The organism is Pseudomonas izuensis, assembly GCF_002356535.2.
Classification (GTDB): domain Bacteria; phylum Pseudomonadota; class Gammaproteobacteria; order Pseudomonadales; family Pseudomonadaceae; genus Aquipseudomonas; species Aquipseudomonas izuensis.
On record NZ_AP017423.2, the window covers coordinates 3,034,368 to 3,090,925 of the forward strand.

General features: G+C 60.7%; 53 protein-coding genes (2 of these 53 cut by a window edge). 19 read left to right on the forward strand and 34 right to left on the reverse strand.

Annotated features, from left to right (window positions below; all coding sequences use genetic code 11):
• Nucleotides 1-264, forward strand: the 3' end of a protein-coding gene (locus tag LAB08_RS13620) for a crotonase/enoyl-CoA hydratase family protein (protein ID WP_096511707.1). The gene continues 549 nt to the left of window position 1, outside the view; 264 of the gene's 813 nt are visible here — the last part of the coding sequence; its start codon lies off the left edge, out of view; its stop codon occupies nt 262-264.
• A 7-nt stretch (nt 265-271) separates the two neighbouring features.
• Nucleotides 272-1,102, forward strand: a complete 831-nt coding sequence (nudC, locus tag LAB08_RS13625) for an NAD(+) diphosphatase (protein ID WP_096511706.1) — start codon at nt 272-274, stop codon at nt 1,100-1,102.
• Here the strand turns inward: nudC and LAB08_RS13630 are convergent.
• The 3 genes from LAB08_RS13630 to LAB08_RS13640 form a co-directional block, all read right to left on the reverse strand.
• Entirely contained in the window at nt 1,070-1,849 is a 780-nt protein-coding gene (locus tag LAB08_RS13630; protein ID WP_096511705.1) for a TSUP family transporter, read from the reverse strand. The two genes, nudC and LAB08_RS13630, sit on opposite strands and share 33 nt — an antisense overlap.
• Before the next feature lie 207 nt (nt 1,850-2,056).
• Nucleotides 2,057-2,533, reverse strand: coding sequence for a nuclear transport factor 2 family protein (locus LAB08_RS13635; RefSeq protein WP_096511704.1), 477 nt, complete (start codon nt 2,531-2,533; stop codon nt 2,057-2,059).
• Between the two features lie 55 nt (nt 2,534-2,588).
• A complete protein-coding gene (locus tag LAB08_RS13640) occupies nt 2,589-3,152 on the reverse strand; it encodes a TetR/AcrR family transcriptional regulator (protein WP_096511703.1) in 564 nt (187 codons plus the stop codon).
• Between the two features lie 216 nt (nt 3,153-3,368).
• On the opposite strand from LAB08_RS13640, the gene pssA reads away from it, so the two are divergent.
• On the forward strand, nt 3,369-4,712 hold the full coding sequence (pssA, locus tag LAB08_RS13645; RefSeq protein WP_096511702.1) for a CDP-diacylglycerol--serine O-phosphatidyltransferase: 1,344 nt from the start codon (nt 3,369-3,371) through the stop codon (nt 4,710-4,712).
• Between the two features lie 107 nt (nt 4,713-4,819).
• Here pssA and efeO (LAB08_RS13650) read toward each other — a convergent pair whose 3' ends face one another.
• The 4 genes from efeO (LAB08_RS13650) to efeU form a co-directional block, all read right to left on the reverse strand.
• Nucleotides 4,820-5,644, reverse strand: coding sequence for an iron uptake system protein EfeO (gene efeO / locus LAB08_RS13650; RefSeq protein WP_096511701.1), 825 nt, complete (start codon nt 5,642-5,644; stop codon nt 4,820-4,822).
• Between the two features lie 17 nt (nt 5,645-5,661).
• Nucleotides 5,662-6,960, reverse strand: a complete 1,299-nt coding sequence (efeB, locus tag LAB08_RS13655; RefSeq protein WP_096511700.1) for an iron uptake transporter deferrochelatase/peroxidase subunit — start codon at nt 6,958-6,960, stop codon at nt 5,662-5,664.
• Between the two features lie 18 nt (nt 6,961-6,978).
• Nucleotides 6,979-8,178, reverse strand: a complete 1,200-nt coding sequence (efeO, locus tag LAB08_RS13660) for an iron uptake system protein EfeO (RefSeq protein WP_096511699.1) — start codon at nt 8,176-8,178, stop codon at nt 6,979-6,981.
• 102 nt (nt 8,179-8,280) lie between these two features.
• The gene (gene efeU, locus LAB08_RS13665) at nt 8,281-9,138 is read right to left on the reverse strand and encodes an iron uptake transporter permease EfeU (protein WP_096511698.1); all 858 of its coding nucleotides are present in this window, start codon (nt 9,136-9,138) and stop codon (nt 8,281-8,283) included.
• Between the two features lie 287 nt (nt 9,139-9,425).
• Between efeU and LAB08_RS13670 the strand changes: the two genes are divergently transcribed.
• The 7 genes from LAB08_RS13670 (at nt 9,426) to LAB08_RS13700 (ending at nt 17,451) form a co-directional block, all read left to right on the forward strand.
• The gene (locus tag LAB08_RS13670) at nt 9,426-10,442 is read left to right on the forward strand and encodes an AraC family transcriptional regulator (protein ID WP_096511697.1); all 1,017 of its coding nucleotides are present in this window, start codon (nt 9,426-9,428) and stop codon (nt 10,440-10,442) included.
• A 267-nt stretch (nt 10,443-10,709) separates the two neighbouring features.
• The gene (locus LAB08_RS13675; protein WP_096511696.1) at nt 10,710-12,374 is read left to right on the forward strand and encodes an AMP-binding protein; all 1,665 of its coding nucleotides are present in this window, start codon (nt 10,710-10,712) and stop codon (nt 12,372-12,374) included.
• A gap of 16 nt (nt 12,375-12,390) precedes the next feature.
• Nucleotides 12,391-13,152: an SDR family NAD(P)-dependent oxidoreductase gene (locus LAB08_RS13680; RefSeq protein WP_096511695.1), complete on the forward strand. Its 762-nt coding sequence runs from the start codon at nt 12,391-12,393 to the stop codon at nt 13,150-13,152.
• A gap of 12 nt (nt 13,153-13,164) precedes the next feature.
• The gene (locus LAB08_RS13685) at nt 13,165-14,358 is read left to right on the forward strand and encodes an acetyl-CoA C-acyltransferase (RefSeq protein WP_096511694.1); all 1,194 of its coding nucleotides are present in this window, start codon (nt 13,165-13,167) and stop codon (nt 14,356-14,358) included.
• Nucleotides 14,359-14,497: 139 nt separating this feature from the next.
• A complete protein-coding gene (locus tag LAB08_RS13690) occupies nt 14,498-15,625 on the forward strand; it encodes an acyl-CoA dehydrogenase (RefSeq protein WP_096511693.1) in 1,128 nt (375 codons plus the stop codon).
• 14 nt (nt 15,626-15,639) lie between these two features.
• Nucleotides 15,640-16,413 (forward strand): enoyl-CoA hydratase, encoded by a 774-nt coding sequence (locus tag LAB08_RS13695; RefSeq protein ID WP_096511692.1) that lies wholly within the window; start codon nt 15,640-15,642, stop codon nt 16,411-16,413.
• 162 nt (nt 16,414-16,575) lie between these two features.
• The gene (locus LAB08_RS13700; RefSeq protein ID WP_096511691.1) at nt 16,576-17,451 is read left to right on the forward strand and encodes an NAD(P)-dependent oxidoreductase; all 876 of its coding nucleotides are present in this window, start codon (nt 16,576-16,578) and stop codon (nt 17,449-17,451) included.
• 113 nt (nt 17,452-17,564) lie between these two features.
• Here LAB08_RS13700 and LAB08_RS13705 read toward each other — a convergent pair whose 3' ends face one another.
• Together LAB08_RS13705 and LAB08_RS13710 are read right to left on the reverse strand one after the other, a co-directional pair.
• A complete protein-coding gene (locus LAB08_RS13705; protein WP_096511690.1) occupies nt 17,565-18,716 on the reverse strand; it encodes an acyl-CoA dehydrogenase family protein in 1,152 nt (383 codons plus the stop codon).
• A gap of 3 nt (nt 18,717-18,719) precedes the next feature.
• Complete coding sequence (locus tag LAB08_RS13710) at nt 18,720-19,826, reverse strand: enoyl-CoA hydratase/isomerase family protein (protein WP_096511689.1); 1,107 nt, start codon at nt 19,824-19,826, stop codon at nt 18,720-18,722.
• Between the two features lie 555 nt (nt 19,827-20,381).
• On the opposite strand from LAB08_RS13710, the gene LAB08_RS13715 reads away from it, so the two are divergent.
• The 7 genes from LAB08_RS13715 (at nt 20,382) to astA (ending at nt 26,173) form a co-directional block, all read left to right on the forward strand.
• Complete coding sequence (locus LAB08_RS13715) at nt 20,382-21,161, forward strand: transporter substrate-binding domain-containing protein (protein ID WP_096511688.1); 780 nt, start codon at nt 20,382-20,384, stop codon at nt 21,159-21,161.
• A gap of 60 nt (nt 21,162-21,221) precedes the next feature.
• Nucleotides 21,222-21,947, forward strand: a complete 726-nt coding sequence (locus LAB08_RS13720) for an ABC transporter permease (RefSeq protein WP_096511687.1) — start codon at nt 21,222-21,224, stop codon at nt 21,945-21,947.
• A complete protein-coding gene (locus LAB08_RS13725) occupies nt 21,944-22,654 on the forward strand; it encodes an ABC transporter permease (protein ID WP_096511686.1) in 711 nt (236 codons plus the stop codon). The genes LAB08_RS13720 and LAB08_RS13725 overlap by 4 nt, the downstream gene beginning before the upstream one ends.
• 57 nt (nt 22,655-22,711) lie before the next feature.
• On the forward strand, nt 22,712-23,473 hold the full coding sequence (locus LAB08_RS13730) for an ABC transporter ATP-binding protein (RefSeq protein WP_096511685.1): 762 nt from the start codon (nt 22,712-22,714) through the stop codon (nt 23,471-23,473).
• A gap of 12 nt (nt 23,474-23,485) precedes the next feature.
• The gene (locus tag LAB08_RS13735; protein WP_007974731.1) at nt 23,486-23,965 is read left to right on the forward strand and encodes an Lrp/AsnC family transcriptional regulator; all 480 of its coding nucleotides are present in this window, start codon (nt 23,486-23,488) and stop codon (nt 23,963-23,965) included.
• Between the two features lie 238 nt (nt 23,966-24,203).
• Nucleotides 24,204-25,142 (forward strand): citrulline utilization hydrolase CtlX, encoded by a 939-nt coding sequence (ctlX, locus tag LAB08_RS13740; protein WP_096515405.1) that lies wholly within the window; start codon nt 24,204-24,206, stop codon nt 25,140-25,142.
• A complete protein-coding gene (gene astA / locus LAB08_RS13745) occupies nt 25,139-26,173 on the forward strand; it encodes an arginine N-succinyltransferase (RefSeq protein WP_096511684.1) in 1,035 nt (344 codons plus the stop codon). The genes ctlX and astA overlap by 4 nt, the downstream gene beginning before the upstream one ends.
• Nucleotides 26,174-26,301: 128 nt before the next feature.
• On the opposite strand, the gene LAB08_RS13750 is transcribed toward astA, so the two are convergent.
• The 9 genes from LAB08_RS13750 to argH form a co-directional block, all read right to left on the reverse strand.
• Nucleotides 26,302-27,009, reverse strand: a complete 708-nt coding sequence (locus LAB08_RS13750; RefSeq protein WP_096511683.1) for an HPP family protein — start codon at nt 27,007-27,009, stop codon at nt 26,302-26,304.
• Nucleotides 27,010-27,169: 160 nt separating this feature from the next.
• Nucleotides 27,170-28,348 carry an MFS transporter gene (locus LAB08_RS13755; RefSeq protein ID WP_096511682.1) on the reverse strand — a complete coding sequence of 393 codons (1,179 nt, stop codon included), beginning with the start codon at nt 28,346-28,348 and terminating at the stop codon, nt 27,170-27,172.
• A gap of 152 nt (nt 28,349-28,500) precedes the next feature.
• Complete coding sequence (locus LAB08_RS13760) at nt 28,501-29,850, reverse strand: MmgE/PrpD family protein (protein WP_096511681.1); 1,350 nt, start codon at nt 29,848-29,850, stop codon at nt 28,501-28,503.
• Complete coding sequence (locus tag LAB08_RS13765; protein ID WP_096511680.1) at nt 29,847-30,734, reverse strand: polysaccharide deacetylase family protein; 888 nt, start codon at nt 30,732-30,734, stop codon at nt 29,847-29,849. Before LAB08_RS13765 ends, LAB08_RS13760 begins: the two co-directional genes overlap by 4 nt.
• A complete protein-coding gene (locus tag LAB08_RS13770) occupies nt 30,727-31,575 on the reverse strand; it encodes a polysaccharide deacetylase family protein (RefSeq protein WP_096515402.1) in 849 nt (282 codons plus the stop codon). Before LAB08_RS13770 ends, LAB08_RS13765 begins: the two co-directional genes overlap by 8 nt.
• Before the next feature lie 180 nt (nt 31,576-31,755).
• Nucleotides 31,756-32,580, reverse strand: coding sequence for an ABC transporter substrate-binding protein (locus tag LAB08_RS13775; RefSeq protein ID WP_096511679.1), 825 nt, complete (start codon nt 32,578-32,580; stop codon nt 31,756-31,758).
• Between the two features lie 41 nt (nt 32,581-32,621).
• Entirely contained in the window at nt 32,622-33,386 is a 765-nt protein-coding gene (locus LAB08_RS13780; RefSeq protein WP_096511678.1) for an amino acid ABC transporter ATP-binding protein, read from the reverse strand.
• Nucleotides 33,387-33,396: 10 nt separating this feature from the next.
• Nucleotides 33,397-34,275 carry an amino acid ABC transporter permease gene (locus LAB08_RS13785; RefSeq protein ID WP_096511677.1) on the reverse strand — a complete coding sequence of 293 codons (879 nt, stop codon included), beginning with the start codon at nt 34,273-34,275 and terminating at the stop codon, nt 33,397-33,399.
• A gap of 150 nt (nt 34,276-34,425) precedes the next feature.
• Nucleotides 34,426-35,853 carry an argininosuccinate lyase gene (argH, locus tag LAB08_RS13790; protein ID WP_096511676.1) on the reverse strand — a complete coding sequence of 476 codons (1,428 nt, stop codon included), beginning with the start codon at nt 35,851-35,853 and terminating at the stop codon, nt 34,426-34,428.
• Nucleotides 35,854-36,160: 307 nt separating this feature from the next.
• On the opposite strand from argH, the gene LAB08_RS13795 reads away from it, so the two are divergent.
• Complete coding sequence (locus LAB08_RS13795) at nt 36,161-37,126, forward strand: LysR family transcriptional regulator (RefSeq protein WP_096511675.1); 966 nt, start codon at nt 36,161-36,163, stop codon at nt 37,124-37,126.
• A gap of 162 nt (nt 37,127-37,288) precedes the next feature.
• Here the strand turns inward: LAB08_RS13795 and LAB08_RS13800 are convergent, their stop codons facing one another.
• From LAB08_RS13800 to arnB, 8 genes are read right to left on the reverse strand one after another with little or no spacing between them, the layout of a single operon-like run.
• A complete protein-coding gene (locus tag LAB08_RS13800; protein WP_096511674.1) occupies nt 37,289-38,665 on the reverse strand; it encodes a UDP-glucose dehydrogenase family protein in 1,377 nt (458 codons plus the stop codon).
• Nucleotides 38,662-39,063, reverse strand: a complete 402-nt coding sequence (arnF, locus tag LAB08_RS13805; protein WP_096511673.1) for a 4-amino-4-deoxy-L-arabinose-phosphoundecaprenol flippase subunit ArnF — start codon at nt 39,061-39,063, stop codon at nt 38,662-38,664. Before arnF ends, LAB08_RS13800 begins: the two co-directional genes overlap by 4 nt.
• Nucleotides 39,060-39,404 (reverse strand): 4-amino-4-deoxy-L-arabinose-phosphoundecaprenol flippase subunit ArnE, encoded by a 345-nt coding sequence (gene arnE, locus LAB08_RS13810; protein ID WP_096511672.1) that lies wholly within the window; start codon nt 39,402-39,404, stop codon nt 39,060-39,062. Before arnE ends, arnF begins: the two co-directional genes overlap by 4 nt.
• Complete coding sequence (gene arnT, locus LAB08_RS13815) at nt 39,401-41,050, reverse strand: lipid IV(A) 4-amino-4-deoxy-L-arabinosyltransferase (RefSeq protein ID WP_096511671.1); 1,650 nt, start codon at nt 41,048-41,050, stop codon at nt 39,401-39,403. Before arnT (LAB08_RS13815) ends, arnE begins: the two co-directional genes overlap by 4 nt.
• Complete coding sequence (gene arnD / locus LAB08_RS13820) at nt 41,047-41,931, reverse strand: 4-deoxy-4-formamido-L-arabinose-phosphoundecaprenol deformylase (protein ID WP_096511670.1); 885 nt, start codon at nt 41,929-41,931, stop codon at nt 41,047-41,049. The genes arnT (LAB08_RS13815) and arnD overlap by 4 nt, the downstream gene beginning before the upstream one ends.
• Complete coding sequence (gene arnA / locus LAB08_RS13825) at nt 41,931-43,922, reverse strand: bifunctional UDP-4-amino-4-deoxy-L-arabinose formyltransferase/UDP-glucuronic acid oxidase ArnA (RefSeq protein WP_096511669.1); 1,992 nt, start codon at nt 43,920-43,922, stop codon at nt 41,931-41,933. Before arnA ends, arnD begins: the two co-directional genes overlap by 1 nt.
• On the reverse strand, nt 43,919-44,938 hold the full coding sequence (arnC, locus tag LAB08_RS13830) for an undecaprenyl-phosphate 4-deoxy-4-formamido-L-arabinose transferase (RefSeq protein ID WP_096511668.1): 1,020 nt from the start codon (nt 44,936-44,938) through the stop codon (nt 43,919-43,921). Before arnC ends, arnA begins: the two co-directional genes overlap by 4 nt.
• Complete coding sequence (arnB, locus tag LAB08_RS13835; RefSeq protein WP_096511667.1) at nt 44,935-46,083, reverse strand: UDP-4-amino-4-deoxy-L-arabinose aminotransferase; 1,149 nt, start codon at nt 46,081-46,083, stop codon at nt 44,935-44,937. Before arnB ends, arnC begins: the two co-directional genes overlap by 4 nt.
• 382 nt (nt 46,084-46,465) lie before the next feature.
• Between arnB and LAB08_RS13840 the strand changes: the two genes are divergently transcribed.
• A complete protein-coding gene (locus LAB08_RS13840; protein ID WP_096511666.1) occupies nt 46,466-47,404 on the forward strand; it encodes a site-specific integrase in 939 nt (312 codons plus the stop codon).
• A gap of 123 nt (nt 47,405-47,527) precedes the next feature.
• Here LAB08_RS13840 and LAB08_RS13845 read toward each other — a convergent pair whose 3' ends face one another.
• Nucleotides 47,528-48,598 (reverse strand): ABC transporter ATP-binding protein, encoded by a 1,071-nt coding sequence (locus LAB08_RS13845; RefSeq protein ID WP_096511665.1) that lies wholly within the window; start codon nt 48,596-48,598, stop codon nt 47,528-47,530.
• Nucleotides 48,595-50,193, reverse strand: coding sequence for an ABC transporter permease (locus LAB08_RS13850; RefSeq protein WP_096511664.1), 1,599 nt, complete (start codon nt 50,191-50,193; stop codon nt 48,595-48,597). Before LAB08_RS13850 ends, LAB08_RS13845 begins: the two co-directional genes overlap by 4 nt.
• Before the next feature lie 3 nt (nt 50,194-50,196).
• Nucleotides 50,197-51,210, reverse strand: a complete 1,014-nt coding sequence (locus tag LAB08_RS13855) for an iron ABC transporter substrate-binding protein (protein ID WP_096511663.1) — start codon at nt 51,208-51,210, stop codon at nt 50,197-50,199.
• 269 nt (nt 51,211-51,479) lie between these two features.
• Complete coding sequence (gene arnT / locus LAB08_RS13860; protein ID WP_096511662.1) at nt 51,480-53,198, reverse strand: lipid IV(A) 4-amino-4-deoxy-L-arabinosyltransferase; 1,719 nt, start codon at nt 53,196-53,198, stop codon at nt 51,480-51,482.
• Nucleotides 53,199-53,340: 142 nt separating this feature from the next.
• Nucleotides 53,341-54,015: a lipopolysaccharide core heptose(II)-phosphate phosphatase PmrG gene (gene pmrG, locus LAB08_RS13865; protein WP_436799346.1), complete on the reverse strand. Its 675-nt coding sequence runs from the start codon at nt 54,013-54,015 to the stop codon at nt 53,341-53,343.
• A 291-nt stretch (nt 54,016-54,306) separates the two neighbouring features.
• Complete coding sequence (locus LAB08_RS13870) at nt 54,307-54,864, reverse strand: PqiC family protein (protein ID WP_096511660.1); 558 nt, start codon at nt 54,862-54,864, stop codon at nt 54,307-54,309.
• Nucleotides 54,865-54,881: 17 nt separating this feature from the next.
• Nucleotides 54,882-56,558, reverse strand: coding sequence for a PqiB family protein (locus LAB08_RS13875; RefSeq protein ID WP_096511659.1), 1,677 nt, complete (start codon nt 56,556-56,558; stop codon nt 54,882-54,884).
• Nucleotides 56,539-56,558, reverse strand: partial view of a paraquat-inducible protein A gene (locus tag LAB08_RS13880; RefSeq protein WP_096511658.1) — the 3' end only. 637 nt of this gene lie beyond the right edge of the window; 20 of the gene's 657 nt are visible here — the last part of the coding sequence; the start codon falls outside the window, past its right edge; the stop codon is at nt 56,539-56,541. The genes LAB08_RS13875 and LAB08_RS13880 overlap by 20 nt, the downstream gene beginning before the upstream one ends.

The window sequence follows — 56,558 nt, forward strand, 5'->3', positions numbered from 1 at the left end:
CGTGGCATGGGACTGGTCAATCGCGTCTACAGCGACACCGCCAGCCTGCTCGACGGCGTCATGGGCATTGCCCGAGAGATTGCGGGCAAGTCGCCGATTGCTGTCACCGGCACCAAGGAGATGATCAGCTACATGCGCGATCATCGCATCGATGACGGCCTTGAATACGTCGCTACATGGAACGCCGCCATGCTGCAATCCACCGATTTACGCGTGGCCATGGCCGCCCACATGAGCAAACAGAAACCCGAATTTCTGGATTGATTGAAAAATGACTCCACGCTGGACCACTGCAGTTCTGGACACCGATCAACCTGGCGGCTGGGCCGTGGCGCGTAGCCCGGAAGGCTTTCTGTTCGATGACAATGGCGCGTTGTTTCCCCGTGAATGGCTCAAGCGCCAGGAGCTGCCCATTCTGGCCGAACACGGTATTGGTCATCTCGACGGCGAACCGGTGTACCTGCTGGAGTTGCGCAACCACAGCGAAGTGTCGGGTTGCAACTGGAAAGGCCTGCGGGCGTTCATGCTCGAAGGCGATCATACGCTCTACAAAGTGCTCGGTTACGCCGCGCAGATCGGCACCTGGGCCCGTGAACATCGCTTTTGCGGCAACTGCGGCCAGGCCATGACCCAGGTGCCACGGGAGCGGGCCATGTATTGCCAGCCCTGCGACATACGCAGCTATCCGCGGATTTCGCCGAGCATGATCGTGCTGGTGACCCGTGGCGACGAGATTTTGCTGGGGCGTTCGCCACGCTTTGTGCCGGGGGTCTACAGCACGTTGGCGGGGTTTGCCGAACCGGGCGAATCGGCCGAGGATTGCCTGATTCGCGAGGTGCGTGAAGAAGTGCGGATCGAGGTGAAGAACATCCAGTACATGGGCAGCCAGTGCTGGCCGTTCCCGCACTCGATGATGCTCGGCTTCCATGCCGAATACGCCGGTGGCGAGATCGTCTGTCAGGAGGACGAAATCGAAGACGCCCAGTGGTTCAACGTGCATGCGCTGCCGCCGTTGCCGGCGTCGCGCTCGATTGCCCGTTACCTGATCGACGTCTACGTGGCGCGGCGTTTAGGCCACGCTGAACCAGTGTTGCCAGGCTAGTCGCACGGTCAGCCCCAGCACCACGGTGATGAACACCGGACGAATGAACTTCGCGCCGCCGCTGATGGCGGTGCGAGCACCGAAGAACGCCCCGACCATCACCGACAGGCCCATGCACAGGCCGATGATCCAGTCCACCTGCCCGGAAAACACGAACACCGACAGCGCCGCAATGTTGCTGACGAAGTTCATGCTGCGCGCCACGCCGCTGGCCTTGACCAGATCGATCGGGTACAGCAGCAGGCTGCTGACGGTCCAGAATGCGCCGGTGCCGGGACCGGCCACGCCATCGTAGAAACCCAGGCTGAAGCCCTGGGTCGATTGCCACTTCTTCTTGATCGGTGCGTCGCTGTCCAGCGGCGCTTTTGGCGTGCCGCCAAACAGCAGGTAAAGGCCGCAGGCGAAGACGATGACGGGCAGCATCTTGTTCAGCCATTCCGCTGGCAGGTAATGCGCGACGATGGCACCGGTCAGCGCACCGACCAGGGTGCCGACGATGGCGTGCATCCACTGTTTGGGGTGGAACAGCTTGCGGCGGTAGAAAGTGAAGCTGGCGGTGGCCGAGCCGAAGGTCGAACTGAGCTTGTTGGTACCCAGCACCAGGTGTGGCGGCAAACCGGCGGTGAGCAGGGCCGGGGTGGTCAACAGGCCGCCACCGCCAGCGATGGCATCGATGAAACCGGCAATGAAAGCGACAAGGGCCAGAATGGCCAGGGTGGTAAGGTCAACGCTGAGTTCGAAAGGCATGGAATCGGCTTAATCGGCAGGGTGCAGCGAAGGGGCTGCGGGGAAGGGCCGGTATCTTACCGTTATCCGACATCTGCCGCGACCCGCCAGACCAACACAAAACCTGTGGGAGCGAGCCTGCTCGCGAAGAGGCTATCAGATCCAACATGATGGTTGGCTGAAACACCGCTTTCGCGAGCAGGCTCGCTCCCACAGTTTTAACAGTGGTTACAGGCCGAGATCCGACAGACCCGGATGATCATCCGGCCGGCGACCCAGCGGCCAGTGGAACTTGCGGTCGCTTTCCTTGATCGGCAGGTCGTTGATGCAGGCAAACCGGTTGGCCATCAAGCCATTCTCGTCGAACTCCCAGTTTTCGTTGCCATAGGAGCGGAACCAGTTGCCCGAATCGTCGTGCCATTCATAGGCATAACGCACGGCGATACGGTTACCGGTAAAGGCCCAGAGTTCCTTGATCAGCCGATAGTCCAGCTCCTTGGCCCATTTACGGGTCAGGAAGCCCTTGGCTTCTTCGCGGTTGTAGGCGAACTCGGCGCGGTTACGCCATTTGGTGTCCAGGGTGTAGGCCAGCGACACCCGTTCCGGGTCGCGGGAGTTCCAGCCGTCTTCGGCCAGGCGGACTTTTTCGATGGCCGATTCACGGGTGAAGGGCGGCAATGGCGGACGAACTTCGGCATTAGACATTTCATGTCTCCGTATAAAGTTAAAGTTCCAGCACGTTTCGGGCTTGATTAAGTTATTACAGGTCCAATAACTTTCGCGCCATGCATTGCGCATTATCGGCGGCACTGTGATCACCCATTACAAGCGCCACGGTTATGGCACCGTCAATCAGGATCAGCAGCTGTTTGGCCAGCAACTGCGGATCTTCGGCGCCATGTTCGGTACACAGCTCGCAAACGTAGTCGAGCAGCTTCTGTTTGTGGTCTTTGGCGACCAGGCGGACCGGGTCCTGCGGATCGCCGGTTTCGCCACTGGTGTTGATGAAGGCGCAGCCGCGAAAGCCTTCCGAGACAAACCAGGACTTGAGCACGGTAAACAGGTTGAGCAGGCGGTCGGCCGGGGTTTCGGCCTGGCCGACTTCGCTTCTGTACCAGTGCATCCAGCGTTGGTCCCGGCGTTGCAGGGCTGCGACGGTGAGCTCCTCCTTGTTGGCGAAGTAGCGGTAGATGCTTTTTCTGGAGACGCCGGCGGTTTTCACCAAAAGATCCATGCCGGTGGCGGCAATGCCACTTTTGTAGATCAACTTTTCGGTGACATCCAGAATGATATCGCGTGTGTCGTTGCTGTTTAATTCGTTCATGTGGCTTACAGTAGAACGATCGTTCTCCTTGGTCAAGCAGCTATTTTTATGTTTGTAAAATCACCTTTGCGAGCAGGCTCGCTCCCACAGGGGAATGCATTTCAAATGGGGGAGCGAGCCTGCTCGCGAAGAGGCCCTCACAGACGATGACAAGACCCAGGCCAATCCATGGTGTAAGCTCTCAAACTCTCTGGATTCGACCCGATTGCGAGCCCTATGCCGTTGCTTTTCAAACGTTCCCTGCTGCCCAAACTGCGCAGTTTTCCGTTGACCGCCGATGCCGTCACCATCCTCTCTGGCGCTGCCGAGTTCCGTCGTTGCTTGCTGGAAAAAATTGCCGGCGCCACGCAGCGCATTTATATCGTCGCGCTGTACCTGCAACAGGATGAGGCAGGCCAGGAAATTCTCGATGCCTTGCACGCAGCCAAGCTGGCGCGTCCGCATCTGGACGTGGTGGTCGTCGTCGACTGGCTGCGCGCCCAGCGCGGTCTGATCGGTGCCGGCAAGCAACCGGGCAACTCGGCCTGGTATCAGGAGATGACCCGTACCCACGAAAGCGAAGTACCGGTGTATGGCGTGCCGGTGCAGACCCGCGAGCTGTTCGGCGTATTGCATCTGAAGGGCTTCATCATCGACGACTGCGTGATCTACAGCGGTGCGAGCCTGAACAACGTCTACCTGCACAAGTTCGAAAAATACCGCTACGACCGTTATCACCTGCTGCACAACCGTGCCCTGGCCGACTCGATGCAGCATCTGGTTCAACATGGCCTGGTGGCTTCCAAGGCGGTGCATCGCCTCGACCTGCCGAACCTGCCGACCACCCGCAGCCTGCGCAACGATATCGGCGATCTGCGCAGCCGCCTCAAGCACGCGGCGTACGACACGACCGAGGGCACCACGGAGAAAGGCGGCCTGTCGGTGAGCCCGTTGTTGGGTGTGGGCAAGAACAACCCGCTGAACCGGGTGATCTGTGAACTCATTGCCAGCGCCCAGCAGCAACTGACCATTTGCACGCCGTACTTCAATTTGCCGCTGGCGATCATTCGCGAGATCAACCGGGCGTTGGCCCGCGGCGTGAAGATCGACATCGTGGTGGGCGACAAGACCGCGAACGACTTCTACATTCCGCCGAGCGAGCCGTTCAAGGTGATCGCGGCGCTGCCGTATCTCTACGAAATCAGCCTGCGCCGCTTCGCCAAGCGCCATCAGCGCAACATCGACAGCGGCCAGTTGAACCTGCACCTGTGGAAGGATGGCGATCATACCTACCACCTCAAGGGCATGTGGATCGATCAGCGCTACACCTTGCTGACCGGCAACAACCTCAACCCGCGGGCGTTCCGCCTCGACCTGGAAAACGCCTTGCTGATCGATGATCCGAAAGGCGAATTGCTCGAACCGCGCGCCAAGGAGTTGAAAGAAATTTTCCAGCACACGACGCGCATCGAGCGTTATCAGGATCTGGAGACATTGCCTGAATACCCGGCGGGGGTGGCGAAGTTTCTCAAGCGTGTGAGCCGGGTCAGGATTGAGCGGTTGCTGTACCGGATTCTGTAAAAAAGCATTCGCGAGCAGGCTCGCTCCCACAGTGGATTTGTGTTCGACACATAACCCTTGTGGGAGCGAGCCTGCTCGCGAAGAGGCCCGCTCAGACGCTACGAAACTCAGTTCAAACCAAGCTTACCCCGCAACGTCGACAAATCCTCAGCCAATGTATTGACCGGCCCCACCAGCGCCTTGCGGTCGCTTTCCTTCACTTTGTCATAGGTCTCGAAACCGCCATCCCTGGTTTTGTACTTGGCCAGTGTCTTGTTCACCGTGGCAAAGTTTTTATCGACCTTGGCGATGAACGCCGCGTCCTGTTTCTCGATTTGCGGACGGAACAGGTCGACGATTTTCTTCGCGCCGTCGATGTTGCCCTGGAAGTCATAGAGGTCGGTGTGGCTGTAGCGATCTTCCTCGCCGGCGATCTTGGTGGCCGCCACTTCTTCCAGCAGCGCAGCGGCACCGCCGACAACTTTTTCCGGCGGGAAGGTCAGGCTGGCGACACGGCTTTGCAGGTCTTTGACATTCTTGTCCAGGCCATCCGCCAACTCGCCCAGACCCTGGGTGCTGTTTTCCGAGAACAGCGAATATTCGATGCGGTGGAAACCGGTGAAGTCTTCAGCCTTCACACCCTTTTCATGGTCATCGACCCGGGAGTCGAGAGAGGCATCGAGGTCACTGAACAGCTCGGCGATCGGCTCGATCGATTCGTAGTAAACCCGGGTTGGCGCATAGAGCTTTTTCGCGGTGGCCAGGTCACCTTTTTTCACCGCGTCAGTGAACTGCCGGGTGTGGCTGGCCAGTTCATCCAGTTGCTCTGTAACGTAGATCTTGTAGTCGGAAATGGGTTGCACCAGCTCCAGCGGCGCCGTTGCGGCGAAAGCCGAAAGCGGAGTGTTGAGCAAGCCCAGGGTCAGCAGTATCGCGAGTGGCGACTTTTTCATGAAGTGGCTCCGTGAGGTCAAGCAGGGTTTTTTATGTGTGTTGCATTCAGCAGCGAGCGACCGATGAAGTCCTGATCGCCCGTAACACCGGGCAAGGTAAAGAAATACCCGCCGCCCACCGGCTTCAGGTATTCCTCCAGCGGCTCGCCGTTGAGCCTCGTTTGCACGGTGATAAAGCCTTTTTCCAGATCGGCCTGGTAGCAGATGAACAACAGGCCCATTTCGAGCTGACCGTTCTTGTTCACGCCGTTGGAGTAGTTGAACGGCCGACGCAGGATCAGGTTGGCCTGGGTCGCGGCGGTGCGCGGGTTGGCCAGGCGGATGTGCGCATCGAGTCTGGTCAGCTTGCCGTCGGGGTCTTTGGCGTAGTCGGGCACTTCGGTTTCATGGCTGCCGCCCATGGGCGCGCCACTGCTTTTGACCCGGCCGAGAATGCTTTCCTGTTCCTGCAAGGGCGTGCGGTCCCAACGTTCGACGAAGTTGCGGATGATTCGCACCGCCTGGTAGCTGCCATTGACGGCCCAGGCCGGTTCGTCGCTGCCCGGTTGCACCCAGACAATGCTGTCCATGGCCTTGGCATCGTTGGAGTCGGGGTTGGCCGAACCATCGCGAAAGCCCAGGAAGTTACGTGCGCTTTGCGCCGGTACACCGGGTTTAGCCGGGGCCTGGGGCGGCACGCTGCCTTCCTGTTTCCAGCGCACCAGCAGCAGGTCCGGGAGGTTTTTCACGATGTCGCGCAGGGCGTGGATGTTGGTGTCGGCGGTGTTGGCGCAGAACTGCAGGCTCAGGTCGCCGTGGCAGCAATCGGCTTCCAGCGCATCGTTGGGGAAGCCGACCATGCGCATCAGGCGCTTGGGCTTGACGTCCGCCAGGCCGAAACGCTCATCGAACAATGAGGCGCCCACCGACACGGTGATGGTCAGATTGTCCGGCGTGACGATCGGGCCAAGAATCCCCGAATCCACCGGCGGCAGTTTCGGATCGACTTGTGCCACCGGGCCACCCTTCATCAGGAACGCGATCCGTTCGTTGAGGGTGCGGAACAGCCGCTCCAGGTCGTCGCGGTCACTGGCCAGCACATCGAACGACACCAGCATGCCGGACGCCGGTCGCGGGGTGACGATGCCGCTCTGGTGCTTGCCATGGAATGCATGACGGTCTTCGGTGCGGTCACTGCTGGGGGCTTCGGTGACTTGCGCGGGGCTCGCAGCCATGGCCGGGCAGCTCAGCGCTACACCTGTGAGGGCGACACCGGCGGCGCCCATGCCCATCAATACCCGGCGACGTTGAAGGTTGAATGGCTCTGAATCGTTCATCTGGAAGTCGTCTTCTGCTTAAAGGCCGGAAAGGCCAAGGGCGGGATCGATGTCGTCGAGTGCGGTGGCTAATGCCTTGGCCTTGTCGGCGATCTGCTGGCGCTGTGCGGCGCTGACGCTGTCGTAACTGGCGTAGCTGTCATTGAGCTTGAAACCATTGAGCTGGGCATCGAAGGCAGCCAGCGCGCTGTCGATTTTCGGTAACAGGTCGGCGGCAGACTTGGCCAGCAGCGGACGCAGCAGTTCGACAACCTTTCGCGCAGCGTCGAGGTTGCCGGCAAAGCCGTTCAGGTCGCTGTGGCTGTAACGTTCTTCTTCGCCGCTGCCGGCACGGACTTCGCTCATGTTGTTGAGGTTGCGCACCACGATGCTCACCAGTTGTTCCGGTGGCAGCGACTGGGCCAGCAGCTGTTGTTTGAGGCGGGTGACATCGGTCAGCAGGCGCTGGGCGACCGGTGCCAGACCGTCGAGGTCGCGTTGCTGGAACAGCGCGTATTCGAGGCGATGGAAGCCCGTGAAAGCAGGGTCCTGTTCGCGTTTTTCGAAGTAATCGGCACGGGCGTTGATCCCGTTGTCCAGCTCGGCCATGCGCTGGGCAGCAGGGGCCAGCCGTTGATAAGCGGCGCGAGCGGGAATGTACAAGGCTTGAGCCTGGCTCAAGTCTCCGGCTTCGATGGCTTGATCGAGCGCGGAGACGGTCTGGATCAGCGCAGTACCCTGGCTGTTCAGGTACACGCGAAATTCCGACAACGGTCCCACGAAGGCGACCATCGACGGTCTGGCTTTGGCCGCCGCATTCGAAGCCGCCGTCGGCGTTACGTGCAAGGTGCCGCGCGGGTTGCTCAGCAAGCCGCAGGTGATGGCGTAATCGCCGGGCAACAGGTTGGCGTTGATCACCTGGCTCAAGCCTGGCGCGATGTTTTCCCGCTCTTCGATCACCAATACACCGTCGAGGATTTCCCATTCAACGGCACGGTCGGACCGGTTGACGATCCGGAAACTGGCGTGGCCGGCTGGAACGGTCAGCGCATTGGGTTCGCAGCTGTGCGGATCAATGGTCACCAATACTTCGTCGCGGTTGGCCTGGCGTTTGGCGGCGGCCATTTTCGAGGCGTAGTAGAACAGGCCACCGGCAGCGATCATCACGATCACCGAACCGACCACGGCCCAGCGCAAGGCGCGGGGAGGTGAGGCCTGGGGAGAGGCTGAATTTGGCATGATTGTCCTTACTGGCTGGTAAAAACGGGTTGCTAACCCCTGTGGGAGCGAGCCTGCTCGCGAAAAATCCAAAGGCATCGCTGGGGCATCTGGTTTAGCGCGTTATCGTTGACGACCATCGCGAGCAGGCTCGCTCCCACAAGGGCCTGTGTTGGGTGTCGGAGCCGGGAGGAAGAACATCACCAGGGCCACCAGCAGATAGATCAGATACGCGCCCAGGGTGCTGACGGTCGGTGCATCCTGATAACCGAACATCCCGGCCAACACCGAGCCCAACGGGCCGTCCATCGGCAGCGTTGAGCTGATGTCGAAGAGCACGGTTTGCAGGTGATTCCAGACGCCGGCTTCGTGCAGCGCTTGCACGGAATTGGCGAGGATCCCGGCGGCTACCACGAGGATGAACAGGCCGGTCCAGCGAAAGAACGCGCCAAGGTTCAGGCGCATGCTGCCGGTGTAGATCAGGACACCGATGACGATCGCCAGGATCAGGCCGAGCAGGGCACCGACCGGTGCGGCCGGGCCTTCGCTTTGCTGGAACACCGCGAGCAGGAAAAAAACCGTTTCAAGGCCTTCCCGGGCCACGGCGAAAAACACCATGGCAATCAGCGCCGTCACTTGATGTCTGGAGCCGGTCAGTGCCTGATCGAGGGACGCCTGCAACGAATGCTTGATCGAACGCGCCACCTTGCGCATCCAGAACACCATGGAGCTCAAAATGCCGACGGCCAGCAGGCCGACCACGCCTTCAAACAGTTCCTGTTGCTTTTGCGGAAACTCGGCGCTGACCAGTTCCAGGCCGCCGCCGACCAGCAGGGCCAGGGCGGCGGCGAGGAATACGCCGATCCACACGGCGGGCATCCATTGGCCGCGGCCGGTCTGTTTCAAGTAGCTGGCGATGATGCCAACGATCAACGCGGCCTCGATGCCTTCGCGCAGCATGATCAGGAAAGGAACGAGCATTCAGCACCGTGTCGGAAATAGATAGGGTGCTAATTTGTAACATAATGACACTCATTCCCAAATGGGAGTCATTGACATTTACCTGAACCTAAGCTGAACAACCCTGAATATCACAGCGCCCCCCCTGTGGGAGCGAGCCTGCTCGCGAAAGCGGAGCGTCAGACACATTTGTATTGAATGCGAAGCCGCCTTCGCGAGCAGGCTCGTTCCCACAAGGGATCTGCGCAGCGCGGGCGGCTGCGCTAATATGCCCACCACTCAAACAAGCACAGGGCTCGCCTCGCGCAATGTCGGAAAAAGACACCATTTCCATTCAGCTGGTGCGTGAAGCGCTGTTGCAAAGTTGCACCCCCGGCATTACCACCAACGAGGCGTTGAACAAGGTCGGCATCGATCCGTCTCTATTGCTCAGCAATGCTGCGCGGGTGCCGGCCACCGCCTATGCGCGGCTATGGCGCCTGCTGGCGCGGCGTGGGGACGATGAGTTTTTCGGCATGGACCCGCGCAAGCTCAAATCCGGCAGCCTGGCGTTTCTCTGTCGTTGCGCCATGGTCCAGCCGAGCCTGGCGGCGGGTCTCACCAGTGGCCTGGGTTTTCTGTCCTTGATGCTCGAGCGCATGCCTGCCGAACTGGTGCGTCAGCAGAGCCTGGCGGAAATCGTGCTGCTGGAGGATGACCACGAGCCGCGCCGCGCCTTCACCTACTTCACCTACTGGATGATCGTGCACGGTGTCGCGTGCTGGCTGGCCGGGCGGCGCATTCCGATACTGGCCATCGAACTGCGTTGTCCGCAGCCGGATTTCTGCGATGACTATCAGGTGATGTTTTCCGAGAACCTGCGGTTCGACCGGCCACGCACGCGGATGATTTTCTCCGCCGATTGCCTGGATCTGCCAATCAAGCGCACGGAGCAAGAGCTCCAGCGCTTCCTGGCTCAGGCGCCGGCGAACATTCTGGTGAAATATCGCGATCCGCAAAGCCTGGCCAGTCGGATCAAGCATGATCTGCGACAACTGCCTGCCGAACAGTGGCCGGAAACCGAGGCGCTGGCGCAACGCCTGTGCATGTCGGCCTCGACCCTGCGCCGACGACTGGCCGAGGAGGGCCAGACCTACCAGGGGCTCAAGGACAGTGTGCGCAAGGAACTGGCCATTGTCTGGCTGGCAGAGCCGAGTATCAGCTTCGCGGAGATCGCCACGCGACTGGGGTTTGCCGATGCGAGTTCGTTCTACAAAGCGTTTCGCAAGTGGTCGGGGTCCAATCCGGGGCATTACCGCAGTTTGATCCTCAACGAAGCCACCTGATCAGACATTTTGCGTTGACCGGACAGGCCTCATCGCTGGCAAGCCAGCTCCCACAGGATTTGTGTGTTTTCAAAATTGACACATGACCTGTGGGAGCTGGCTTGCCAGCGAAGGGGCCCTCACAGGCACCACATCTCTCAGAACCTTGGCCAAACCAGTCAAGCAACTTGATAACTTTGACCATTGCCCCGCACCCCGCGCAGAGCGAGTATTTCCCTGTTGGTCACGGTTCCCCCAACCCAATAAAAATACAAAGGGATTCTGGCAATGCGCGATTACTTGTCTGCCACAGAACAGTTCAATTATCAGCACACCGTCGACGCCGCGCTCGCCGGCGATTTGACGGCTCTCAATGCCTGCATCGAGTGTTGTGACCGGCATGCATTGCCGGGGCGTATCGCGCTGTTCTGGGAAGGCCGCGATGGCGCCAGCGCGACCTATACCTTCAGCGACCTGCAGGACAAGGCTGCGCGATTCGCCAATTTCCTGCTGGCGCAAGGGGTTAAAAAGGGCGACAAGGTCGCCGGCCTGCTGCCGCGTAACATCGAATTGCTCATCACCGTGTACGCCACCTGGCGCATCGGCGCGGTCTACCAGCCGCTGTTCACCGCCTTCGGCCCGAAAGCCATCGAACACCGCCTCAATTCCTCGGGCGCCAAAGTGGTGGTCACCGACGCGGTCAACCGGCCGAAACTCGCTGAAGTCGCCGATTGCCCGACCATCGTCACCGTCACCGGCCCCAAGGGGCAGGGCATTGTCCGGGGCGATTACAGTTTCTGGGCCGAACTGGCCAACCATTCTCCCGAATGCGAACCGGTGCTGCTGACCGGCGAAGACCCGTTCCTGCTGATGTTCACCTCGGGCACCACCGGTCCGTCGAAAGCGCTGTCGGTGCCGCTCAAGGCCATCGTCGCATTCCAGAGCTACACCCGGGATGCCGTGGATCTGCGCCCGGAGGACGCGTTCTGGAACGTCGCCGATCCGGGTTGGGCCTATGGCATCTATTTCGGCGTGACCGGCCCGATGTCGATGGGGCACCCGATCACCTTCTACGATGGCCCGTTCACCCTCGAAAGCACCTGCCGGGTCATCAACAAATACGGGATCACCAACCTCACCGGCTCGCCCACGGCGTACCGCCTGTTGATTGCCGGCGGCGACGAATTCGCCCGATCGATCAAAGGCAAGTTGCGCATCGTCAGCAGCGCCGGGGAGCCGCTGAACCCGGAAGTGATCCGCTGGTTCGCCGATAACCTTGGGGTGGTCATCCATGACCACTACGGCCAGACCGAACTGGGCATGGTCCTGTGCAACCACCACGGCCTGGAGCACCCGATCCACCTGGGCGCCGCCGGTTTTGCCTCGCCCGGCCATCGCATCGTGGTGCTGGACGATGAGTACCAGGAACTGGGCGTCGGCCAGCCGGGCATTCTGGCCATCGACCGCAGCCAATCGCCGATGTGCTGGTTCGCCGGCTACGAAGGTGCACCGACCAAGGCGTTCGTCGGTCACTACTACTTGAGCGGCGACACCGTCGAGTGGAACCCGGACGGCAGCATCAGTTTCGTGGGCCGCAGCGACGATGTGATCACCACGTCCGGCTACCGCGTCGGCCCGTTCGACGTGGAAAGCGCCTTGATCGAACACCCGGCGGTAGTGGAAGCGGCGGTGGTCGGCAAGCCCGATCCGGAGCGCACCGAACTGGTCAAGGCCTTCGTGGTGCTCAGCCCGCAATACTGCGCGGCGCCGGAACTGGCCGAAGAGCTGCGCCAGCACGTGCGCAAACGCCTGGCGGCGCACTCGTACCCCCGTGAAATCGAATTTGTCAGCGAGTTGCCGAAAACCCCAAGCGGCAAATTGCAGCGCTTTATCTTGCGCAACCAGGAAATCGCCAAGGCTCAAGAGGCCGCGGCGAAGAACGTTTCAGCTTGAATCGAAGGAAACAATGATGCAGATCGAAAACAAGGTTTTTCTCGTTACCGGCGGGGCTTCCGGCCTGGGTGCGGCCACCGCTGAAATGCTGGTGGCCGCCGGTGCCAAGGTGATGCTGGTGGACATGAACGCCGAAGCGGTCGCAGCGCAGGCCCAGCGCCTGGGCGCCCAAAGCGTGGTGGCGGACATCAGCGACGAAGCGGCGGCGCAAGCGGCGGTGCAGGCCACGGTCAAGGCCTTTGGCGGCCTCAATGGCCTGGTTAACTGCGCCGGCATCGTGCGCGGCGAGAAGATCCTCGGCAAGAACGGTCCGCATGCGCTGGCAAGCTTCAGCCAGGTGATCAACGTCAACCTGATCGGCAGCTTCAACATGCTGCGCCTGGCTTCGGCGGCGATTGCCGAAACCGAAGCGGACGCCGGTGGCGAACGCGGCGTGATCATCAACACCGCGTCGGCGGCGGCCTATGACGGGCAGATCGGCCAGGCGGCCTACGCGGCCTCCAAAGGTGCCATCGTCAGCCTGACCTTGCCCGCCGCCCGTGAACTGGCGCGTTTCGGCATCCGCGTGATGACCATCGCCCCGGGCATTTTCGAAACGCCGATGATGGCCGGCATGACCCAGGAAGTGCGCGACTCCCTGGCCGCTGGCGTGCCGTTCCCGCCGCGCCTGGGCAAACCAGCCGAGTACGCTTCGCTGGTAAGGCATATCATTGAAAACAGCATGCTCAATGGCGAGGTGATCCGTCTCGACGGTGCCTTGCGCATGGCGGCTAAATAAGGAGGATTTGTCATGACCATTGCCAATGATCCAATCGTTATCGTCAGCGCTGTCCGCACCCCCATGGGCGGTTTCCAGGGCGACTTGAAAAGCCTGACCGCGCCACAACTCGGTGCCGCCGCGATCAAGGCCGCCGTCGAGCGTGCCGGTGTTGCACCGGACGCCGTCGATGAAGTGCTGTTCGGTTGTGTATTGCCCGCCGGCCTCGGCCAGGCGCCGGCCCGTCAAGCCGCGCTGGGTGCCGGGCTGGACAAGTCGACCCGCTGCACCACGGTGAACAAGATGTGCGGCTCCGGCATGGAAACCACCATGCTGGCCCATGACATGCTGCTGGCCGGCAGCGCCGATGTGGTCATTGCCGGTGGCATGGAAAGCATGTCCAACGCACCCTACCTGCTGGACCGCGCCCGCAGCGGTTACCGCTTGGGGCATGGCAAGGTGCTCGATTCAATGTTCCTCGACGGCCTGGAAGATGCCTACGACAAGGGCCGCCTGATGGGCACCTTCGCCGAAGACTGTGCCGAAACCAACGACTTCAGCCGCGAAGCCCAGGACGCCTTTGCCATCGCCTCGACCACTCGCGCCCAACAGGCGATCAAGGACGGCAGTTTCAAGGACGAAATCGTCCCGCTGACTGTCACCGTCGGCAAGGAACAGGTGGTGATCAGCAACGACGAACAGCCGCCGAAAGCCAAGCTGGACAAGATCGCCTCGCTCAAACCGGCGTTCCGCGATGGCGGCACCGTGACCGCAGCCAACTCCAGTTCGATCTCCGACGGCGCGGCGGCCCTGGTGTTGATGCGCCGTTCCGAAGCAGACAAGCGCGGCCTCAAACCGCTGGCGGTGATTCATGGCCACGCGGCATTTGCCGATACACCGGGCCTGTTCCCGGTGGCACCGGTTGGCGCGATCAAGAAACTGATGAAGAAAACCGGCTGGTCGCTGGATCAGGTCGATCTGGTGGAAGTCAACGAAGCCTTCGCCGTGGTTGGCATGGCCGCGATGACCCACCTGGAAATCCCCCATGAGAAGCTCAACGTGCACGGCGGCGCTTGCGCCCTGGGCCACCCGATCGGTGCCTCCGGCGCGCGGATTCTGGTGACCTTGCTCTCGGCCTTGCGCCAAAAAGGCCTCAAGCGCGGCGTGGCGGCGATCTGCATCGGCGGTGGGGAAGCGACGGCGATGGCCGTGGAATGCCTGTATTAAGGCGAACGCCAATCCCTGTGGGAGCGAGCCTGCTCGCGAAGGCGCCGTGTCAGTCGACAATTTTGTTGAATGGCACACCGCATTCGCGAGCAGGCTCGCTCCTACAGGGTTAATGCTTTAACCCAATTAAGGACTGGTCATGATCCCCAATGACGAACAACTTCAGATCAGCGACGCCGCCCGGCAGTTTGCCCAGGAACGGCTGAAACCCTTCGCCGCCGAATGGGACCGTGAGCACCGCTTCCCCAAGGAAGCCATCGGCGAAATGGCCGAACTGGGCTTTTTCGGCATGTTGGTGCCGGAGCAATGGGGCGGTTGCGACACCGGTTACCTGGCCTATGCCATGGCCCTGGAAGAAATCGCCGCCGGCGACGGCGCCTGCTCGACCATCATGAGCGTGCACAACTCGGTGGGTTGCGTGCCGATCCTCAACTACGGCACCGACGATCAGAAAGAACGCTTCCTCAAGCCCCTGGCCAGCGGCGCGATGCTCGGTGCTTTCGCCTTGACCGAACCCCAGGCCGGTTCCGACGCCAGCGGCCTGAAAACCCGCGCCCGCCTGGAAGGCGATCACTACGTGCTCAACGGTTGCAAACAATTCATCACCTCCGGGCAGAACGCCGGGGTGGTGATTGTGTTCGCCGTCACAGACCCGAGCGCCGGCAAGCGTGGCATCACGGCGCTGATCGTGCCGACCGATTCACCGGGCTACAAAGTCGCCCGGGTCGAGGACAAGCTCGGCCAGCACGCCTCCGACACTTGCCAGATCCTCTTTGAAGACGTCAAAGTCCCTGTGGCCAACCGCCTGGGCGAAGAGGGCGAAGGCTACAGGATCGCCCTGGCCAACCTCGAAGGCGGCCGCGTCGGCATTGCCTCGCAATCGGTGGGCATGGCCCGTGCGGCGTTCGAAGCCGCCCGCGACTACGCCCGTGAACGCGAGAGCTTCGGCAAGCCGATCATCGAACATCAGGCAGTCGCATTCCGCCTGGCGGACATGGCCACCCAGATCGCCGTGGCCCGGCAGATGGTGCATTACGCCGCCGCCCTGCGTGACAGCGGCAAGCCGGCTTTGGTCGAAGCATCGATGGCCAAGCTGTTCGCCTCGGAAATGGCCGAAAAGGTCTGCTCCTCGGCATTGCAAACCCTCGGCGGCTACGGTTACCTGAACGACTTCCCGCTGGAGCGGATCTACCGCGACGTGCGGGTTTGCCAGATCTACGAAGGCACCAGCGATATTCAGCGCATGGTCATTTCGCGCAATCTTTGAATAGGAGTGAATGTGTGAACTACGAAACGATTCTGTTGGAAACCCACGGCCGCGTAGGCCTGATCACCCTCAACCGTCCGCAGGCACTCAACGCGTTGAACGCGCAGATCGTCAGCGAACTGAACCACGCCCTCGATGGCCTGGAGAAGGACTCGAACATCGGCTGCATCGTGCTGACCGGCTCGAAAAAAGCCTTCGCCGCCGGTGCCGACATCAAGGAAATGGCCGAGCTGACCTACCCGCAGATCTACCTCGACGACCTGTTCAGCGATAGCGATCGCGTGGCCAATCGCCGCAAGCCGATCATTGCCGCGGTCAACGGTTTCGCCCTGGGTGGCGGCTGTGAGCTGGCGCTGATGTGCGATTTCATTCTGGCTGGCGACAACGCCAAATTCGGCCAGCCGGAAATCAACCTCGGCGTGCTGCCGGGCATGGGCGGCACCCAGCGCCTGACCCGCGCCGTGGGCAAGGCCAAGGCCATGGAAATGTGCCTGAGCGGGCGCCTGATCGATGCGGTGGAAGCGGAGCGTTGCGGGATCGTCGCGCGCATCGTGCCGAGTGATGAGCTGCTGGATGAAGCGCTGAAAGTCGCGGCGTTGATCGCCAAGAAGTCCTTGCCGATTGCAATGATGGTCAAGGAAAGCGTCAACCGTGCCTTTGAAGTGAGCCTGTCCGAAGGCGTGCGCTTCGAGCGTCGGGTGTTCCATGCGGCGTTTGCGACCCAGGATCAGAAAGAAGGGATGGCGGCGTTCGTTGCCAAGCGTGAGGCGGAGTTCCAAGGCAAGTGATATAGCGTCTTCACGGACGTCTTCGCGAGCAGGCTCGCTCCCACAGTAGATCTGAGTGCTAATGAGATCCTCTGTGGGAGCGAGCCTGCTCGCGTAGCTTTTAGGACCTGCAAACTCAGCTATTCTTGACGACTTTCGTGAACCAAATCACCGGAGGTCGACATGCGCATCGGATTCATCGGGCTGGGTTCCATGGGTAAAGGCATGGCAGCCAATCTACTCAAGGCTGGTCATCAGGTGCTGGTATGGAACCGCAGTCAAGGCGCGGTCGAGACGCTGGTGAAACAGGGCGCCGTCGCTCTCAAACACCCGGGCGAGGCATTCGATGCCGAAGTCGTGATCAGCATGCTCGCCGATGACGCCGTGACCCGCAGCATCCTGATCGACAGCGGTGCCCTGGCTTCGAGCAAGCCGGGTCTGATTCACTTGAGCATGGCCACACTGTCGGTGGCGTTCATTCGGGAGATGGTCGAGGCGCACGCCAGCGCGGGGGTCCAGTTGATTGCCGCGCCAGTGTTCGGGCGCAATGATCTGGCCGAATCCGGCATGCTCAATATCGCCGTCGCCGGTCCTCAAGCGGCCATTGCCAAGGTTCAGCCATTGCTGGACGTACTCGGGCAGAAAACCTGGCCCATGGGCGAAGACCCACTCAATGCCGGCATTCTCAAAATCGCCACCAACATGATGCTGATCAGTGCCATCGAAGCCACCGGTGAAGCGATGGCGTTGACGCAAAGTTATGGCGTGGCCAATACCGATTTTGTCGATTTCATTACCAGCACATTGTTCGCGGCACCGGCCTACAAGGTCTATGGGCCGAAGATCGCCCGGCGTGAAACCGAGGGGGCGGGGTTCACGTTACGTCTGGGTCTGAAGGATGTGGGGTTGGCGTTGAAAGCCGGGGAGCCGAATCACGTGCCGCTGCCGTTTGCCAGTGTGTTGCGCGATAACCTGCTGGATGCGGTGGCGCTGGGCGAGGGGGAGAGCGATCTGGCGGCGCTGGGGGTGAGGGCGATCAAGCGTTCCGGACAGGGTTAAGTGATGAGGGGTATTCGATGACGCCTTCGCGAGCAGGCTCGCTCCCACATGAGATCTCATGCACACTGAAGATCCTTTGTGGGAGCGAGCCTGCTCGCGAAGCCTTTAAATCTTCAAACCAGATAGTTTTTCAGTTCGCGGGCAATCACCATCCGCTGAATCTCGCTCGACCCCTCGTAAATCTGCGTGATCCGCGCATCCCGGTAGTAACGCTCCACCGGATAATCTTCCAGATACCCATAGCCGCCATGAATCTGTATCGCTGACGAGCAGACCTTCTCGGCCATTTCCGACGCGAACAGCTTGGCCTGCGAAGCCTCCGACAGGCAGGGCTGGCCGGCACTGCGCAGACGCGCGGCATGCAGGATCATCAGCCGTGCGGCGTTGAGTTGCATGTGCATGTCCGCCAGCAGGTTGGCGATGCTCTGGTGCTCGATGATCGGCTTGCCGAACTGCACGCGATCGCGGGCGTAGGCCAGCGCGGCTTCGAACGCCGCACGGGCAATGCCCAGCGCCTGGGCGGCGATGCCGATGCGGCCGCCTTCGAGGTTGGACAGGGCGATGGCCAGGCCTTTGCCGCGTTCACCCAGCAGGTTGGCCTCGGGGACGGTGCAGTCGTTCAGCGTCACCGCGCAGGTATCGGAAGCGCGGATGCCCATCTTGTGTTCGCTGCGGTCCACGGTGAAGCCGGGGGTACTGGTGGGCACCAGGAACGCCGAAATGCCACGCTTGCCGAGATCCGGGTCGGTCACGGCAAACACGATCGCCAGTTTTGCCCGTTTGCCGTTGCTGACAAACTGCTTGGCGCCGTTGATCACCCACTGGCCGTCGCGCAGTTCGGCGCGGGTACGCAGGTTGTGCGCTTCGGAACCGGCCTGGGGCTCGGTCAGGCAGAAGCAACCGATGGCCTGGCCGCTGGCCAGATCCGCCAGCCAGGTCTGCTTCTGTTCTTCAGTGCCGTAGTTGAGCACCGGCCCACAGCCCACCGAGTTGTGGATGCTCATCATCGCGCCAGTGGCGCCGTCGCCGGCGGAGATTTCCTCCACCGCCAGGGCATAGGCGACGTAATCGACGTAGGTGCCGCCCCATTCCTCGGGCACCACCATGCCCAGCAGGCCGAGTTCGCCCATCTTCGCCACCAGCGCGTCGTCGATCCAGCCGGCCTTTTCCCAGGCCTGGGCATGGGGGGCGATTTCACCGCGGGCAAAGTCCCGGGCCATGTCGCGGATCATGACTTGCTCTTCGCTCAATTCGATATCGTGCATGGCTCAGCTCCCGGTCTGGTCAAACCCGTTGAAGAAACTCGCCACGTGTCCGGCGTCCAACGCCTGGAGGGTGGGCGGATTCCAGCGCGGGTTCTTGTCTTTGTCGATCAGCAAGGCGCGCACGCCTTCGATCAGGTCGCCGCGCTCGAACCACTGGCGGTCCAGGTGCAGCTCAAGGGCGAAGCATTGTTCAAGGCTCAAGTGCCGACCGCGTCGCAGCATCTCCAGCGTCACGCCCATGGCCAGCGGCGAACGGGTTTGCAGCAGGTCGGCGGTGGTGGTGGCCCACACATGGCTGTCGGCGACCGTTACTTCCCGCAATTGCTCAACAATACTCGGCACATCAGGCAAGGCGAAGAAGTGGTCGATGGCCGGGCGCAGCGCGAGCAACGGGGCGTCAGGCAGCTGTTGCACGGCGAGTGTCGCCAGCACGCCTTGCAGGTCTTTGAGCGGTGTGTCGTGCCATTGCAGCTGATCGAGTTTTTCGTCCAGCGCGGCCAGCTTGCTGCTGTCCAGATACCAGTCGGCCAGGCCGCAATACAAGGCATCGGCCGCGCGGATCTGCACGCCGCTGACACCCAGGTATATCCCCAGTTCGCCGGGAATGCGCGGCAGGAAGTAACTGCCACCGACGTCCGGGAAGTAACCGATACCCACTTCCGGCATCGCCAGGCGGCTCTTTTCGGTGACTACCCGCAGATCGGCGCCCTGTACCAGACCCATGCCGCCGCCCAGGACAAAGCCGTCCATCAATGCCAGGACCGGTTTGCGGTAGTGATGAATCGCGAGGTCGAGGGCATATTCCTCGACGAAGAAATCTTCGTGCAGCGTGCCGCCGCTTTTGAAGCTGTCATGCAGCGAACGAATGTCGCCACCGGCGCAGAATGCTTTTTCGCCGGCACCGCGCAGGACCACCGCATGCACCTGCGGGTCCTGGGCCCAGGCATCGAGCTGACGGTGCAGGCTGCGGACCATGTCCAGGGTCAGGGCGTTGAGGCCGGCGGGGCGGTTGAGGGTCAAATGACCGACGTGGTTGCGAACTTCGGCCAGCACTTCGTTTTGTGTGGCATCCATGGACGTGGTCCCCGGAGAAGAAACCTGAGCAGTCATCAGTAACTCCCTGCTTTTATTGTTCTTTATAGACAAGCTCGCGCGCGAGCGATGCTGGATCGTAACAGTGCAAATTTGCCGTGTACAACCCGGATAACTGCAGGTTGGCTGTGCATTTTTGCAGTTGAGAACGGAAGGGGCCTGGGTTACGCGCCCCTTGTAGGAGCCGGCTTGCTGGCGAAGACCAGGGGCCAGTCAACAATGCGGTGCCTGACCCACCGCCATCGCCAGCAAGCCGGCTCCTACAGGGGATGCGCGGCAATCGGCGACAGAATCGGCTGTGAGCAGCCTGTGTTCAGCGCAGTTGCGCTGTTTTAACGCCGGCTTACGACACCCGCGCCGTTCCGGCAATTGGCATCCTGACGGTCCGTTTAAAGCGCTTGTTGCACTGCGCTGGAGATGGACTTCACATCCGGCGACTGGCTTGAACCGGTCGAAAACAACAACACATACGGCTGCGGTTTACACCGCATCGACTCTCTGCCCCTGTAAAAAAGTGTGGTTCGGCGCAGTCGCCGGATCGCGATAAATCAAAATAATCCGGGACTCAAGAAGATGAACATCAAATGGCTGACTTTGCCGGCACTCGCGTTGCTGTGCTGCACCACCGGCGCGAGCGCCAAGGAATGGAAGGAATTGCGATTTGGCGTCAATCCGAGCTACCCACCCTTTGAATCCACCACGGCCGATGGCGGCGTGCAGGGTTTCGGCGTGGATTTGGGCAATGCGATTTGTGCCGAGCTGAAGCTCACCTGTGTTTGGGTCAGCAACGATTTCGACGGATTGATTCCGGGGCTCAAGGCCGGGAAGTTCGACGCCATCGAGTCCTCGATGACCGTGACCGATGCACGCAAAAAACAGATCGATTTCACCGATCGCCTGTACGCCGGGCCGACCGCCATCGTCACCCGCAAGGACTCCGGCCTGTTGCCCACCGCCGAGTCGCTGCGCGGCAAGACCATCGGCTACATGCAAGGCACGATTCAGGAAACCTACGCCAAGGCCAAACTGGGACCGGGCGGGGTGAAGTTGCGCGCGTATCAGAATCAGGATCAGGTCTACGCCGACTTGGTGTATGGCCGTCTCGATGCGTCGATCCAGGACAAGCTGCAAGCGCAGATGAGCTTCCTGACCTCGCCACAAGGGGCCGGTTTCCAGAACAGCGAAGGCATCAGTGACCCGCTGGTGCCGTCGGAAATCGCCATTGGCGTGCGCAAGGACAACGAAGAACTCAAAGGCATGCTCAATGCCGCCATCAAGGCCCTGCATGACAAGGGTATCTACGCACAGATCCAGCAGAAGCATTTCGGCGATCTGGACCTCTACAACAACTGATCCTCGCCCCCCTGTCGCTGTGTCGCAGCGACAGGGGGGGCATCAAGACAGGTGACTGGCGTGAATTCCTTCCTGAATGTTCTGGGGGTCGATCTTTCGGCCCTGCAAGGCTATGGCCCTTTGTTGCTGCACGGCACCTGGGTCACCCTCAAACTGTCGGCGCTTGCGCTATTGGTGAGCATGGCACTGGGGTTGCTCGGTGCGGCGGCCAAGTTGTCGCCGCTCAAACTGCTCAACCTGCCGGCGACCTTCTACACGACGCTGATCCGCGGCGTGCCGGACCTGGTGTTGATGCTGCTGATTTTCTACAGCCTGCAAGGCTGGCTGAGCGCCCTGACCGAGACCATGGGCTGGCCTTACATGGAGATCGACCCGTTTGTGGCCGGCATTGTCACCCTCGGTTTTATCTATGGCGCGTATTTCACCGAGACCTTTCGCGGGGCGATCCTGAGTGTGCCGCGCGGGCAACAGGAAGCCGCCGCGTGTTTTGGCCTCAATCGCTGGCAGCGTTTTCGTTTCGTGGTATTCCCGCAAATGATGCGTTTCGCCTTGCCTAGCCTGGGCAACAACTGGCTGGTGCTGCTCAAGGCCACGGCGCTGGTGTCGATCATCGGACTGTCGGACCTGGTTAAGGTGGCCCAGGAGGCCGGCAAAAGCACGTTCAATATGCTTGATTTTCTGCTGCTGGCCGCAGCCCTCTACCTGCTGATCACCAGTGCGTCGAACTCTGTGTTGCGGGTGCTGGAGCGACGCTACAACCAGGGCGTGCGGGGGATGGCGCGATGATCGAGTTGATTGCCGAATACTGGAAACCCTTTCTGTTCAGCGACGGCGAAACCCTGACCGGGCTGGCCATGACGTTGTGGTTGCTGGTGGCGAGCATCGCGATGGGGTTTGTCTTGTCATTGCCCCTGGCGATCCTGCGGGTTTCGCGTTGGGGTCTGTTGCGCTGGCCGGTTCAGCTGTTCACCTATGTGTTTCGCGGCACGCCGTTGTATATCCAGCTGCTGATTTGCTACAGCGGGATATACGGCATTGCCGTGGTGCGCTCGCAGCCATTGCTCGAAGCGTTTTTCCGCGACGCGATGAATTGCACCTTGCTGGCATTCACCCTCAACACCTGCGCTTACACCGTGGAAATTTTCGCCGGGGCGATCCGCAGCATTCCCTACGGTGAAATCGAAGCGGCGCATGCCTACGGCCTGAGTGGCTGGCGCCTGTATCTGCAGCTGATCCTGCCCTCGGCATTGCGCCGCGCGCTGCCGTATTACAGCAACGAAGTGATCCTGATGCTGCACGCGACTTCGGTGGCGTTTACCGCAACGATTCCGGACATTTTGAAAATCGCCCGGGATGCCAATGCCGCGACCTTCATGACCTTTCAGGCCTTCGGCATTGCCGGCCTGCTGTACCTCGGGCTGTCGTTCGGGCTGGTCGCGGCGTTCCGCCTGGCGGAGAAGCGCTGGCTGAGTTTTCTCGGCCCGACCCACTGACTTTCATTCTTCAATCCAGAGCGGCGCCCAGCAGGCAGCCGCTCCAGGAGCACTCGCATGTACAAACTCACGGTTGAAAATCTGTATAAACGTTTTGGTGACAATGAAGTGCTCAAGGGCGTCTCGTTGAACGCACGCGCTGGGGACGTGGTGAGCATGATCGGCGCCAGTGGTTCGGGTAAAAGCACCATGCTGCGCTGTATCAATTTTCTGGAGCGTGCTGATGAAGGTGCCATTGCACTGGATGGCGAGCGGGTGCTTACGCGTCAGGGTGTCGGTGGCATGCGCGTGGCCAACCCCAGGCAGTTGCAGCGTTTGCGCACGCGATTGGCAATGGTGTTCCAGCATTTCAATCTGTGGAGCCACCTGACCGTGCTGGAAAACATCGTATTGGCGCCCTGTCGGGTGCTGGGGATGAGTCGCAAGGCTGCTGAAGAGAGTGCGCGGGCCTATCTGGACAAGGTCGGTTTGCCGCAACGGGTCGCCGATCAGTACCCGGCGTTCCTGTCCGGCGGTCAACAGCAACGGGTGGCGATTGCCCGGGCGCTGGCGGTGGAACCGGAAATCCTGTTGTTCGACGAGCCGACCTCCGCGCTTGATCCGGAACTGGTGGGTGAAGTGCTGAAGGTGATCCAGGCACTGGCCGAAGAAGGCCGGACCATGCTGATGGTGACCCATGAAATGGGCTTTGCCCGGCAGGTCTCCAGCCAGGTGTTGTTCTTGCATCAGGGCCGGGTCGAGGAGCAGGGTGACGCATTGATCCTTGACCAGCCCAAGAGTGAACGTTTACAGCAATTCCTATCGGGTCGTTTGAAGTGAGGCAAGACATACATGGCGGATATCCGCGATCTGTCGATTGTGCTTGATCGTATCGATCAGGCCATCATCGAAGTGTTGCGCCACGAAGGGCGCATCACTTATCAAAAGCTGTCCGAACGCGTGCACCTGACGCCCAGACCCTGTCTGGAACGGGTGCGTAAACTCGAACAGCTCGGGGTCATTCGCGGGTATGGCGCGATTCTCGATGAGAAAAAACTGACGCCCGGGCTGTCGCTGCTGGTGTTGGTCGCGCTGTCGAACCAGAGCGGGCGTGCCGCGCAAAAAGCCTTCGAGGCCAAGGTCCGTGCTTGCCCGCAAGTGCTGGAATGCCGGTTGATTAGCGGCGCGTTCGACTACAGCCTGCGCATGCGTTGCCGGGACATGGAACATTACCGGGTGCTGACCGAAGTCTGGTTCGACGACCCGGATTTGCACATCGACAAACTGGTCAGCCACCCGGAACTGGCGATGGTCAAGACCACGATGGAATAGCAACTTGTGGGAGCGAGCCTGCTCGCGAAAGCGGTGTGTCAGTCGACATTGATGTTTGATGACACTCCGCCTTCGCGAGCAGGCTCGCTCCCACAGTTGATGTGTGTTGTTCGCCGAATCGGCTGAACGGGCCAGCATCTTCAGCCGTTTCGATCACCGTCAAAGCCGTTATCAACCGGGTTTTTCCCGTCTCGAAACAGACAATGAGCCTCTCTCAACCCTCATTGAATCTGTGCCCATGCAAACCACCAATACTGTTTTGATGATTCGCCCGACACGTTTTTCCTTCAATCAGGACACGGCGGCAAACAACCGCTTCCAGCGCCCGGCCGCGGTGTCCGAAGACGTGCAGCTCAAGGCCCTGCTAGAGTTCGACGGCTACGTCACTGCGCTGCGCAGCCATGGCGTTGAAGTCCTGGTTCACAACGACCTTGAAGCGCCGCATACCCCGGACTCGATCTTTCCCAACAACTGGTGGAGCAGCCATCCCGATGGCACGTTGGTGTTGTACCCGATGCAGGGTCATAACCGACGCCTGGAGCGGGACAAAGGTGTACTGGACCGATTGCGGGACGAATACAGGGTTGAACGGCTGCTGGATCTATCCAGCCTCGAACAGCAGGACGTGTTCCTCGAAGGCACCGGCAGCATGGTGCTGGACCGGCAACAGCGGATTTGCTACGCCGGCTATTCCACCCGCACCCACGCCCGGGCACTGGATCAGGTGGTCGATCATTTGGGCTACGAGCTCTGCGCATTTAACGCGGTTGACCGCCAGGGCGTGGCGATTTACCACACCAACGTGATGATGAGCGTTGGCACGCGCCTGGCCGTGGCCTGCCTGGCATCGGTGGCTGACCCCGACGAACGCCAGGCACTGCGCGCGCGCCTGGAAGACAGCGGCAAGCAGGTGATCGCCCTGGACTGGGCGCAACTGGAGTCCTTCGCCGGCAATATGCTCGAAGTGCACAACGCCGCGGGCGAACCGGTGCTGGTGATGTCACGCACGGCCTGGCATTCGCTGAATGCCGGCCAGCGTCGGTTGATCGAAGCCCACACCACACCGTTGCCGGTGACTATCGACACCATCGAGCGTATCGGCGGTGGCAGCGCCCGCTGCATGTTGGCCGAGGTCTTTCTGCCCAGGCATCCGGCTGCCAGGGAGCAAGTGCGATGATCGTCCGTCCCGCTGCACCGGCAGATTTGCCGGCATTGTTAGCCCTTGCCCATAGCGCTGGGGCGGGTTTGACCACTTTGCCGGCCGACGCGGCGCGTTTGCGTCAGCGTCTGGAGTGGGCGCAGAAAACCTTTGCGGGCGAAGCCGAACGCGCCGACGCCGACTACTTGTTTGTGCTGGAGAACGACCAGCAAGAGGCGATCGGTATTTGTGCGCTGGCCGGTGCCGTCGGCCTGCGTGAGCCCTGGTACAACTATCGGCTGGGTTTGTTTGTCGCCGCGTCGAAAAACCTCGGGATCAACCAGCAGTTGCCGACGCTGTTCCTTGGCAACGACATGACGGGCCATTCCGAGCTGTGTTCACTGTTTCTACACGCCGATCATCGCAGTGGACTCAATGGTCGTTTGTTGTCGAAGGCGCGGTTCCTGTTCCTGGCGGAGTTTCGTCAGCACTTCGGTGACAAGGTCATCGCCGAAATGCGCGGCTATTCAGACGCCCAAGGTGTTTCTCCGTTCTGGGAGGGATTGGGGCGGCACTTCTTCAAAATGGACTTCGCCGATGCCGACTACCTGACCGGACTGGGCAACAAGACCTTCATCGCGGAGTTGATGCCCAAATTTCCGCTGCCGACCTGCCTGTTGCCGGAGGCTGCGCGGTCGGTCATCGGCCGGGTTCATCCCAACACCGAACCGGCGCTGGGCATGCTCCAGGCTGAAGGGTTCGAGCATCGCGATTACATCGACATCTTCGACGGTGGTCCGTTGATTGAATGCGCCACCGGGGATATTCGAGCGGTGCGTGACAGCCAGGTGCTGCAACTGAGCATCGGTACACCGGGGGAACAGGCAGCGACTTACCTGATTCATAACCGCCTGTTTGCCAAGTGCCGGATTACCGCGGCACCGGCGCGGGTGGCTGCAGGAACGCTGATTGTTGACGCTCAAACCGCGAAAGAGTTGGGGGTGGGTGTGGGAGATTCGGTCAGGGCAGTGAGCCTGGCGGTGCCTGCCCGGCAATTGTCTGCGGCCTGAAGGATTTGAACCTGCATTGAACCTGTAGGAGCCGGCTTGCTGGCGATAGCGGTGTATCAGTCACTGCATTGTTGACTGGACTGCCGTCTTCGCCAGCAAGCCGGCTCCTACAGGGACGGCGTGTTGTGTCAGGTAGTCTTGCTGAGCACTTCAGTGATGCTGCGGCGCCTGGCGTGCAGTTCGCTGGCATGAATCAGTTGTTCAAGGTCTTCAGGGGTGACGTCGAAGAAGGCTTCCATGTCGGCCAGCGCCAGCTTCAGGTCCTGGGCAGTGATCGCCTGACTATCGGCAGGCGGGTGATCGGCAGGCACCGACGCCACCGGTTCGCTGGCACGCTTGGGGTAACGGATGCGCGTCAGGTTGTTATAGGCCAGGGCGCAAAGCAGCATGATCGAGGCACCCAGCATCACCGGCCCCAGGGCTTTCCAGTCCATGGCAATGGTCGCCGGGTCCGCCAGCACCAGGGTCAACGCCAGCGCGCCGGCCGGTGGATGCAGGCAACGCAGCCAACACATCAGGATCAGCGCCATGCCCGCCGCCAGGCAAGCGCTGCCCAGCGTCCGCCCCAGTACGTGGGCCACCAGCAACGACACCACGCCGGCGCTCAAGTAGCCGCCAATAATCGACCACGGCTGCGCCAGTGCGCCGGACGATACGGCGAACAGCAACACTGCCGAAGCACCCAGCGGACCGATCAGATGCAGTGCCACCTCGATGCCGAACACCTGGCCGCACAGCCAGACGCTGAGCATCGTTCCGAGGGCCATGCCAATGGCGGCACGGCTCCATTCGGTGGGGCGGGTGTTGATGGCGGCGGGCAACCAGCGAGCGAGCATGACGAAACCGTTCCGTAGACAAAAACCTGAGGAAAAAAAAGGGCTTGTCTGGGATATCCAGAAAGCCCTTGAAGTTGTTCCAACTATTGGGGGAGGAACGGGCACAGTGTGCCGTTCAATCCAGATGCTGACAAATTCATATTAATGAAGCTTCAGTTCACTAATTCTGATGTAACGCCACGCGCCGGCCACTCATGAAACACAGGAATCCACCCACCGCAGTAAGCGCGCTCAAGGCGTAGAACATCGTCGGTGCCGGCGTGTGCATCAACAAAAAGCCGCATATCACCGGGCTCAGGGCGCCACCGAGGGCCGCCAGGTTCTGCGCTCCGTAGTAACTGCCGCGCAGCTCTTCCGGTGCCAGGGTGTCGACGAAGAGGAATTCCGCGGGGTAAATGATCATTTCCCCCAGGGTGAAGACGAACATCGCCACGCACCAGCTGAGCATGCTGTCGGCCAGGCTGAAGCCGATCATCCCGAGGATGAACAGGCTGGTCCCGCCGGCAATCCAGTAGCGCAGCTTTTCACGATTGAGGAAACGGCCAATCTGATACTGCAACAGGATCACGCTGATGGCGTTGCAGGCGAGCAGGGCGGCCATGATGTCCAGGGCGCGTTTGGAATCGTGGGTCACCAGCAGGTATTGCGACAGGTACAGGGTGTAACGGCCATGCACCACGGTGCTGAGCAGACAGCCACCCGTGAACATGATCAGCGTGCGGTCGTTCTTGAGGGTCACCAGGGTCTTGAAGAAACTCTGCGGTTGGCCAATGGCCGGGGTCTGCGCCGAATCCTTCGGGATACCGATCATCAGGAAGATGCTGAAGAACGCGATGGCACCGGCAATCAGGAACGGCGCAATCGGGTAGTACCCGGCGATCACCACGCCGAGCATGGGGCCGGTGGCATAGCCAACGTTGGTGAGGGTGTAGCGCAGGGAAAACGCCTTGGCGCGCTGGCTGATGGGCAGGTTTTCGCTGAGGATGGCCTTGGAGCCGATGAGAAACAGCGCCGAAGCCGTCTCGGTGATCACCAGGGTGACGGTGGTCAGGTAGAGGTTTTCGGCGAAGGTCAGCAGCACGAAGCCGATGGCACTGGAGAGCATCGCCAGGATCAGCAACCGGCGTTTTTCCAGGCGATCGATGATGTAGCCGCCATAAAGGGCGAGCAGGGTGGCGATGAACACCGCGATACCGAGCAGCAAGCCAACGTCCTGTTGGTTGAGGCCGAGTTTGTTGCTCAGGAACAACGTGAGCAACGGGCTGGTGATGGCGCGGCTGACGACGATGGTCAGCGAAACGATCATCAACCGGCGGACAATGAGGGAGTAAGTGGCCACGGTGCGTACAAATGTCCTTATTCAGATGTTCAAGTGTTCGACTGGAAACCGTGTCGCTGCCATTCGCGAGCAGGCTCGCTCCCACAATTGGAATGCGTTCCCCTGTGGGAGCGAGCCTGCTCGCGAAGAGGCCCGGTCGGGCGACTCAATCCTCAAGCCAGCCACCGCTCAAGCATGCCCACCGATTCAAGTTCATCCAGCCGCCACAACTGCCCCAGCAATTCTTCGGCCTGCCGCTGCGACATCACTCGCGTCGCCAGGCTGAAAAACTTCTCCTCAAGCGCCGCATCACTCAATGGATTGCCCGGCGCCCCCAACGGCACTTCAACACACAGGCTCGCCTGCCGACCGTCCACGGTCTGCAATGTCACAATGGGCTCGCCATCCTCCGACAGTCGCGGGTCCACTTCAAGGCGAATACGCGACATCCACTGGGCAATTCGAGGATCGCTGCGCAGATCGTCGTCGTAAGCCTGCAATCGGCAATGACCGTGCACCAGCCATACCGCCAGCGCGTAAGGCAGGCTCATCTGCGCCGCCGCCAGGGTGCTGACATCGTGACCGCCGCACATGTCCCGAAGGAACCCGCACACTGAAACCTGAACATCCTCGACCTGATGAGCCTGCGCATTCAATTGCTCAAGCAGCAAGCCCAGGGCATCGATGGCCGAATGGGTGCCACGGCATGAGGCATAAGGCTTGATCGAGCAGCGCGCGAGTTTCCAGACGATGCCGAGGTCGGTGTCCAGCGCTTCAGGCGTGGCCGTCTGCGTAGCGAGCGTCTTGAGGAAACCGCCCCAGACATCCTCAAACAATTGGGTCGGCCCACTGATGCCCTCTCGGGCAAATCGCGCCGCCAGCAACCCACCTTCGGCAGCGCGACCGCTGTGCAGTTTCTTGCTTTGCGAACCGTCGTGGATAAAGGCCCACAGACCACCGCTGAAACTGCCGGCGATACCCAGCGCCGACACGGTTTGCCGTACATCCAGGCCGAGGATGCGCGCACTGGCCGCCGCCGCGCCGAACACGCCACAGGTCGCCGTGGAGTGCCAGCCCGCACCGTTGTGGGCCGAGTAACCGCCGCAGGCTTCGAGGACCCGACGACCGATTTCGTAGCCGATCACCACGGCCGTGATGAACTCGCGGCCGCTCACGGGTTGCCCGGACATCGACACCGCCGCCATCACCGCCGGCAGCACCACGGCACCGGAATGGTCGCAGCCACCGGTGTCATCCAGTTCCAGTGCATGGGCAGCGATGCCGTTGAGCATCGCGGCCTGCGCCGCGCCCATCCGCCCCTGCGTACCCCAGACCAGCGCATGGCCAGTCTCGCCGTCGAATACTTGGCGCGCCTGCTTCGCCACATCGCTGTCGGCCCCGGCCAGGGACGCGCCGAAGGTGTCGAGGATGTGTCGTTTGGCTTGCGCCACCAGCGCCGGTGGCAGGTCTTCAAATCGCGTATCGACGCAGAACTGCGCCAGCCGTTGCATGCGCTCGGTCATAGGAGGTAGTCCCGATAATGCCGTTCATAAACGGACGCCGGATGATCCTCGGTCACGGGCGCCGCTGACTCGGCCCACCATTGGGCGACTTCAGCCCCAGTGGCGATCCACACATCATCGTGCTGCAAGATGCCCTCAAGCAGCTCGCGTAACACGCCGATCCGCCCCGGTGTGGCGATGATTTCCGGGTGCAGGCGCAGCACGTAGCACAGGCCAAACCGATGAAACCCGGCGAAGTCCATTTGCAGGTTACCCAGGGTATGGCTGTAGGAGGCGATCCGCGATTGCGCGGGTGGCACCGCCGGGCTGAGGTTGAAGGCGAAGTAGGGTTCGTCTTCCAGCTCATAGTGCAACGGCAACTCGATCACCTGCGGCGCGGTTGGATGCGCGAACGGCAAATCGTCGCCGCGCCATGATGACGACCAGCGAATGCCTTGATCCTTCAACGCCTCGATGAAACCCGGTGCGCCGTTGCCGGCGGGGATGCGAAACCCGGTCGGACGCTGCCCTGTCAACGCGGCCAACGCCGCGCAACCCTGGGCGATGTCGGCGCTCTGTGTGGCCAGGTCGAGGGTGTCGTAATTCTGATGGCGATACCCGGCGCAGGCTATTTCATGGCCGCCGGCCTGGATCGAACGAAGGTGTTCGGGATTTTCCTCGGCGACGAGACCGGGGACGAACCAGCTGCTGGAGACGCCGAGTTCGCTCAACAGAGCGAGCAAACGCTCGACCCCGCGCTGGGTGCCATAACGCCAGACCGACAGGGTCTTGTCGCGCCCGGCGACTTCCGGGGCCTGGGTGAGAATGCCGTGGATGTCGTTGTAATCGACGGTCAGTACCACGGCGCAGCGATAGCCCTTGGGCCAGACAGTGGACTCAGCCATGGTGATGCTCCTTGAGCCACCACTGGGCGACGTCGCGGCAGGTGGCGAACCACACGTCGTCGCGTTGGCGCATGTGTTCGAAGAGTTTTTCCAGCAACAGGATGCGTCCCGGTTTGCCGGTGATCTTGGGGTGGAACAGGGTGGTCAGGCACAAGCCTTCATCCATCGCCCCATCGTATTCGCGGCACCAGTTGTCGAGGGTCAGTTCGTAGCTGGCGGTGCGGTCCAGCCCCGAGGGGAAGTCCGGGGCACGGGTGTAGGCGATGGACGCGTAGTCGTCCATTTCCCAACGGCCGGGGATTTCCACCAGCGGTGTGGCGTGGCCCGGTACATTCACCAGGTACGGTCGGTCATCGCCGCGCATGCTGCTGGAGTAGGTCACACCGGCCTCCACCAGCATCGCCGGGGTTTCGGCGCGCCAGTCACCGGATGGCGTGCGGAAACCTTCGGCGCGGATGTGCAGGTGCTTCCAGAACACTTCGCGGGACAGCTTCATCACATCCTTCTGCTGTTCCAGCGTCAGGGCGTAGAAGGATTCGTGTTTGTAGCCGTGATACGCCACCTCATGCCCGCGCTCGACAATCGCCTGGCACTGTTTCGGCCAGTTTTCCACGACCCAGGCCGGGACGAAGAACGTCGTCGGGAGGCGGAACTCGTCGAGCAGATCGAGCAGTCGCGGCAGTGCCCGGTAGGGGCCGTAACCGCCAAAGCCGAAGTACTCGGGCTTGCGCCAGATCGAGCCGTTGAGCATGGCATCGCCGGTCGGGCCATCGAGGTCGAAGGCCAGGGCCAGGCAAGCCTTGTGGTTATCCGGCCAGGTGGGTTGGGGTGAGGAGGACATCATGGGTACTCCAACAATCTATAAAAAACACCGATTCCCTTTGGGTGGTCCCTGTGGGAGCAAAGCTTGCTCGCGATGGCGGCATGACAGGCGACATCGTCGTTGAATCTGCCGACGCCATCGCGAGCAAGCTTTGCTCCCACAGGTTGTGTTCCCACAGTGGGTGGTGATTGAGCCCGGTTATTTCCCGGCGTTGACGGTCACGGTCTTGATCGCGCCGAGTTCCAGGTCCCATTTCTTCAGGATCGCCTGGTAGCTGCCATCGTCGATCATGCTTTGCAACGCGACTTTCACCGCTTCGCTCAATTCAGGTTTTTTCTTGCTCACGCCAAGGCCGGTGAACTGCGAAGAGATCGGCAGGCCCACGGTCTTGTACATGTCCTTTTCCTGGGTCTTGAGGTAAGGCAGGGTTTCGCTGCCTTGCATCGCCGCGTCGATGCGGCTCTGGCGCAGTTGCGCGCGGGCGTCGGCCGAGCCTTCGGTGCCGATCACGTTGATCGCCGGTTTGCCGGCGGCTTCACAGTTGGCTTTGCTCCACTCGGCGATTTCCGCCGGGAAGGTGGTACGGCGGCTGGTGCCGACCTTTTTGCCGCACAGGTCGATGATTTCGTTGGTGGCCGCGTTTTTCTGCAGGGTGTAGAACTGCGGGCCGCTGGTGAAGTAGTCCACGAAGGTCACGCTGGCCTGACGCTCCTTGGTGTCGGTCATGCCCGACAGCACCATGTCCACGCGGTCGGTGGTCAGGGCATTGATCATTTGTTCGAAGCCGGTTTCCTGCCATTTGATCTTCACACCCAGGCGCTCGGCCAGGGCGTTGCCCAGGTCAACGTCGAGACCGGTGAGGGTGTTGGTGGCCGGGTCCTTGAAATCCATCGGCGGGTAGTTCGGCATGATCGCGACGACGATCTCGCCCTTGTCCTTGATGCTGGCCGGCAATTCGGCGGCGAAGGTGAAGCTGGAGGCCATCAGGCCTGCGAGTACTGCCGGGATAACGAAGTTCTTCATGGGTCGTTCTCTTATGAGTGTTTTTTTACGCCAACCGGCGTTTAGGTTCGAACGGCAGAAATGAAGCTTTGGGTGCGCGGGTTTTGCGGACTTATTAGTATTTCTTCGGGGCTTCCTGCCTCCACGATCTGCCCGCCGTCCATGAACACCATGCGGTTGGACACTTCGCGAGCGAAGCCCAGTTCATGGGTGACGACGATCATGGTCATGCCGGTCTGCGCCAGATCGCGCATCACCGACAGCACCTCACCGACCAGTTCCGGGTCGAGTGCCGAAGTGGGTTCATCGAACAGCATCAGCTTGGGCCGCATGGCCAGGGCACGGGCAATGGCGACGCGTTGTTGCTGACCACCCGAGAGTTCGATCGGGTAGCTGTTGCGCTTGTCGGCCAGGCCGACGCGGGCGAGCAGTTCCACGGCTTCGTCATGCGCCTCCTTGGGCGAACGCTTGAGCACCTGGCACGGCCCTTCGATGATGTTTTGCAGCACGGTCATGTGCGGGAACAGGTTGAAACGCTGGAACACCATGCCGGTGGACAGACGCTGGCGGGCGATCTGCGACTCATTGAGTTCGTGCAGTTTGTTGCCGACGATGCGGTAGCCCACCAGTTCGCCGTCGACCCACAGGCCGCCCTTGTCGATTTTTTCCAGCTGGTTGACGCAGCGCAGCAGGGTGCTCTTGCCGGAGCCGGAAGGGCCGATGATGCACAGCACTTCGCCTTGCTCGACTTCGATGTTGATGTCCTTGAGCGCGTGGAAGTTGTCGTAGTACTTGTTCAGGCTTACGGCCTTGACGATGCTTCTCATGTCGGATTCCTCAGGAACGCTTGCCGGCGCCGCGGGCGAAACGACGCTCCAGGCGGCTTTGACCGAAGGACAGCACGGTGACCGTGGCCAGGTACCAGATACCGGCGACGATCAGCAGCTCCATCACGCGGGCGTTGGCGTAGTAGATGTTCTGGGCGTTGTAGAGCAATTCCGAGTACTGGATGACGCTCGCCAGCGAGGTCATTTTCACCATGCCGATGAACTCGTTGCCCACCGGCGGAATGATGATGCGCATGGCCTGGGGCAGGATGATCCGGCGCAGCGCTTGCAGGCGCGGCATGCCGATCGACTTGGCCGCTTCGTACTGCCCGGTGTCCACCGAAAGCAGGCCGGCGCGCACCACTTCGGCGGTGTAGGCACCCTGGTTGATGCTGAGGCCCAGCAGGGCGGCCACGAACGGCGTCATCAGGCTCACGGTGTCGACTTCGACCAGGCCGGGGATACCGATGGTGGGGAAGATCAGCGCCAGGTTGAACCACAACAGCAGTTGCAGGATCAGCGGCGTGCCGCGAAACAGCCAGGTGTAGGTCAGCGCCACATAGCGCAGGATCGGGTTGGCCGACATGCGCATGATTGCCGTGATCACCCCGAACACAATGCCCAGGGCCATCGCCAGCACCGCCATGACGATGGTGTTGAGCAGGCCCCACATGATCGCCTGGGATGTGAGGAACTGGCCGATATAGGACCATTCGATCTTGCCTTCGGCGAAGGCGCGTATCAGGCCCAGCAATGCTGCGACGATCACGGCGGCGAAGAACATCCGCCCGTAATAGCGCCGTGGCACGTGTTGATACTGGGTGATATCAAACTGGTTTTCCGCCAGTTTGCGCTCCGCCTGGAGTCGTTCTGCCTGTGTCTGGCTCATGGTTGTTTCTCCGTACACTGTTCTTTCAAGTCCACCTCAACCCTGTAGGAGCAAAGCTTGCTCGCGATGACGGCATGGCAGGCGACATCGTCGTTGAATGTGCCGACGCCATCGCGAGCAAGCTTTGCTCCTACAGGATCGCGTGCTCTATCAGAGGCGGAAGCCCTGATAGTTTTCGGTCCAGGCTTGCTGGGCGGCGAGGGCGGTTTTCAGGCGGCCGATCTGTTCGCGTACCTGTTGTGGCGCGGTACCGCCCCAGCCGCTGCGGGCGGCGATGGCGGCTTCCAGGGTCAAGCTCTCACGCACTTCAGGCGTCAGGCGTGGATCGATTTCGGCCAGCAACGCCGGGGACGCTTCCCACAGTTCGATCTCGTGTTGCTCGCAAGCCTTGACCAGCGCGCCGGTGATCTCGTGGGCTTCCTTGAACGGCACGCCGCGCATCGCCAGCCAGTCGGCGACTTCGGTCGCGAGGGTGAAGCCCAGCGGAGCCTGGCGACGCAGTTCTTCGACATTGACGGTCATGGTCGCCACCATCCCGGCCATCGCCGGCAGCACCAGCAGCAGGGTGTCCACGCTGTCGAGCACACCGTTCTTGTCTTCGCTCAGGTCGCGGTTGTACGACAGTGGCAGGGACTTGAGGGTCGACAGCAGACCGGTGAGGTTGCCGATCAGGCGACCGGCCTTGCCCCGGGCCAGTTCAGCGATGTCCGGGTTCTTCTTCTGCGGCATGATCGAGCTGCCGGTGGCGTAGGCATCGTCCAGCGCGACCCAGCGAAATTGTCGCGACGACCACAGGCAGAATTCTTCGGCCAGGCGCGAGATGTTGATGCCGAGCATGCTGGCGATAAACAGGAATTCGGCAACGTGATCGCGGCTGGCCACGGCATCGATGGAGTTTTCGCAAACACCGCTGTAACCCATTTCTTTCGCCGATTGCTGTGGCAGACGCGCAATGGCGGAACCGGCCATGGCCGCCGCGCCCAATGGCGACAGCGAGGTACGTGCATCCCAGTCCACCAGGCGCTGCACGTCACGCAGCATCGATTGCGAGTGGGCGAGCAAGTGATGGGCGAACACGATCGGCTGCGCCTGCTGCAGGTGAGTGAAACCGGGGCAGATGCTCTCGACGTGTTGCTCGGCCTGATCCACCAGCGCCTGTTGCAGGGCCAACACTTCGACGGCCAGGGTGCGTACATGGTCCCGCAGGAACAGGCGCAGGTCGTTGGCGGTCTGGTCGTTGCGTGACCGGCCGGCGCGCAGCTTGCCGCCCAGGGCACCGAGGCGTTCGGTCAGCAGGCGCTCGATGAAGGTGTGAACGTCTTCGTCGTCCAGGGTCGGGGCAATGTTGCCGGCGCGGAAATCAGCGCCGATACGCTCCAGGGCGTCGAGCATGGTCCGGGTTTCCTGCTCGGTCAGAAGTCCGGCGCGTTGCAGTTCCCGGGCGTGCGCCTTGGAACCGGCGAGGTCGTATGGCGTCAGGCGGAAGTAGCGTTCCGGGCAGCGGGACAGGGCGGCCAGGGCTTCGGACGGACCGCTTTTGAAGCGTGCACCCCAGAGACGGTCGGTGGCTTGGGACATTGTTATTTTCCTCGTCGGTAATGCGAACGAAATCGGTTTGCCAGGCCTGAAAATGCACGCCGAAGTTCGTTCGGCCGTCATCAGGTCAATTAATAATCAGGGGCAGGGGACCAGCGCAGTTGCAAAAGGGCGAGAGCTGATCGAAGTGTCAGCTTTTAATGCTTCGAAATCAGTGGTTTGGCACTGAAGTTCGGAATTTGTTAGTGGTTGCCAAGTCTGGTTTTCTGTGTTCATTATTATTAGGCCAGCTATGTTTTTGTTGTTGGACACAGGTTGTTGAATCGGGCGCCAGAGGTAAATAAGCATTATGGAAACCCCACTTTCCAATTCCGGAAACCCGCCGCCGAAAACGCTGCAACGGGCACCGCTGGCACTCAGCGGGCTGGACTTCAAGCTGCTCAAAGTGTTCAAGGCGGTGGTCGAGGCGGGCGGTTTCAGTGCGGCGCAAAACGAGTTGAATGTAGGGCTGGCAGCCATCAGCAAACAGATTTCCGACCTGGAAATCCGCATCGGCATGCGCCTGTGTACCCGAGGGCGCGAAGGCTTTCACCTGACCGAAGAAGGGCGCCTGGTGTATCAGGCTTCGATTGATTTATTTGCCTCGGTCGATAACTTTCGTGATCGTCTTAGTTCAGCGCAGAACGAACTTATTGGTGATCTTGGTGTGGGGGTTATTGATAATACGATTTCCGATCCGCAATCGCCGTTAGTTGCTGCGCTTAGAGCAATAAACGAGCAGTCACCTAAAGTAAGATTTCAACTTCAAGCATCACAGCTGGATGAGGTAGAGCGGGGCGTTGTCGAGGGGCGACTGGTGGCTGGAATTGTGCCGGTTTATCAACGGCGGGAAGAGTTCGATTACTACCCGTTATATGAGGAGCGTTCTGAGGTTTATTGCGCGGTGGGTCACCCGTTATTCTCGATGCCAAGCGATCAGATGAACAGCAACATGCTCAAGGATTATGAATGCATCAACCATCGCTACGCGATCCATCGGGACAAGCTCAACTTTGCCCACTACGACAGCTTTTCCGCATCGGCGACCCAGGTGGAAGCCGTGGCGCTGTTGATCAGGACCGGTCGTTTCGTGGGTTTTCTACCGCAGCATTACGCCGCGAATTGGGTGGCTCAGGGACAGTTTCGGGCACTGTGCCCGGAGCTGATCCATATCGTCACGCCGTTTAATCTGATCCTGCGTCACAACACTGTGCGCAGCCCGCTGGTCAAGGCATTTGCCAAGGCGTTGGGCGTGGATCTGAAGGCAACAATCTAATGGTTGAACACGGTCCTTGTGGGAGCGAGCCTGCTCGCGAAGAGGGAGTATCAAACAACAAGTATGTTGACTGATACACCGCTATCGCGAGCAGGCTCGCTCCTACAGGTTCTGCGCTAAACAGCAACTTCAAGCCGAGCCACAGTTATTGCAACTGTGTTCTCAAGCCTCCGAAGAAGCAGGCCAGCTCTGCAATGGAATCGGCAACTTGCGCGATTCACCACGACCCATCGGGAAGTACTTGAAGCCGCTGCGAGCCAGGCGCTCGGCGTCGTAGAGGTTACGGCCGTCGAAGATCACCGGTGCATTGAGCCGCTGTTTGATCAGGTCAAAATCCGGGGCCTTGAATTGCTGCCATTCGGTGCAGATGATCAGCGCGTCGGCACCGGTCAATACCGATTCCGGTGTACCCATGAGCATCAGCTTGTCTTGATCGGGGTACAGTTTCTGGGTTTCCTGCATGGCTTCAGGGTCGTATGCCCGCACGTTGGCGCCGGCGGCCCACAGGGCTTCAAGCAGCACCCGGCTCGGCGCGTCGCGCATGTCGTCGGTATTGGGTTTGAATGCCAGCCCCCACACGGCGAAGGTCTTGCCCTGCAAATCGCCCTTGAAGAACGCCTTGATGCGTTCGAACAGCTTGTGTTTCTGCCGTTCGTTGATGGCTTCCACCGCTTGCAGCAGGTCGTTGGAGCAATGAGCCTCTTCGGCGCTGTGGATCAGGGCGCGCATGTCCTTGGGGAAGCACGAGCCGCCATAGCCGCAGCCGGGGTAGATGAAGTGGTAGCCGATGCGCGAATCGGCGCCGATGCCCAGGCGTACCGATTCGATGTCGGCACCCAGGTGCTCGGCCAGTTCGGCGATCTGGTTGATAAAGCTGATCTTGGTTGCCAGCATGCAGTTGGCGGCGTACTTGGTCAGCTCGGCGCTGCGCAGGTCCATGAACATGACGCGGTCATGGTTGCGGTTGAACGGGGCGTACAGGTCACGCATCACGTCACGCACTTCATCGCGTTCGCAGCCGATGATGATGCGGTCCGGGCGCCGGCAATCGGAAACGGCCGAGCCTTCCTTGAGAAACTCGGGGTTGGAAACGATATCGAACTGCAGTGCGCGCCCGGCCTCGAGCAGGCATTTGTCGATATGCGCGCGCAAGGTATCGCCGGTGCCCACCGGCACCGTGGATTTTTCCACCAGGATCAGCGGTTGTTCGCGATGCCGCGCCACGGCGTCACCCACCGACAACACATAACGCAGATCTGCCGAGCCATCGTCCCGGGACGGCGTGCCGACCGCGATGAACAATACCTGGCCATGTTGCACGGCGAGCTTTTCGTCCGAAGTGAACTGCAACCGTTTGGAATCCAGGCCTTCGCGTACCAGGCTGGCAAGCCCCGGTTCGAAAATGCTGACGTGGCCTTGTTTCAGCAGCTCGACTTTCTTTTCGTCGATGTCCATGCACACCACGTCATGGCCGACTTCAGCCAGTACGGCGGCTTGAACCAGGCCAACGTAACCGCTACCAAATACACTTATTTTCATGATGCACTCCTGAGTTCGGGCGCGCGAGCAGGTCGAGAATTAATGACGATGACGCCGAGGATGACCAAGGCCACTCCAAGGCTTTTGGAAAGGTTGAAATCTTCGTGGAATAGCGGCAGGCCGGCGGCCGCCAGGTACACCAGCGCATAGCTGATGCTCAGCAATGAGTAGGCCCGGCCCAGGGGAAGATCGCGCAGGGCGGCGAGCCAGCAGAGCATCGACAGGGCATAGGCACCGATGGCAGCCAGCACCACGGCGATGGCGCCTGGGTCGATATGAGCGTCCAGCCAATGTTCGGGGGAGGGCAGGCGACTCATGCTCCAGCGCATGCCCAGTTGCGCGGCGCTGACCAGCAGCACACTGCCCAGGGCGAAGGTGATTCCGCGACGCCGGCTCATGCGTGTTGCCCCAGTAAAGCCACGCCACCGATCACCAGCGCGACACCGAGCCAGTGGCGGCCATCGATGTGTTCGCGGAAAACGAAGCGGGCGACCAGGGTAATCAGCACGAAGTTGAGGCTCAGCATCGGGTAGGCAACGCCGACTTCGAGGCGTTGCAACACCAAAAGCCATACGAGCAGGCCAAGTCCCAGCGCCGCCAGTGCCAGCCACAGCCAGGGCGAACGCAGTTTCTCGCCCCAGCCGGATGCTTTCCCGCGCCAGCTTTCCACGGCGTATTTCTGGGCGATCTGGCCCAGGCAGGTCAGCAGGCAGGCACACAGCAGCAGTAGCAGGCTCATGGCGCCGCCTGTGGAATGATCAGAATCACCATGTTGCCTTGTTCATAGCGCTTGCCTTCCTTGGGCAGTTGATCGAGTTCGTGCAGCTCGTCGTCCCCCTTGACCCGCATGACCACACCCACCGACCCTTGCTGGCGGGCGCCTTGCATCCACTGCTGTACCTGGTCGGAATCGACGCGATGCTTTAGCGAATCAGGGTACTCAAGACCATACTTCAGCTCGCCGATCGTGTTGTAGAACGCCACTTCCGGGCGTTTCAGCCGCCAGGCCAGTGCGGAGGCCGCGCCCAGGTCGTTGCTCAGCAATTGATGGGTCTGGGCAAGTTCATCAACGTGTTCAAGGATGAATTGATCGGGTGTCTTGTTGGCGACCACTGAGTTGGGCAGCCCCGCCGGTACGAGTCCGATCAGCAGCAGGCTACCGAAGGCCGGCGCCGCCCAGCATTGCAGCGGTCGGAACGCTTGCAGCAAATTGGCGATGATCCAGCCGATCAGGCCGATGAACACCAGCACCAGGTTGTGCAGTTCATGGTCGTACAGGGGCTTTTTCAGTTGCAGGTAGACCAGCGCCAGCAGGACAGTCACGCCCAGCACCAGGTTCAGGAGGCCATTGATACCCAGGGCACGGCCTTGTTGCCGGCTCAAGCGATCGTCCAGCGCATGACCCATCAGCAAGGCCAGCGGCAACAGGCACGGCAGGATGTAGCTGGGCAACTTGCCTTTGCTGATGCTGAAAAACAGCAGGGGCATCAGCAGCCACAACAGCAGGAAGGCGATATTGGCCTCGCGCCGGGTCTGCCAGGCCTGCTTCAGCGCCGGTGGCAGCAATGCTACCCACGGCAGACTGAACGCCACCAGCAACGGCAGGTAGTACCACCAGGGTGCGTCATGCTGGGCATCGTCTCCGGCGAAGCGGCGAATGTGTTCGTGCCAGAAGAAGAACCGCCAGTAATCGGGCTCTTGCCCATGCACCGCCAGGACCCACGGCAGGCTGACGGCGATGGCCACGACAATCGCCAGCGGGCCGTAGACCAGCAGTTCACGCCAGCGTTTTTGCCAGATCACCCAGGGCAGGGCGATCAGTACGGGCAGCAGCCAGGCGAGAAAGCCCTTGGTCATGAACCCCATGCCGCACGCCAGCCCCAGCACCGCCCAGCCGATCAGGCGCTGGCGACGGTCGGCGCTGTCCAGTGCAAACCACAGGGCCACCAGACTCAGGTTGACCCAAAAGGTGAATTGCGGGTCGAGGTTGGCGTAACCGGCCGCGCCGGCAATCACGCTGAGGCTCATGTACAGCAGCGCGCAGGCGAAACTCTTGCGCGGCTGATTCCATAATCTGCCGGCGATCAGGTAGCACAACAGCACACTCAGGCCGGTGCTCAGCGCCGAAGCAAAGCGCACACCGAACAGGTTCTGGCCGAACAGGGCCTGACCAAGGGCAATCATCCAGTAACCGGCGGCCGGTTTCTCGAAATAGCGCACGCTCATGAAGTGTGGCGATACCCAGTTGCCACTCAGGAGCATTTCCTGGCTGATCTGGGCGTAGCGGGTTTCGTCGGGAATCCACAAGCCATGGGTGCCCAGCGGCAGCAGGTACGCCAACGCCATGACAGCCAGCAGCAAAGGCAGCATCCAGCGTCTGGTCATGCGCCTTGCACTCCCAGCCAGCCTTCGCGGCCTTCCAGTGCGCCACGCACCACTCGGCCACTCGGCAGGTTGCCGGGGGGGGCGGGCAGCAGGTCGCCCAAGGGTTGAAAACGGATGTCACGCTGGCGGGCATCGGCCAGCAGTTGACGAAAATCGTTGGCCATCAGAATCCCTTCTACTTCGGCATGGATCGTGTAGACGTTGAGTTTTTCGGGGGTGAATCGGTCGAGGATGTAGGCGTTGAAATCCTTGGCGGCGACGTTCGGACCGACCACTTCGTCGAACGTCGGCAAGTCTACCGGAATCTGCGGCACGCCTGGGCGACCGTCCGCCAGAATCGGCCGGAACAGGCTTGTGCCCCGGCAATCGCTGTTGTAACGGAAGCCGAATGCCTGTTTGGCCTCGATCACACGCTCGTCAGCGCGCCAGCCGGCAGCCGCCGAGCACCAGACATGTTCGCCAAGGATGTCCTGCAGCGTATCGACGCCCTGGCGAATCTGCTCGGACAACTGCTCGTCGCTCCAGCGCCCGGCGTTGGCCTGCCAACCGTGGTGATCCCAGGCGTGCAGGCCGACTTCATGCCCGGCGGCCCGGGCCTGACGCATCAGGTGCCCGAGGTCGCGGCCAATGGGTTTGCCGGGCCAGGCAGTGCCGGCCAGCAGAATGTCCCAGCCATAAAGGCCGGCGGCATTGGAACGGAGCATTTTCCAGAGGAATTGCGGGCGGATCAGGCGCCACAAGTGCCGGCCCATGTTGTCGGGGCCGACACTGAAGAAAAACGTTGCCTTGATCTGCGCTTCGTCCAGCATGTCCAGCAACCGCGGCACCCCCTCACGGGTGCCTCGGTAAGTGTCGACATCGATTCGAAGACCTGCCTGCATCAACGCTTGTCCGCGATTTCGAGCATGGCCTCGCGCAGGAAGAAGTCCAGGGTGTTGCCGATGGTTTCACTCATCTCAACGGTTGGCGTCCAGTCCAGCAGGCGTTTAGCGTTGGCGATGCTCGGTTTGCGGTGGGACACGTCCTGATAACCGCCGCCGTAGAACGCCTTGCTTTCGATGTCGCGGAAGCCGGCGAACGGAGGGAAGTTGGCGCGCAGCGGGTGAGCTTCGAACTGACGCAGCAGCTCTTCGCCCAACTGACGGATGCTGGCCTCGTTCTCCGGGTTGCCGATGTTGATGATCTGGCCGTTGCAGACATCGTTGTCGTTGTCGATGATCCGTGCCAGTGCTTCCACACCGTCGGCGATGTCGGTGAAGCAGCGTTTTTGCTCGCCACCGTCGAACAGGCGAATCGGCGTGCCTTCCACCAGGTTCAGGATCAACTGGGTGATCGCGCGGGAGCTGCCGATACGGGCGGAGTCCAGGCGGTCCAGGCGTGGGCCCATCCAGTTGAACGGACGGAACAGGGTAAAGTTCAGGCCCTTCTGGCCATAAGCCCAGATCACGCGGTCCAGCAGTTGCTTGGAGACCGAGTAGATCCAGCGCTGTTTGTTGATCGGACCGACCACCAGGTTGGAGTTGTCTTCGTCGAAGTTGGGGTCCTGGCACATGCCATAGACTTCCGACGTCGACGGGAAGATCACGCGCTTGTTGTACTTGACGCAGTAGCGAACCAGTTTCAGGTTCTCTTCGAAGTCCAGTTCGAACACACGCAGCGGGTTACGGGTGTATTCGATTGGCGTTGCGATGGCCACCAGCGGCAGGACCACGTCGCACTTCTTGATGTGGTACTCGATCCACTCGGAGTGGATGCTGATGTCACCTTCGACGAAGTGGAAGTTCGGGTGGCTGCGCAGGCGCTCGATGGCGTCCGAACCGATGTCCAGGCCGTAGACTTCGTAACGGTCGTCGCGCAGCAGGCGCTCGGACAGGTGGTTGCCGATGAAACCGTTGACACCGAGGATCAGCACGCGGGTGCGACGTGGGGCGCGACCGGACTCGGCACCGCGCAGCACGGAACCGTCCACCAGGCCCAGCTCGTTGGCCAGTTGCGGACCGCTCAGGTACAGGCCGTTGTCGTTGCGCTGGCCGGCGTTGATCACCAGCGAGTCTTCACCGCACGCGATGCGCAGCGGGTCGACGCTGATGACGCGGCCCGGTGCCAGGCCTTCGTTGCCCTTGGCGACTTCGGCGCTCCAGACGATCAGCTTGTGCTCGCCCACCGCGCAGAAGGCGCCCGGGTACGGTTGGGTCACGGCGCGGACCAGGTTGAACAGTTCTTCGGCCGGTTTGGCCCAGACCAGTTTGCCGTCAGCCGGGGTGCGACGGCCGAACACCGTGGCTTTGGATTCGTCTTGCGGTGTTTCACTGGCTTTGCCCTGCAGCAGCGCCGGCAAGGTGTCACGCAGCAGATCAGAGGCGGCCGAACGCAGTTTGCCGTGCAGGCTCAGCGCGGTATCGCTGCGCTCGATTGCAACCTTTTGCTGGGCCACGATGGCGCCCGCATCGGCACGCTTGACCATGCGGTGCAGGGTCACGCCGGTTTCCGTTTCGCCGTTGACCAGCACCCAGTTGGCCGGTGCACGACCACGGTAGCGTGGCAGCAGGGAACCGTGCAGGTTGAACGCGCCTTTACGGGCCGTGGCCAGCAGCGATTCGCTCAGCAGATTGCGGTAGTAGAAGGAGAAAATGTAGTCGGGATCGAGCTTGGCGATACGCTCGATCCACAACGGATGGTTGGCGTCTTCCGGTGCATGCACGGCAATGCCGTGGCGGGCGCACAGCTGTGCCACGGAGCCATAGAATGCGTTCTCCTTCGGATCGTCGGCGTGGGTGAACACCGCAGCGATCTCGAAACCGGAGGAGAGCAGGGATTCGATGCCGGCACAGCCAATATCGTGATAGGCGAAGACAACAGCTTTTGCACTCATGAAGGAACCTGATCTGAAGAAGTGGAAGTAAGGCCGTCGACGGTAACAACGGAAGCGGGGGATTCGGGCTGGCTACGCAGCACCTTTTCAATGAAGAAGCGCGGACGTGCGCGCACGTCGCTGTACATGCGGCCCAGGTATTCACCCAACAGGCCCATGCCGATGAATTGACCACCGGTGAAGACGAACAGTACGGCGAACAGTACGAAGGTACCGCCCCCGGCCCAGCCGGCGCCGAACACCAGGCGCAACAGGATCAGCGCCACGGCGAACAGCATGCCCAGGGCCGCCATGCCGACGCCGACGATGCTCAGCAATCGCAGCGGCGTGGTGGTCATGCAGGTGACCAGGTCGAACATCAGGTTGATCAGGCGCATCGGGCTGTACTTGGAGTCGCCGTGTTCACGCTCGGCGTGGGTCACGAGGATTTCCGTGGTATGGCGGGCGAAGCTGTTGGCCAGGATCGGAATGAAGGTGCTGCGTTCACGGCAGGCGAGCATCGCGTCGACAATGGTGCGTCGGTAGGCGCGCAGCATGCAGCCGTAGTCGCTCATGGCCACGCCGGTGGAACGTTGCACGGCGAGGTTGATCAGCTTCGATGGCCAGCGGCGCAAGGCCGAGTCCTGGCGATTGTTGCGCACCGTCGCCACGACGTCATAGCCGAGCTCGGCCTGTGCCACCAGCCGCGGGATTTCTTCGGGCGGGTTTTGCAGGTCGGCATCGAGGGTGATGACGACATCGCCCTTGCACTGTTCGAAACCGGCCATGATCGCGGCGTGCTGGCCGTAATTGCGGTTGAGGATGACCGCCACCACCGGGCTGCCTTCGCGGGAGGCGGCGTCTTCGAGGATCTGCGCGGAGTCATCACGGCTGCCGTCGTCGACCAGTACGATTTCGTAAGCCTGCTTTAGCTGCTCGCAAGCCGCTTCGGTGCGCCGAAGCAGTTCAGGCAGGCTTTCCTGTTCGTTGTAGACCGGAATGACGATCGAAACGAAGTTTATCGGGTAAGGTCTCACAGGCTTTTGTCCAGGCAGTTTTCGATGGCGCCGACAACACGTTCGACGTCATCGTTGGTCATGTCGGGGAACAACGGGATCGAACATAGCCGTGCCGAGTTCCATTCGGTGTTGGGTAGGTGAATATCGGGGAAGCGTTGGCGGTAGTAAGTGTGCAGGTGCGTGGCAATGAAATGGATGCCGGTGCCGATATTCTGCTCCTGCAGGGCTTTCATGAAGGCTTCACGGTCCAGTCCGCAGCGTTCGGCATCGATCCGCAGGATGAACAGGTGCCAGGCGTGTGTTTGCGCGTAGGCGGGAATGGCCAGCGGTTGCACCGGCAGGCCTTCCAGGCGCTGCAAGTAGGTGCTTGCCAGTTGCGTGCGCTTGGCGTTGATTTCGTCCAGTCGCTCCAGTTGCACCAGGGCGATGGCGGCGTTGATGTCCGCCAGATTGTATTTGAAACCGGGCTCCACCACCTGCGCCTGAGGCTTGCGGCCGTGGGTCAGGCGGTCATAGGCGTCGACACCCAGACCGTGGAACTTGAGCATGCGTACCCGCGAGGCCAGGGCTTCATCATCGCTGACGAACATCGCACCCTCGGCGCAGGTCATGTTCTTGATCGCATGAAACGAAAAGATCGCCGTGCCCTTGGCGCCGACGGGGCGGCCCTTGTAGAAGGTGCCGGCGGCGTGCGCGGCGTCTTCGATCACGGCGATGCCGTGTTTGTCAGCCAACGCATACAGCGGATCGAGATCGAACGCCGCGCCGGCGTAATGCACCGGAATGATCGCTTTGGTGCGCGGAGTAATCGCCGCCTCGATGCTCGCCAGGTCGCTCATCAGTGTGTCACGGTCAACATCGACGAACACCGGGGTAGCACCCAGCAGGCAAATCATGTTTGCCGTGGAGACCCAGGTCTGCGATGGGGTGATGACTTCGTCGCCGGGGCCGATCCCGAGTGCCAATAGTGTGATATGCATCCCGCCGGTGGCCGAAGACAGGGCCACGGCATGACGGCAACCGACATAGTTGGCGAAGTGTTCTTCCAGAGCCTGGTTTTTTGGACCGGTGGTTATCCAGCCTGAACGCAGTACTTGTTCTACCGCTGCTACTTCCTCATCACCGATACTGGGGCGGGAGAAGGGAAGAAAAGCCTGACTCATGAGCACCTCGTGGCTGAAAAGTGAATAGCCGTTGAGGCTAAAAAAAATGGATCCAAGAATAGAATAGACGAAGAAACTGGATTTGCATCAATTAGTTGAATGAAAAGCGTGCGAAGCTGCGTCAGTTGACTTTCCCCGGACTGGACGGCAGGTTGGGGGTTCACAAGGCTGACCTTATCCTACTGAGATTATGCTCGATTTTGTGAAAGGAACATGAAAAAACGGTCTGCGAATCGTTTATCTGCAAGCGATTAAGCGCCTGTTCAGGCTTTCGCCGTTTATCACGACTGATTGCAGAAGTCCTGTGCAAGTATCGCTGTAATGAGCCATGTTTCGCTGCTTAGTTGTTTTGTCGAACCGTTTTCACTTAAGGCTGTTTCGTTTGATTGACTTACCCGCTACTGACTCACGTACTTCCACCACCAATCCGCTGACGGTGTATCTGGCGCGATTGGCGCCGTCAAGCCAGATGACCCTGCGTTATGTGTTACAGGATGCTGCCGACCGCCTGGGTTTCGAAGAGGTGAACATCGAGGAGATTCCCTGGCACGAACTGCAGCCCGAGGATGTGGTTGCGTTGGTGGCCACCTTGCGCACCGACGGTTATGCGCCCAACACCTCGTCGCTCTACGTCAATGCGGTGCGCGGGGTCATGAACGAGGCGTGGCGCATGAGCCTGATCACCCAGGAGCACTTGCTGAAAATGCGCTCGGTCAAGGGCATTGCCGGTACGCGCCTGTCCCAGGGGCGCAATCTTCGGCGCACGCTGATCCAGGAGCTGATGGAAGTCTGCGCCGCCGACCCACGGCCGCAGGGCCTGCGGGATGCGGCGATCATCGGGATTCTGTACGGTTCGGGGATGCGCAAATCGGAATCGGTGAACCTCGATCTCAACCAGGTCGATTTCACCGAGCGCAGCCTGAGGGTCACCGCCAAGGGCAACAAGCAACTGATCAAGTACGCCCCGGCCTGGGCGTTCGCCAAGCTCGATGCCTGGTTGGAGTTGCGCCGTTCACAGCTCAAGGAGGGCGAAACGGACGACCCCTTTCTGTTCAATCGCATACGCCGCGGCAGCCACATCACCCGTGAGCGCATTACCAAGCATGCGATCTATTACATTGCGAGGCAGCGCGGTGCGCAGGTGGGGGTGAAGATCATGCCTCATGATTTTCGCCGTTCGTTCATCACCCGGGTGATCGAGGAGCACGACCTGTCGATCGCGCAAAAACTGGCCCACCACAGCAACATCCAGACCACCGCCAACTACGACGTGCGCGATGACAACGAACGGCGTCGGGCCGTGGATCGCTTCGATCTTTGATCGTATCCAGTCCTGTAGGAGCGATCCTGCTCGCGAAAAACCTGAGGGCACCGAGGTGAGTCAGGTTTCACGTGTAATCGTTGACGTCCATCGCGAGCAGGCTCGCTCCTACAGGTGCCGGGATCAAATCTCGCTCAATACGTGGGCATGACCGATGGTCGAGACGTGCACCGCGCTGCCGGCCGGTGGCGCGTACATGCCGGAGCTGCGCACCAGCAAAGAGCGGCCCGACTGTTCACCGGAGGCCGAAGCCTGCAATTCCACCGTCAGCGTGCAGGTGTTGCCGCTGAAGTCTCGCTCGGTCACCACGGCGCGACAGCCCACGACTTCCGCGGTATGGGGCATGATGCTGGCCAGTTGCAATTGCTCGGGCCGCAGCATGATCTGTGCGGCACTGTTGTTGCGGTGGTTGTTGACCGGTATGCGGCCCAGATCGCAGTGGGCCCAGCCGGCTTCGATACGGGCGGGCATGACCACGGCCTCGCCGAGAAACAGCGCGGTCTGGACGTCGTCGGGGTAGCGGTAAAGGTCCAGCGGATGCCCGGACTGCACCAGTCGGCCGTGGCGCATCACCGCCAGTTGATCGGCGAAAGACAATGCCTCGCTCTGGTCGTGGGTCACCAGGATGGTGGTGACCCCGGCCTCCGCCAGCAAGCGCGCCACCAGTTTGCGCATGCTGGCGCGCAGTCCGGTGTCGAGTGCCGAAAACGGCTCGTCCAGCAGCATCAGCCGGGGTTGCTGGGCCAGGGCTCGCGCCAGGGCGACCCGTTGCTGTTGGCCGCCGGACAACTCATGGGGCCAGCGCTCGGCCATGTTCGAATCCAGGGCAACACTGTCCATCAACTCGGCGACACGGTCCTGCTTTTCGCTGCCCTTGGTCGCCAGGCCGAAGCCAATGTTGGCCGCCACCGTCATGTGCGGGAACAACGCGCCGTCCTGGGGTACATAACCGATCAGGCGCTGATGCGCCGGCACCTCGTGGGTGCCGTCGACCAGGGTCTGGCCGTTGAGCGAAAGGCGGCCGGTATCGGGAAACTCGAAGCCGGCGATCATCCGCAGCAACGTCGTCTTGCCCGAGCCGGAAGGCCCGACAATCACCGTGCGACTACCGGCGGGGACCGACAGGCTGACGTTTTCCAGGGCTTTTTGCCCACCGTAGGATTTGGAGAGTGAATGCAGTTCTAGAGCGTTCATCGGCCAGCCGTTTTTTTGGATTGGTGATAAAGGATTCCGGTCAGCGGAAGCGACAGCACAATCATCAGCAGCGCATAGGGTGCCGCGGCTGCGTAATCGATTTCACTGGTCGAGGCCCAGAACCCGGTGGCCAGTGTACGTGTGCCATTGGGGGCGAGCAGCAGGGTGGCGGTCAGTTCATTGGTGATCGCCAGGAACACCAGCGCGGCGCCCGCGGCGGCCCCCGGCGCGGCCAGGCGCAAGGTGATCAGCCACAGCGCCCGTGCCGGTGAACGGCCAAGGCTGCGAGCCATGTTTTCCAGTTCCACCGGCGCCTGGGCGATACCGGCCCGCAGGCTCACCAGGGCGCGGGGCAGGAACATCAGCAGATACGCCAACAGCACGGTGATCGTGGTCTGGTAGATCGGCCGGGCAAAATGGATGGTCACGGTCACCAGGGCCAGGGCGACGACAATCCCCGGCAGGGAACTGGTGATGTAGTTGCAGCTTTCCAGAACCCGTTGCAGCCGGCCCGGTGAGCGAATCGACAGCCAGGCAATCGGGATGGCAGCGCAGGTGGTCAGGACCGCGCCCGCCACGCCGAACAGCAGGGTCTGCTCCAGTGCAGGCAGCAGTTCGCTCAAGTCCCAGACCTGCAGGCCGCCGGCAATCAGCCACTTGCCCAGGGTAATCAACGGTACGCCCAATGCCAGTGCGCAGGTGACGATCTGCAACGCCAGCGCGAGTACCGTCGCCGGTGCCTTCAGACAGACAACCCGCTGTTCACGGGCACTGCCGGACCCGACCCGGGCATAGCGCGCATGACCGCGGGCGGCGGATTCGATGGTCAGCATCGCCAGGCAACACAACGCCAGCACACCGGCCAGCAGGTTGGCGGCAGGTCCGTTGAAGGTGGATTTGAACTGATCGAAGATCGCCGTGGTGAAGGTGTCGAAGCGGATCATCGCGTACAGGCCGTATTCGGCCAGCAGATGCAGGCCAACCAACAAGGCACCACCGCAAATGGCCAGGCGCAATTGCGGCAACACCACGCGAAAAAACACCGCCCAGGGCTTGAGCCCCAGGGACTCGGAGACGTCTTCGATGGCCGGATCGAGTCGGCGCAATGTCGCGGCAACCGGCAGGTAAAGAAACGGGAAATAGGCGATGACCGAGACCAATACACCGGCAAACAGCCCGTGAATCGGCGGCACCAGGCTCACCCATGCATAGCTGTGCACGAACGCTGGCACCGCCAGCGGCGCGGTCGCCAGCAACGACCACCAGCGGCGGCCCGGTAAATTGGTGCGTTCGGTGAGCCACGCCAGCGTCACCCCCAGGGCAATGCACAAGGGGATGGTGATGATCACCAGCAACACGGTATTGACCAGCAGTTCGCCGACCCGCGGCCGGAACACCAGTGGCGCCAGAGTGGCCCAGCCGGTTTGCAGGTAAACGCCGATGACGAAGGCGATGGGCAGCAGCGCCAGTAACGAAACCAACACCGACAAACCGACCACCCACGCGCCTCCCCGGCTCGCGAAAAGGCCGCGTGAACGTCGACGCAGGTTGGCAGGTGTGCTTTCGGCGACACCCACCGGCAGGGTTTCAGGCATCAATTAGAGCAGTCCAGCCTGAGTCATCAGCTCCACGGCTTTTTTGCTGTCGAGCTTGGACGCATCGACAGTTGGCGCGTCGAGTTGCTGCAAAGGCACCAGTTTAGGGTTGGATTGCGCGTTCTTGCCCACAGCGTATTCAAACGATTTGCCGTCCTTGAGGATGGCCTGGCCGTCTTTGCCGGTGATCCATTTCAGGAACGCCTGGGCTTGTTCCTTGTGCTTGCTGGACGCCAGGACACCGCCACCGGAGATGCTGACAAACGCGCCCGGGTCCTTGTGCTTGAAGTAGTGCAGGGCAGTGTTCTTGCTGTTCTCGCCGGTCTTGGACTGGTCGACGAGGCTGTAATAGTGGTAGATCACGCCGCTGTCGATCTGCCCGGCATTCACCGCCTTGAGCACCGAGCTGTTACCGCGGTAGGCGGTGAAGTTGGTTTTCATTGCCTTGAGCCAGTCGAGGGTCGCAGCCTCGCCTTTCTGTTCGAGCATGGCGGCGGCGATGGCCTGGAAGTCGGCACCGCCTGGCGACGCGGCCCAACGGCCTTTCCACTGCGGTGCGGCCAGGTCCATGATCGACTTGGGCAGTTCGGCTTCCGGCAATTTGCTCGGGTTGTAGACGAACACCGTGGAACGTGCGGCGATCCCCACCCATTTGCCGTGGGCCGGACGGTAAGCGGAATCGACCTGCTCCAGGGTGGTCTTGTCGACTGGTGCGAACAGACCCGCGTTGTCCACCAGCACCATGGCCGGGGAGTTTTCGGTCAGGAACACATCGGCCGGCGAGGCGCTGCCTTCCTGCACGATCTGGTTGCCCATTTCGGTGTCATCGCCATTACGCAAGGTGACCGGAATACCGGTTTCCTGAGTGAAGCCTTCAACCCAGGCCTTGGTCAGGCCTTCGTGCTGTGCGTTGTAAACCACAATGCCGACGCCATCGGCGGCATACACGTGGCCAGCGCTTACCAATGCGGTAGCCAGCAGGGCTTTTTTCAGGAAGGACGGGATACGGGACATCATGCTGTGGCAGCTCCTGTTTTTTGGTATCGAGCAAGCAGATCCGACTGGGAAGGTCGTCGGTTATTGTAGATCAATAGGAATCATTTGCATGTTTAAGGCGGGCGAATGTAGAGGCCAGAATGAGAAAAAAACGTCAAATTAACAGTTAATTCGTGTGATTTCACGCTCCAGCAAGGATGCGTTAATGCTTACCCTTGTACCTTTGTTTAAGCCGCCCATAAAAAAACCGAGAGACCGGCCAGGTCTCTCGGTTTTTTTAGTGCTCGGTATCAGGGTTGGGTTTGCGGAAAAATCAGGATTTGCAGGTTACCGCGCTGATAACGCTTGCCGTCGATGGGCAGCCGTTCCACTTCCTGGATCTCATCGACACTGTTGACCCGCATCACCACACCGACCGAGCCCTTTTTACGCGCCTCGGTCATCCATTGGCCAACGTTTTCCGTGGTGACCTTGCGGTTTGCCACGGCGGGATCCGAGAGGCCGTATTTCAACTCGCCGATGACATTATAGAGATCCACTTGCGGTCGTTTTGTCAGCCAGGCCAGCGCCGAGGCCGCGCCCAGGTCGTTGCTCAGCAGCGACGTGGTCTGGTTCAAGCTGTCCAGGTGCTCGGCGATGAAACGGTCGGGCATTTTGCTGTCGACGATCTGGCTGGGCATGGCGGCCGGCAGCAACGCCACCAGCAACCCGATGCCGAGGGCCGGCATTGCCCACAAGTGCAGTGGACGCAGGATCTGCAACGCATTGGAAATAATCCAGCCAACCAGCACGATGAATGCGAGCGACAGGCTGAACATCTCGGTATTTTCGTAGATTTCTTTGGTGGTTTGCAGGTACAGCAGCGCTACCAGCGCACCGGTGGCAATAATGACGTTGAGCCAACCGTTGATACGAATCGTCCTGCTCTGCGCCTGGTTCAGCATTTCCGTCACCGCATACCCCATCAGCAACGCCAGGGGCAACAGGCACGGCATGATGTAAGTCGGCAATTTGCCGCTGCTCAGGCTGAAAACGATAAATGGCAATGCAAACCAGAGCGACAGGAAACCAAAGACAGGTTGGCGCTTGTTTTTCCAGGACTGGATGAAGGTCGTTGGCAACAATGCAGCCCAGGGCAGGCTCGAGGCGACCAGCAACGGCAGGTAGAACCACCATGGACGAGCGTGTTGCGCATTGTCGGCGGCAAACCGGCGCACGTGTTCATTCCAGAAGAAAAAGCGCCAGAAATCCGGTTCCTGGTGGTGGATCGCCAGTGCCCAGGGCAAGCAGACCAGGGTTGCGACAACGACGGCCAGCGGCCCATAGCGCAACAACTCTTTGACACGACGCTGCCAGAACATATAGGGCAGGGCGATCAGTGCCGGCAACAGCCAGGCGAGAAAACCCTTGGTCATGAACCCCATGCCACAGGCCACACCCAACACTACCCACGCAATCAGCCGACCACGAGGGGTGCTGCTGTCGATGGCAAACCAAAACGAGACAAGGCTCAGGTTGACCCAAAAGGTGAATTGCGGGTCGAGGTTGGCGTATCCGGCCTGGCCGGCAATCAGCCCGAAACTCATGTACAGCAGCGCGCAGGCAAAACTCTTGCGCGGATCATTCCAGAACCGGCGGGCAATCAGATAAGCCAGCCAGACACTCAACCCGGTGCTCAGCGCCGACGCGATCCGCACCCCAAACAGGTTGTCACCAAACACCACCTGACCGATGGCGATCATCCAGTAACCGGCAATCGGCTTCTCGAAATAACGCAGGCCCATGAAGTGCGCAGAGATCCAGTTACCGGTAAGGGACATTTCCTGGGCAATCTGGGCATAACGGGTTTCGTCGGGAATCCACAGCCCATGACTCATCAGCGGCAGCAAATAGAACGCCACGAATGCCGCTATCAGGATTAATACGGTCCAGCGCTCTGAAGGTGGCATCCGGTGCCGAACGCTACGGGTTTGGGCTACGGAATCGGGTAGCGGGTGATTTGAAGTCATGAGTCAGCCTTGGCTCAGGGAAGGTTGTTTGGTAGAGGGGGTGTGATCGGTTTTAGTGGGCGATAAAGCAACTTTCAGCGCCGCTGCGAAGCAGCCTGAACAAACTAGTACCTCATCAACGAGAGTTGAACTCATTATTGTTTCAGCGTTTTTCAAAGGGCAGCGAGCGCCAGTCTTCAGCATTCATGATGCCGAGTACTTGAAGCTGACCTTTATTATCAATGCGGACAAATAACGAACTGCCGTACTCGCTTTTCGCTGCATTTTTGAAACCGTTCAAGGCTTCGAAGTCGCCGATGCAACCGCTATGCGTCACCAGCACCAGATTTCGATGGGCACGCTTGTGCGCCACAATGTCGTTACGCCAGGTGCTGCCACAGGTGGCCAGCCATTCCTGTGTCTGCGCGTCGCTGCCAAACATGTAATGCGCGGTTTGTGCGGTACGGGTCAGCGGGCTGCTCAAGACATCGGCCTGAGTCATCCCCAGACGCACCAAGCCTTGGCCCACTGCCGCTGCAGCGTCACTGCCGGCACGGGTGATGCCGTCCGCCGGTCCCAGGCAAGGGTTGCTGGAACGGTCGCAGCGCTCGGCATGGCGAACCAGAACCACGACCTCGCCGGCTTCCCAGCTTTGTAGCCATTGAGCCCGGACTTCCGGGTCCGCATTAGCCAGGCTGATCGGCGATCGTTGCGACCAGACAAACCCGGTCACCAGTGCGATGACCATCAGGGCGCCGACGATTGCGAGCAATACCCTAAATAGTCGCGGTGTTTTGCCCAGGCCCGACGGCGATTTGCGCATTGAGGAGTTGATCAAGTTTTCCACCTGCCGAAGCGCAATAAGAAGTTGTGTCAAGCACTCGAATCCAGGACGAAACGAGAACTTGGAAAGCAACTAGTCAGATCATGTGCAGGGCACACTAAAGCTGCGCAGATGTTGGCGGGGTGAAAGGAATGTGAAAAAAATGCAATGGGCTTTTAAGGTGATATTAAGTTGGTTATTGGTAATCTTTCGCTTTTACTTTTCTCCTGGAGGACAAGTAAAAACCAAGTGAAATTGTGGCCAACGGCGATCGAGTCGCCGTCGGGCCAGTAAAGCAGACCATGATCAGTCCTGAGGACATCCCGATTGAGTTCGGGCAGCGGCGGCCTGACTGATGAGCGCAGCCAGGCGTTTGACATTGTTTTGCTGGGCTGCCACCAACTCGTCGATGGACGTCCCGGAAGGTGTTTGCAAGGTGCTGCGGCAACTCAGCAGGGCGTTGTCGTCTCCATTGGCGCCCCGCAGGCGCCATTTCACGTCGATCAGGCCGTATTGTCCGGGAATCGAATCGAACCGTTGCACCTCCAGTCGCACCGACACTTTGCGCCCTGGATTGTTGTTCACCATTTGATCGGTCAAGGCGCTGCGCAATTCATCCACCAGGCTGGCCCCCCACCAATGGGTTTCGAGGATGGACATGCCGCTATTGCCTTGGCGTACAACAATCTGCGGACGATCGACCTGAGGCGGGACCACCAGGCTTTCGACCTGTATATCCGCCGCGGTCCTTGAATGGTTGCTCAACTGGGCCGGGGTCAGGGTATGGAACTGAATCGGGTCGCTGCGACAAGCGGCGAGCAATGCGAGCGCAGCGAACAACGTAACCTTCAGCGGAAAAGCCATGGGTGATGCTCCTGTGCTCATTTGCTGGGTGGCCCTTGAAGGTCGATGGGCGCGGCATTTTCGGGACGGCCGCGAATCAGTGATTCCGGATGCCGTCCCAGGTAGTCCGCGAGGTCACGCAGGGAACGCGATGTGCGCCCCAACTCGTCCAGGGTCTGGCCCAGTTTTTCCCGTTGTGGCGAATCGTCGGCCAGGGTCGAATTGGCCGATTGAAGCGTCGTATTGGCCGACTGCAGGGTCTTGCTGACGTCCACCAGGGTGTTTTGCACGCCTGGCAGCGTCTTGGCATTGAAGTGCCCCAGGCTTTTGCGCAATTCCACGAGGTTACTGTCCAGGTTGCCGGCAATTCGCTCGATGGGCAGCTGATTGATCTTGGTGACCATGGCTTCGAGTTTTTCCTGCAACTGTTCGAGGCTGCCAGGCACGGTCGGAATGCTGATCGGGCGGGCGTTGGGATCGAAAGCCACTTTCTCCGCCTTTGGATAGAAGTCCAGGGAGATATACAGCTGGCCTGTGAGCAGGTTGCCGGTGCGGGCCTGACCTCGCAGGCCGTTATCGATGAAGGAACCAATCAGCCGTACGGCCGCGGCTTCATCGCTGGGGTCATGATTCAACTCCTTGAGCATTTTGGTGTGGGCCAGTCCCAGACGCTGCGGGTAAATCACAATGCCGACGTTGACCGGGAAACTGCGTTTTTTCGCATCAAAGTCCAGGTTAACCGCCACCACTTTGCCGATTTCCACGCCGAGGAACTCCACCGGTGCATCGACCTTGAGCCCGCGCAACGCCTGATCGAAACGCAAGGCCAGGTATTGCGGCTTGCCATTGGGCGGGGCGAGAGCGCTTTGCTGGTCGTCGAACAGCTCGTAGGCATACTCTTCCGGGGCCGGTTTGTCATTGGGGCTGTACTCCGGTGCGCGAAAGGCGATGCCGCCCACCAGTATTGCAGACAGGGACTCGGTCTTGACCGCAAATCCGTTGGCACCGACGTTCACGTCGATACCGCTGGCATTCCAGAAGCGGGTGTTCTCGGTGACGTAGGCGTCGTTGGGCGAATGAATGAATAAATCGATGTTCACCCCTTTGCCATCAGGGTCCAGGGCGTAGGCCACGACCTGACCCACCGGAATCTTGCGGTAATAAACCGGCGAGCCGATATCCAGCGATCCCAGGTCCTGGGTATGCAGGGTGAAACGTTTGCCCGGTTCGCCGTAGGTAATCGGTGGCGGGTTCTCAAGGCCCTTGAAGTTCTTTGCACGGGCATTGTCCTGACCGATGTCGGCACCGATGTAATCCCCGGACAGCAGGGTGTCGATACCCGATACACCACCGGCGCCTATGCGCGGCCGCACCACCCAGTATTTCGAGTCCTTGCTGGTAAAGCTTTCGGCCTGTTTGGACAATTTGATGGTGGCGTTGACACTCTTCTGGTCATTGCTCAGTTCCACGTCCGTCACGTTGCCGATGACCACGTTGCGGTACTTGACCTCGGTCTTGTTCGCCGTCAGGCCGTCGCCGGTCTTGAACGTAACGGTGATGGTCGGGCCTTCTTGCAACATGCTGTGAACCACCAGGGAAAGCCCCACCAGTACCGCGACGATCGGCACGATCCACACCAGCGACACGCTGAATCGACGGGTCTTGATGGGCGCCTGACCCGGGGCTTGCGGCCCGTCAGTGGCTTGTTGCTTCAT

Excerpts from the sequence above, each read along its gene's own strand:
- arnT (WP_096511671.1), bottom strand. The coding sequence starts at position 41,050 with ATGACCAGACGCTGGATGCTGCCTTTGCTGCTGGCTGTCATGGCGTTG.
- LAB08_RS13780 (WP_096511678.1), bottom strand. The coding sequence starts at position 33,386 with ATGAGAAGCATCGTCAAGGCCGTAAGCCTGAACAAGTACTACGACAAC.
- efeB (WP_096511700.1), bottom strand. The coding sequence starts at position 6,960 with ATGAACGATTCAGAGCCATTCAACCTTCAACGTCGCCGGGTATTGATG.
- LAB08_RS13765 (WP_096511680.1), bottom strand. The coding sequence starts at position 30,734 with ATGGCTGAGTCCACTGTCTGGCCCAAGGGCTATCGCTGCGCCGTGGTA.
- LAB08_RS13795 (WP_096511675.1), top strand. The coding sequence starts at position 36,161 with ATGGAAACCCCACTTTCCAATTCCGGAAACCCGCCGCCGAAAACGCTG.
- LAB08_RS13800 (WP_096511674.1), bottom strand. The coding sequence starts at position 38,665 with ATGAAAATAAGTGTATTTGGTAGCGGTTACGTTGGCCTGGTTCAAGCC.
- pssA (WP_096511702.1), top strand. The coding sequence starts at position 3,369 with ATGCCGTTGCTTTTCAAACGTTCCCTGCTGCCCAAACTGCGCAGTTTT.
- LAB08_RS13700 (WP_096511691.1), top strand. The coding sequence starts at position 16,576 with ATGCGCATCGGATTCATCGGGCTGGGTTCCATGGGTAAAGGCATGGCA.
- LAB08_RS13680 (WP_096511695.1), top strand. The coding sequence starts at position 12,391 with ATGCAGATCGAAAACAAGGTTTTTCTCGTTACCGGCGGGGCTTCCGGC.
- LAB08_RS13730 (WP_096511685.1), top strand. The coding sequence starts at position 22,712 with ATGTACAAACTCACGGTTGAAAATCTGTATAAACGTTTTGGTGACAAT.
- LAB08_RS13850 (WP_096511664.1), bottom strand. The coding sequence starts at position 50,193 with ATGCCTGAAACCCTGCCGGTGGGTGTCGCCGAAAGCACACCTGCCAAC.
- efeO (WP_096511699.1), bottom strand. The coding sequence starts at position 8,178 with ATGCCAAATTCAGCCTCTCCCCAGGCCTCACCTCCCCGCGCCTTGCGC.
- efeO (WP_096511701.1), bottom strand. The coding sequence starts at position 5,644 with ATGAAAAAGTCGCCACTCGCGATACTGCTGACCCTGGGCTTGCTCAAC.
- LAB08_RS13785 (WP_096511677.1), bottom strand. The coding sequence starts at position 34,275 with ATGAGCCAGACACAGGCAGAACGACTCCAGGCGGAGCGCAAACTGGCG.
- LAB08_RS13870 (WP_096511660.1), bottom strand. The coding sequence starts at position 54,864 with ATGGCTTTTCCGCTGAAGGTTACGTTGTTCGCTGCGCTCGCATTGCTC.
- arnE (WP_096511672.1), bottom strand. The coding sequence starts at position 39,404 with ATGAGCCTGCTACTGCTGCTGTGTGCCTGCCTGCTGACCTGCCTGGGC.
- arnA (WP_096511669.1), bottom strand. The coding sequence starts at position 43,922 with ATGAGTGCAAAAGCTGTTGTCTTCGCCTATCACGATATTGGCTGTGCC.
- efeU (WP_096511698.1), bottom strand. The coding sequence starts at position 9,138 with ATGCTCGTTCCTTTCCTGATCATGCTGCGCGAAGGCATCGAGGCCGCG.
- LAB08_RS13845 (WP_096511665.1), bottom strand. The coding sequence starts at position 48,598 with ATGAACGCTCTAGAACTGCATTCACTCTCCAAATCCTACGGTGGGCAA.
- LAB08_RS13670 (WP_096511697.1), top strand. The coding sequence starts at position 9,426 with ATGTCGGAAAAAGACACCATTTCCATTCAGCTGGTGCGTGAAGCGCTG.
- astA (WP_096511684.1), top strand. The coding sequence starts at position 25,139 with ATGATCGTCCGTCCCGCTGCACCGGCAGATTTGCCGGCATTGTTAGCC.
- LAB08_RS13690 (WP_096511693.1), top strand. The coding sequence starts at position 14,498 with ATGATCCCCAATGACGAACAACTTCAGATCAGCGACGCCGCCCGGCAG.
- LAB08_RS13875 (WP_096511659.1), bottom strand. The coding sequence starts at position 56,558 with ATGAAGCAACAAGCCACTGACGGGCCGCAAGCCCCGGGTCAGGCGCCC.
- arnB (WP_096511667.1), bottom strand. The coding sequence starts at position 46,083 with ATGAGTCAGGCTTTTCTTCCCTTCTCCCGCCCCAGTATCGGTGATGAG.
- LAB08_RS13710 (WP_096511689.1), bottom strand. The coding sequence starts at position 19,826 with ATGACTGCTCAGGTTTCTTCTCCGGGGACCACGTCCATGGATGCCACA.
- LAB08_RS13735 (WP_007974731.1), top strand. The coding sequence starts at position 23,486 with ATGGCGGATATCCGCGATCTGTCGATTGTGCTTGATCGTATCGATCAG.
- LAB08_RS13760 (WP_096511681.1), bottom strand. The coding sequence starts at position 29,850 with ATGACCGAGCGCATGCAACGGCTGGCGCAGTTCTGCGTCGATACGCGA.
- arnT (WP_096511662.1), bottom strand. The coding sequence starts at position 53,198 with ATGACTTCAAATCACCCGCTACCCGATTCCGTAGCCCAAACCCGTAGC.
- LAB08_RS13725 (WP_096511686.1), top strand. The coding sequence starts at position 21,944 with ATGATCGAGTTGATTGCCGAATACTGGAAACCCTTTCTGTTCAGCGAC.
- LAB08_RS13630 (WP_096511705.1), bottom strand. The coding sequence starts at position 1,849 with ATGCCTTTCGAACTCAGCGTTGACCTTACCACCCTGGCCATTCTGGCC.
- LAB08_RS13685 (WP_096511694.1), top strand. The coding sequence starts at position 13,165 with ATGACCATTGCCAATGATCCAATCGTTATCGTCAGCGCTGTCCGCACC.
- LAB08_RS13775 (WP_096511679.1), bottom strand. The coding sequence starts at position 32,580 with ATGAAGAACTTCGTTATCCCGGCAGTACTCGCAGGCCTGATGGCCTCC.
- ctlX (WP_096515405.1), top strand. The coding sequence starts at position 24,204 with ATGCAAACCACCAATACTGTTTTGATGATTCGCCCGACACGTTTTTCC.
- LAB08_RS13635 (WP_096511704.1), bottom strand. The coding sequence starts at position 2,533 with ATGTCTAATGCCGAAGTTCGTCCGCCATTGCCGCCCTTCACCCGTGAA.
- LAB08_RS13750 (WP_096511683.1), bottom strand. The coding sequence starts at position 27,009 with ATGCTCGCTCGCTGGTTGCCCGCCGCCATCAACACCCGCCCCACCGAA.
- LAB08_RS13855 (WP_096511663.1), bottom strand. The coding sequence starts at position 51,210 with ATGATGTCCCGTATCCCGTCCTTCCTGAAAAAAGCCCTGCTGGCTACC.
- arnD (WP_096511670.1), bottom strand. The coding sequence starts at position 41,931 with ATGCAGGCAGGTCTTCGAATCGATGTCGACACTTACCGAGGCACCCGT.
- LAB08_RS13770 (WP_096515402.1), bottom strand. The coding sequence starts at position 31,575 with ATGTCCTCCTCACCCCAACCCACCTGGCCGGATAACCACAAGGCTTGC.
- LAB08_RS13675 (WP_096511696.1), top strand. The coding sequence starts at position 10,710 with ATGCGCGATTACTTGTCTGCCACAGAACAGTTCAATTATCAGCACACC.
- arnF (WP_096511673.1), bottom strand. The coding sequence starts at position 39,063 with ATGAGCCGGCGTCGCGGAATCACCTTCGCCCTGGGCAGTGTGCTGCTG.
- argH (WP_096511676.1), bottom strand. The coding sequence starts at position 35,853 with ATGTCCCAAGCCACCGACCGTCTCTGGGGTGCACGCTTCAAAAGCGGT.
- LAB08_RS13705 (WP_096511690.1), bottom strand. The coding sequence starts at position 18,716 with ATGCACGATATCGAATTGAGCGAAGAGCAAGTCATGATCCGCGACATG.
- LAB08_RS13640 (WP_096511703.1), bottom strand. The coding sequence starts at position 3,152 with ATGAACGAATTAAACAGCAACGACACACGCGATATCATTCTGGATGTC.
- nudC (WP_096511706.1), top strand. The coding sequence starts at position 272 with ATGACTCCACGCTGGACCACTGCAGTTCTGGACACCGATCAACCTGGC.
- LAB08_RS13715 (WP_096511688.1), top strand. The coding sequence starts at position 20,382 with ATGAACATCAAATGGCTGACTTTGCCGGCACTCGCGTTGCTGTGCTGC.